Origin of the sequence: Novosphingobium sediminicola, from assembly GCF_014196525.1 — a bacterium.
GTDB lineage: Bacteria > Pseudomonadota > Alphaproteobacteria > Sphingomonadales > Sphingomonadaceae > Novosphingobium > Novosphingobium sediminicola.
This window is the reverse complement of record NZ_JACIDX010000024.1, coordinates 1-57,671: the sequence shown is the minus strand read 5'-3', so window position 1 is coordinate 57,671 and position 57,671 is coordinate 1. Positions and strand designations below refer to the sequence as shown.

The 57,671-nt window shown below is 63.6% G+C and carries 41 protein-coding genes (1 of these 41 running past the window's edge); 20 read left to right on the top strand and 21 right to left on the bottom strand.

From position 1 onward, the window contains the following. The 11 genes from GGR38_RS21915 to GGR38_RS21865 form a co-directional block, all read left to right on the top strand. Positions 1–78: the final stretch of a TRAP transporter large permease gene (locus GGR38_RS21915; RefSeq protein WP_246405179.1), read on the top strand. The gene continues 1,227 nt to the left of window position 1, outside the view; the window shows 78 of its 1,305 coding nt (coding positions 1,228–1,305); its start codon lies off the left edge, out of view; it ends in the stop codon at positions 76–78. A 4-nt stretch (positions 79–82) separates the two neighbouring features. Beyond that, positions 83–1,123 (top strand): TRAP transporter substrate-binding protein DctP, encoded by a 1,041-nt coding sequence (gene dctP, locus GGR38_RS21910; RefSeq protein ID WP_183628801.1) that lies wholly within the window; start codon positions 83–85, stop codon positions 1,121–1,123. Next, positions 1,116–2,354, top strand: coding sequence for a CaiB/BaiF CoA transferase family protein (locus GGR38_RS21905; RefSeq protein WP_183628799.1), 1,239 nt, complete (start codon positions 1,116–1,118; stop codon positions 2,352–2,354). Before dctP ends, GGR38_RS21905 begins: the two co-directional genes overlap by 8 nt. Further along, a complete protein-coding gene (locus GGR38_RS21900) occupies positions 2,354–4,654 on the top strand; it encodes a 2-hydroxyacyl-CoA dehydratase family protein (RefSeq protein ID WP_183628797.1) in 2,301 nt (766 codons plus the stop codon). Before GGR38_RS21905 ends, GGR38_RS21900 begins: the two co-directional genes overlap by 1 nt. Beyond that, the gene (locus GGR38_RS21895; protein WP_183628795.1) at positions 4,651–5,826 is read left to right on the top strand and encodes a CaiB/BaiF CoA transferase family protein; all 1,176 of its coding nucleotides are present in this window, start codon (positions 4,651–4,653) and stop codon (positions 5,824–5,826) included. The genes GGR38_RS21900 and GGR38_RS21895 overlap by 4 nt, the downstream gene beginning before the upstream one ends. After that, positions 5,823–7,016 (top strand): CaiB/BaiF CoA transferase family protein, encoded by a 1,194-nt coding sequence (locus GGR38_RS21890; RefSeq protein WP_183628793.1) that lies wholly within the window; start codon positions 5,823–5,825, stop codon positions 7,014–7,016. The genes GGR38_RS21895 and GGR38_RS21890 overlap by 4 nt, the downstream gene beginning before the upstream one ends. Continuing rightward, positions 7,013–8,089 (top strand): CapA family protein, encoded by a 1,077-nt coding sequence (locus tag GGR38_RS21885; protein WP_183628791.1) that lies wholly within the window; start codon positions 7,013–7,015, stop codon positions 8,087–8,089. The genes GGR38_RS21890 and GGR38_RS21885 overlap by 4 nt, the downstream gene beginning before the upstream one ends. Before the next feature lie 309 nt (positions 8,090–8,398). After that, the gene (locus GGR38_RS21880; protein ID WP_183628789.1) at positions 8,399–11,197 is read left to right on the top strand and encodes a TonB-dependent receptor; all 2,799 of its coding nucleotides are present in this window, start codon (positions 8,399–8,401) and stop codon (positions 11,195–11,197) included. 17 nt (positions 11,198–11,214) lie between these two features. Beyond that, positions 11,215–11,844 (top strand): DUF6250 domain-containing protein, encoded by a 630-nt coding sequence (locus tag GGR38_RS21875; RefSeq protein ID WP_183628787.1) that lies wholly within the window; start codon positions 11,215–11,217, stop codon positions 11,842–11,844. Then, positions 11,841–14,516, top strand: a complete 2,676-nt coding sequence (locus GGR38_RS21870; RefSeq protein WP_183628785.1) for an exo-rhamnogalacturonan lyase family protein — start codon at positions 11,841–11,843, stop codon at positions 14,514–14,516. The genes GGR38_RS21875 and GGR38_RS21870 overlap by 4 nt, the downstream gene beginning before the upstream one ends. Positions 14,517–14,554: 38 nt before the next feature. Continuing rightward, a complete protein-coding gene (locus GGR38_RS21865) occupies positions 14,555–15,631 on the top strand; it encodes an aldose epimerase family protein (RefSeq protein WP_246405190.1) in 1,077 nt (358 codons plus the stop codon). Here the strand turns inward: GGR38_RS21865 and GGR38_RS24310 are convergent. Beyond that, complete coding sequence (locus GGR38_RS24310; RefSeq protein ID WP_183628781.1) at positions 15,607–16,824, bottom strand: GDSL-type esterase/lipase family protein; 1,218 nt, start codon at positions 16,822–16,824, stop codon at positions 15,607–15,609. The genes GGR38_RS21865 and GGR38_RS24310 overlap by 25 nt on opposite strands. Continuing rightward, complete coding sequence (locus GGR38_RS21855) at positions 16,821–18,131, bottom strand: oligogalacturonate lyase family protein (protein WP_183628779.1); 1,311 nt, start codon at positions 18,129–18,131, stop codon at positions 16,821–16,823. Before GGR38_RS21855 ends, GGR38_RS24310 begins: the two co-directional genes overlap by 4 nt. Positions 18,132–18,274: 143 nt before the next feature. Between GGR38_RS21855 and GGR38_RS21850 the strand changes: the two genes are divergently transcribed. Beyond that, on the top strand, positions 18,275–19,759 hold the full coding sequence (locus tag GGR38_RS21850; protein WP_183628777.1) for an MFS transporter: 1,485 nt from the start codon (positions 18,275–18,277) through the stop codon (positions 19,757–19,759). Continuing rightward, positions 19,756–20,568 carry a rhamnogalacturonan acetylesterase gene (locus tag GGR38_RS21845; RefSeq protein WP_343059198.1) on the top strand — a complete coding sequence of 271 codons (813 nt, stop codon included), beginning with the start codon at positions 19,756–19,758 and terminating at the stop codon, positions 20,566–20,568. Before GGR38_RS21850 ends, GGR38_RS21845 begins: the two co-directional genes overlap by 4 nt. A 66-nt stretch (positions 20,569–20,634) precedes the next feature. Here the strand turns inward: GGR38_RS21845 and bglB are convergent, their stop codons facing one another. From bglB to GGR38_RS21820, 5 genes are all read right to left on the bottom strand, one after another. Next, positions 20,635–21,681 (bottom strand): beta-galactosidase BglB, encoded by a 1,047-nt coding sequence (bglB, locus tag GGR38_RS21840; RefSeq protein ID WP_246405187.1) that lies wholly within the window; start codon positions 21,679–21,681, stop codon positions 20,635–20,637. Between the two features lie 69 nt (positions 21,682–21,750). Continuing rightward, complete coding sequence (locus GGR38_RS21835) at positions 21,751–24,714, bottom strand: beta-galactosidase (protein ID WP_183628773.1); 2,964 nt, start codon at positions 24,712–24,714, stop codon at positions 21,751–21,753. Positions 24,715–24,726: 12 nt separating this feature from the next. After that, the gene (locus tag GGR38_RS21830) at positions 24,727–25,041 is read right to left on the bottom strand and encodes an L-rhamnose mutarotase (RefSeq protein ID WP_183628771.1); all 315 of its coding nucleotides are present in this window, start codon (positions 25,039–25,041) and stop codon (positions 24,727–24,729) included. An 85-nt stretch (positions 25,042–25,126) separates the two neighbouring features. Then, positions 25,127–26,563, bottom strand: coding sequence for a rhamnogalacturonidase (locus GGR38_RS21825; protein ID WP_183628769.1), 1,437 nt, complete (start codon positions 26,561–26,563; stop codon positions 25,127–25,129). Then, positions 26,560–28,104 carry an alpha-N-arabinofuranosidase gene (locus tag GGR38_RS21820; protein ID WP_183628767.1) on the bottom strand — a complete coding sequence of 515 codons (1,545 nt, stop codon included), beginning with the start codon at positions 28,102–28,104 and terminating at the stop codon, positions 26,560–26,562. The genes GGR38_RS21825 and GGR38_RS21820 overlap by 4 nt, the downstream gene beginning before the upstream one ends. Before the next feature lie 87 nt (positions 28,105–28,191). Here GGR38_RS21820 and GGR38_RS21815 point away from each other — a divergent pair, with 87 nt between their 5' ends. Then, positions 28,192–29,412: a rhamnogalacturonan acetylesterase gene (locus GGR38_RS21815; RefSeq protein WP_246405178.1), complete on the top strand. Its 1,221-nt coding sequence runs from the start codon at positions 28,192–28,194 to the stop codon at positions 29,410–29,412. A 69-nt stretch (positions 29,413–29,481) separates the two neighbouring features. On the opposite strand, the gene GGR38_RS21810 is transcribed toward GGR38_RS21815, so the two are convergent. Beyond that, positions 29,482–32,409, bottom strand: coding sequence for a TonB-dependent receptor (locus tag GGR38_RS21810; protein WP_246405177.1), 2,928 nt, complete (start codon positions 32,407–32,409; stop codon positions 29,482–29,484). 256 nt (positions 32,410–32,665) lie between these two features. On the opposite strand from GGR38_RS21810, the gene GGR38_RS21805 reads away from it, so the two are divergent. Then, positions 32,666–33,448, top strand: a complete 783-nt coding sequence (locus GGR38_RS21805; protein ID WP_246405172.1) for an IclR family transcriptional regulator — start codon at positions 32,666–32,668, stop codon at positions 33,446–33,448. On the opposite strand, the gene GGR38_RS21800 is transcribed toward GGR38_RS21805, so the two are convergent. Together GGR38_RS21800 and GGR38_RS21795 are read right to left on the bottom strand one after the other, a co-directional pair. Next, positions 33,445–34,827, bottom strand: coding sequence for a glycoside hydrolase family 28 protein (locus tag GGR38_RS21800; protein ID WP_343059197.1), 1,383 nt, complete (start codon positions 34,825–34,827; stop codon positions 33,445–33,447). The genes GGR38_RS21805 and GGR38_RS21800 overlap by 4 nt on opposite strands. A gap of 64 nt (positions 34,828–34,891) precedes the next feature. Next, positions 34,892–35,647: a FadR/GntR family transcriptional regulator gene (locus GGR38_RS21795; RefSeq protein ID WP_183628763.1), complete on the bottom strand. Its 756-nt coding sequence runs from the start codon at positions 35,645–35,647 to the stop codon at positions 34,892–34,894. Between the two features lie 130 nt (positions 35,648–35,777). On the opposite strand from GGR38_RS21795, the gene manD reads away from it, so the two are divergent. Next, entirely contained in the window at positions 35,778–36,986 is a 1,209-nt protein-coding gene (manD, locus tag GGR38_RS21790) for a D-mannonate dehydratase ManD (protein ID WP_183628761.1), read from the top strand. Positions 36,987–37,044: 58 nt separating this feature from the next. On the opposite strand, the gene GGR38_RS21785 is transcribed toward manD, so the two are convergent. Genes GGR38_RS21785 through GGR38_RS21770 form a run of 4 tightly spaced genes read right to left on the bottom strand, consistent with a single transcriptional unit; the run spans position 37,045 to position 41,237 of the window. Further along, positions 37,045–38,457, bottom strand: coding sequence for a sugar porter family MFS transporter (locus GGR38_RS21785; RefSeq protein ID WP_183628759.1), 1,413 nt, complete (start codon positions 38,455–38,457; stop codon positions 37,045–37,047). A 19-nt stretch (positions 38,458–38,476) separates the two neighbouring features. Next, positions 38,477–39,334, bottom strand: coding sequence for an SMP-30/gluconolactonase/LRE family protein (locus tag GGR38_RS21780; RefSeq protein WP_183628757.1), 858 nt, complete (start codon positions 39,332–39,334; stop codon positions 38,477–38,479). Further along, complete coding sequence (gene xylB / locus GGR38_RS21775) at positions 39,334–40,110, bottom strand: D-xylose 1-dehydrogenase (RefSeq protein ID WP_183628755.1); 777 nt, start codon at positions 40,108–40,110, stop codon at positions 39,334–39,336. Before xylB ends, GGR38_RS21780 begins: the two co-directional genes overlap by 1 nt. Beyond that, the gene (locus tag GGR38_RS21770) at positions 40,107–41,237 is read right to left on the bottom strand and encodes a fumarylacetoacetate hydrolase family protein (RefSeq protein WP_183628753.1); all 1,131 of its coding nucleotides are present in this window, start codon (positions 41,235–41,237) and stop codon (positions 40,107–40,109) included. Before GGR38_RS21770 ends, xylB begins: the two co-directional genes overlap by 4 nt. Before the next feature lie 175 nt (positions 41,238–41,412). On the opposite strand from GGR38_RS21770, the gene GGR38_RS21765 reads away from it, so the two are divergent. Further along, positions 41,413–43,191 carry an IlvD/Edd family dehydratase gene (locus tag GGR38_RS21765; RefSeq protein ID WP_183628751.1) on the top strand — a complete coding sequence of 593 codons (1,779 nt, stop codon included), beginning with the start codon at positions 41,413–41,415 and terminating at the stop codon, positions 43,189–43,191. A 36-nt stretch (positions 43,192–43,227) separates the two neighbouring features. Here the strand turns inward: GGR38_RS21765 and GGR38_RS21760 are convergent, their stop codons facing one another. Genes GGR38_RS21760 through gtdA form a run of 4 tightly spaced genes read right to left on the bottom strand, consistent with a single transcriptional unit; the run spans position 43,228 to position 47,221 of the window. After that, positions 43,228–44,829 carry a sulfatase family protein gene (locus GGR38_RS21760; RefSeq protein WP_246405171.1) on the bottom strand — a complete coding sequence of 534 codons (1,602 nt, stop codon included), beginning with the start codon at positions 44,827–44,829 and terminating at the stop codon, positions 43,228–43,230. A gap of 17 nt (positions 44,830–44,846) precedes the next feature. Beyond that, entirely contained in the window at positions 44,847–45,473 is a 627-nt protein-coding gene (gene maiA, locus GGR38_RS21755) for a maleylacetoacetate isomerase (RefSeq protein ID WP_183628749.1), read from the bottom strand. Beyond that, positions 45,466–46,161 (bottom strand): fumarylacetoacetate hydrolase family protein, encoded by a 696-nt coding sequence (locus tag GGR38_RS21750; RefSeq protein WP_183628747.1) that lies wholly within the window; start codon positions 46,159–46,161, stop codon positions 45,466–45,468. Before GGR38_RS21750 ends, maiA begins: the two co-directional genes overlap by 8 nt. A 1-nt stretch (position 46,162) precedes the next feature. Further along, a complete protein-coding gene (gene gtdA / locus GGR38_RS21745) occupies positions 46,163–47,221 on the bottom strand; it encodes a gentisate 1,2-dioxygenase (protein ID WP_183628745.1) in 1,059 nt (352 codons plus the stop codon). 204 nt (positions 47,222–47,425) lie between these two features. Here gtdA and GGR38_RS21740 point away from each other — a divergent pair, with 204 nt between their 5' ends. Next, the gene (locus GGR38_RS21740; protein ID WP_183628743.1) at positions 47,426–48,469 is read left to right on the top strand and encodes a LacI family DNA-binding transcriptional regulator; all 1,044 of its coding nucleotides are present in this window, start codon (positions 47,426–47,428) and stop codon (positions 48,467–48,469) included. On the opposite strand, the gene GGR38_RS21735 is transcribed toward GGR38_RS21740, so the two are convergent. Genes GGR38_RS21735 through GGR38_RS21725 form a run of 3 tightly spaced genes read right to left on the bottom strand, consistent with a single transcriptional unit; the run spans position 48,470 to position 53,684 of the window. Beyond that, positions 48,470–49,789 carry a spinster family MFS transporter gene (locus GGR38_RS21735; RefSeq protein WP_183628742.1) on the bottom strand — a complete coding sequence of 440 codons (1,320 nt, stop codon included), beginning with the start codon at positions 49,787–49,789 and terminating at the stop codon, positions 48,470–48,472. It lies immediately after the preceding gene. A gap of 29 nt (positions 49,790–49,818) precedes the next feature. Beyond that, positions 49,819–51,264 carry a DUF1593 domain-containing protein gene (locus GGR38_RS21730; protein WP_221227205.1) on the bottom strand — a complete coding sequence of 482 codons (1,446 nt, stop codon included), beginning with the start codon at positions 51,262–51,264 and terminating at the stop codon, positions 49,819–49,821. Positions 51,265–51,287: 23 nt separating this feature from the next. Continuing rightward, positions 51,288–53,684: a TonB-dependent receptor gene (locus tag GGR38_RS21725; RefSeq protein ID WP_183628738.1), complete on the bottom strand. Its 2,397-nt coding sequence runs from the start codon at positions 53,682–53,684 to the stop codon at positions 51,288–51,290. A gap of 372 nt (positions 53,685–54,056) precedes the next feature. On the opposite strand from GGR38_RS21725, the gene GGR38_RS21720 reads away from it, so the two are divergent. Continuing rightward, positions 54,057–56,138 (top strand): beta-glucosidase family protein, encoded by a 2,082-nt coding sequence (locus GGR38_RS21720; RefSeq protein WP_183628736.1) that lies wholly within the window; start codon positions 54,057–54,059, stop codon positions 56,136–56,138. 372 nt (positions 56,139–56,510) lie between these two features. Continuing rightward, the gene (gene epsC, locus GGR38_RS21715) at positions 56,511–57,482 is read left to right on the top strand and encodes a serine O-acetyltransferase EpsC (protein WP_183628735.1); all 972 of its coding nucleotides are present in this window, start codon (positions 56,511–56,513) and stop codon (positions 57,480–57,482) included. Positions 57,483–57,671 lie beyond the last annotated feature (189 nt).

Below are 57,671 nucleotides of genomic sequence, written 5' to 3'. Positions count from 1 at the left end.
GCCGATTTCTTTCATCTGGCCGCGATCATTGCCTTTCCGGCCATGGCGCTGTGGCTGCCCAAGATGATGGGGGCCTGATCCCATGCGCAAAACACTCATTATCGCTTTGGCCGCGCTGCTGGCGGGCTGCTCGGCCCCTGCTCCCAAGGCGGAATATACGCTGACCTATGCCAGCCCCTATCCCCCCACCCATCCTTTCAGCAAGGCCGACATCGCCTGGATGCATCAGGTGGAAAAGGACAGCGGCGGGCGCATCGCCTTCAAGCCCTATTGGTCGGGCGCGCTGATCTCTTCGGACATGAGCATCACCGAAATCCGCCATGGGCTGGCCGACATTGGCCTTATCACCCCGATCTACACGCGCGGCGGGGTCCATCTGCAGCGCGCGCAGGCGGGCTTCTATGGCGGCGTGAAAACCATGGAGGATCAGGTCGGGGTCTATGACTGTCTGGCCGCCCGCTTCCCGCAATTGTCGAATGAATTGTCGGGCCTGCATGTGCTGGCGGTTCAGGGCGGCAATTTCCCCGGCATCATGACACGCAACCGGCCCGTGCGCACGCTGGCGGACCTGAAGGGCCTGCGCCTGCGCGCCCAGACCGACAGCATCGACGTGCTGCGCGCGCTGGGCGCCGATCCGGTCAATATGCCGATGGCCGAGGTCTATTCCGCCTTGGCCAAGGGCGTGATCGACGGCGTTGTCGCGCCCGCTGACACGATCAAGAGCCTGCACTTCTCCGAGGTTGCCCATTATTTCACCACGCTGCGCCTCAGCCGTGGCGGATATCCGGCCCGCGCCATGTCCGACATCGCCTGGCGCCGCCTGCCGCCTGATCTGCAGAGCCTGCTCGACGCCGCCAAGCCCAAGTGGGAGGCGCAATTGAACGCCAACAATGCCAAGGCGGAAAAGGCCGGCATCGCCTTTGCGCAGGACCACGGGGTGACCATCATCCCCCTGCCCGCCGCCGACCAGACCCGTTTCGATGCGCTGTATAACCGCTTTGCCCTCGATCAGGCCCGCCGCCTTTCGGCCGTGGGCATCGACGGCGTACCAGTGTTCCGCGCTGCCCAAGCCCTCATTGCCAGCGGCCAGACCCGCTGCACCAAGGATATGCCCCATGACTGACCAGACCCGCCCGCTTGAGGGCCTGACCGTTCTCGACCTCACCCGCGCCTTGGCCGGGCCTTATGCCACGCTGCTGCTGGCCGGATTGGGGGCCAAAGTCATCAAGATCGAAGAGCCGGTGGGCGGCGACCTTGCCCGCGAAAACAGCCCCTATCTGGGCCGCGACGGCATCATGGTCGAACGCGCGCATGAAGATGACATCTCGCTTTCGCACCTGACACGGGCGCGGGGCAAATATGGCGTCTCGCTCAATCTGAAACGCCCCGAAGGCAAGAAGCTGTTCATGGATCTGGTGGCCAAGGCCGACATCGTGGTGGAAAATTTCACTGCTGGCACCGCCGACCGGCTGGGCGTGGGCTATGAGGCCTGCGCGCAGGTCAACCCGCGCATCGTGTTCGCCTCGCTTTCCGGCTTTGGCGCGAATGACCGTTCGGGCAAGGCGATGGATGTCATCATTCAGGCGCTGTCGGGCGCGATGTTCACCAGCGGCGAACCGGGCCATCCGCCCGTGCGCATCGGCATTCCGATTGCCGATATGCTGGCCCCGGTGTTCACCGTGATCGGCATCCTTGCCGCCATCGAACAGCGCCACCGCACCGGCGTGGGCCAGCATGTGGATGTTTCCATGCTGGGCGCTTTGACCTCCTTTGTCGCGATTGAAAACTGGTCCGCCATGGCCGCCGCCGGAATGCCCGCGCGCACCGGCCTGACCGTTCAGCGCCTCTCGCCCTTTGGCGTGTTCGAATGCGCCGATGGTTATGTGGCCGTGGTCGCGGTGCATGAGCCCCTTGCGCGCGGATTGTTCGACGCCATGGGCGCGCGCGAATTGGGCGAAGACCCCCGCTTTGCCAACCGCGACGCCCGTGTCGCCAATGCCGAGGTGCTGGAGGCCACGATCAATGCCTGGAGTCGTCAGCAAAGCGTGGCCGAGGTCTGCCGCCTGCTGGAGGAACGCGGCGTGCCGGTCGCCCCGGTGCGCCATCCCGAAGACGCTCTGGTCGACCCGCGCGTGGTCGAGCGCCACGAAACCATGGCGGTCGAACATCCCACCTATGGCTCTAATGTCGATCTGCGCACGGCCGGCATCCCCATCCAGTTCTCCGCCGCCAGCACCGGTTTCGACGATGCGCTGCCGGTCTATATCGGCCAGCATAATGAGGATGTTTACGCGCAATATCTCGGCCTCTCGCCCGATGATGTGGCGCGGCTGAAAAGCGAAGGCGTCATCTGATGCTTGCCTTCTTCCATCAGGTCTATGCCGATCCTTTGAGTGCGCCCGCCCGTGCGCCGATCATCCGCACGCTGGGGTTCGATGCGCCGCGCGCCGCGCTGCTGGGCGCCGGGTTTCAGCCGGTGCGTCTGGTCGCGCCGCGATTGGAGGCAACGCCCCGCGCCGATGCCGTGATGGGCCATGCGGCAATGGGCCATCGCGGCAAATGCCTGCTGGAAGTGCTGCTGTCATGGGATGACACGCCGCTGCTGATCACCGCCGCCGATGGCGAACAGCCGCAGATCTTCGCCGCCCTGCGCGAACTGGGGCGGCAGGGCGAGGCGGTGCCCCGGCATATGCATTTCCTAGATCTGCTGCACCTGCCGCGCGCCGCATCCATGGCCTATAATGAGGCGCGCATGACGCAGATGGGCGACTGGCTGGCAGGGCTTGGCACGGCTCCGGCCGAGGATGCCCAACCGTTGCTCGCGCATCAGGCCCATCTGCTCGACGCGCTGGGCGAGGCGCGGCGGCGGGGCAGGATCAGCGGCGCCGATGCGCTGGCCGTGATCGGCGCCTCGGCTATTCTCCACCCGGCGGATTACAACGCCGCGCTGGAAGAATTGCTGGTGGAACTGGTAGCGGCGCCAGAGATTCCAGGCAAACGCCTGTTCATCACCGGCACCCCGCATGAGGGCCTTGAACTCTATTCTGCCATCGAGGCCGAAGGCTGGCTCATCGTGGGCGAGGATCACGTATGGGGCCAGAGTTTCGCCCATGCCCCCTGCCCCCCGCGCATCGATATGGCGGGCGCGAAACGGATCGCCTCGGCGGCCACGGCCTGCGGGGTGGCGCATGTGCTGCACCTGTCCATCGGCGGCGATGAGGCCGCGCCGTGGCAAGAGGCGGCGATCCGCCGCGCATTACCCGATATGGCCTTTACCGCGCTGCGCAGCGATGCCCTGCCGGATGCGCGTTTTCTGCGGGCTTTGCGCGGAGAGGCCGAACCGCCCCGCGCACCTAAACCGCCCCGTCCCGCCCAGCCCAAAGGCGAAAAGCGCAGCCGCAAATCTCTGGAATCGGTCGCCAGTTTCAACGCCTATCAGCGCGAATGGTTTGCCGATCTGCGCGCCAAGGTCGCAGCGGGCAGCCCCTTTGCCATGGCCAATGCCAATGCCCCGCAGGAGATCCTGCGCGCATTGGACATCCCCTTTGTCGTCAACCAATGGTGGGCCTCGATCGTCGCGGCCAAGCAGCAATCGCGCCGTTACCAAACCCTGCTGCGCGACCATCATTACCCCGCCAATGTCGAGGCCTATTCCGCGCAGGGCATCGCCGCCGCCTTTGATGATGACGCCGAAAACGCGCCTTGGGGCGGGTTACCCCGGCCCGATTTCGTCCATGCCGTCGCCACCAGCGACCCGACCGCGCGCATCTTTGCCGAATGGGCGCAGGTGACGGGCGCGGCGCCCTTCGTCTATGAAAAGAGCAATGATCCGCGCATGGATCTCTATGGCGACTGGTGGGCGCGCCTGCCCGACCATTGGGAGGAAGCGCTCGAACCCGAGCGCATCGACCTGATGACGGCCGAACTGCGCGAGGTCATCGCCGGGATTGAGGCCAGGACCGGCCGCCGCTTTGACGAAGCCCGCTTTCGCGCCGTGATGGATCTGGTCAATGAGCAGGAGGATTATTACCGCAAGACCCGCGACCTGATCGCGCGGACTGTCCCGGCCCCCATCGGCATTGTCGATTCCATGCCCGCCACGATGGTGCCGCAATGGCATCGCGGCACGCAATGGGCGCGCGATGCGGCGCGGGCCTTTTATGAAGAGGTCAAGGCGCGGGTCGATGCCGGATTGGCCGCCTGTCCGGGCGAGAAGGTCCGCCTGATGTGGGTGGGCCGGGGTCTGTGGAGCGAGATGGGCTTCTACCAGAAATGGGAGGAGAGCCATGGCGCGGTCTTCGTCTGGTCGATGTATCTGGCGCTGGCCGCCGATGGCTATATCCGCGATATTGAGGGCAAGGATGCTTTGCGCGCGCTGGCCTCGCGCTGCATCACCATGGGCGACGAACTGCGGATGCCGACATGGGCCGGGCCCTGGTATGTGCATGAGGCCCAGACCCACACGATTGATGGCGTGGTGGCCCTGTCGGATGCCGATCCCTTTGTGGTGCGGGCGCTGCGCGAGGCGGGCTTTCCGGTGCTGGAGCTGACCGCCGACAATTTCAACCGCGAGGGCGAGGATGGCGCGGCGATTGAGGCCGCGATTACCACATTTATCGAGGGCGAGGCAGGCCAGAGGGCGGCGCAAAGATGACCGCTTTAACCGGCCTCAAAGTGGTCGATTTCAGCCGCTTTTTGCCCGCCGCCTATGCGTCATGGGTGGCGGCCGACATGGGCGCGGATGTGGTGCGCATCGAACACCCGCGCGAACTGGCCAAGGCCGAGGCAATGTTTGGCAAGGATGAGAACGAGGCCGCCGCCCTGCGCCGCCGCGCCCGCCCATCCTATACACGCGGCAAGCGCAGCCTGAAGATCAACCCCGGCCATGAGGCGGCGAAACCCGTGCTGGAAAAGCTGATCGCCGGGGCGGACGTGCTGATCGAGGATTATCGCCCCGGCGTGATGGAGGGCATGGGGTTTGGCGCGCAAAGGATGCTCGCGCTCAATCCGGGCCTTGTCTATCTCTCGGTCAGCTTTGCCGGACAGAGCGGGCCGCTGGCGGGCCGCGCGGGGCATGATCCGCTGGCTCTGGCGCTGGCGGGGGCTTTGTCGCGTATCAACGGCCTGCCTACCCCTTCCCTGCCCGGTTTGCAGGTGGCCGATGTGCTGACGGGCGCGCAAGGGACGATTGCCATGCTGCTGGCCCTTGCCGCGCGCGATCGCAGCGGGCGGGGCCAACATGTGGATGTGGCGATGGCGGATTCGTGCCTGCCGCTGCTGGCCGTGTCGATGGGGCGCTATGACGATCCCGACGCCGCGCCACCGCCGGGTCAGTGGCATCCGAAAGGCGGGGTTTGGGAATGCGCCGATGGGCAATTTCTGTGCACCACCGATATGGAGCCGGCCTATTGGCGGCGCTTTTGCGATTGCATCGGGCGGCCCGATTTCGCCGCCTTGCAGCACCGCGCCGATCAGCATCCGATGATGCAGACCCAAATCGCCGCGATCATGCAAACCCGCCCGCGCGACGAATGGGCGGCCATTTTGGCGCAATCCGATACTCAAGCCATGCCGGTCTATTCGATGGCCGAGGCAATTGCCCACCCCCACCACCGCGCGCGCGGGCGGATCGTGGAGGTGGCCCTGCCGGGGCAGGAACCGGTGACGCAATTGAGCCTGCCCTTTGGCCTGTCCGAAACGCGCAGCGTGCCGCCTCGCCCTGCGGGACACGCCGGGGCCGACAATCAGGCGATCCTGACAGAACTGGGCTTTGACCCGGCCATGATCGCCGCCAGCGGGGCGCTGGATGCAGGAGAGAGACAATGATGCCGCTTTCGGGCATTCGCGTGCTGGATTTCACCCATGCCATCGCCGGGCCGACCGCGACCATGACGCTGGCGCAACTGGGGGCCGAGGTTATCAAGATCGAGCCGCCGAAAAAGGGCGACGATTTCCGCCACTATACCGAACATGCCGGATTGCCGGGCATGTCGGTGCCCTTTGCCGCGGTCAATGCGGGCAAGCGTAGTCTGGCGCTGAACCTGAAGGACGAACGCGGGGTGGCCATTGCGCGCGATCTGGCGGCGCAGGTCGATGTGGTGGTGGAAAATTTCCGCCCCGGCGTGATGGCGCGGCTGGGGCTTGGCTATGAGGCTTTGTCCGCGCTCAATCCGCGCCTGATCTGGCTCTCGCTTTCCGGCTTTGGCCAGAGCGGGGATTTGAAGGATCGCGGCGCCTATGACCATATTGCGCAGGCGACATCAGGCATGGCGATGATGAATGCCACGCCCGATGGGCCGTTGAAAATCGGCATTCCGGTGGTGGACAGTTTCACCGGATACCTTGGCGCGATGGGCGTGCTGGCGGCGCTGCGGCGGCGGGATATGACGGGCGCGGGCGAGAAGCTGGATGTGGCGATGATTGATGCCGCGCTCAAGATCATGGGCGCTTCGGCCTCGGTCTGGGACTATACCGGGGCCTCGCCCAAGGGCACAGGCAATCGCGGGTTTCGGCTTGTGGCAACGGCGGAATATTACGCCTGCGCGGATGGCTGGATCGCCCTTGGCGCCAATCATCAGCATCAGATCGAGGCGCTGTTCGCCGCCCTTGGCGCGGGCGAGATGATCCGCGATCCGCGTTTTTCCAGCCACGGCGCGCGGGTGGAGAATTATGCAGCTTTGAAAGGCTGGCTGACGCAGGAAATGTTGAAATGGCGCGCGCAGGAATTGGATGATCGCCTGACGCAGGCTGGCGTCCCCGCCGCGCGGATCGGCGAGATTGGCGACATCCTTTCCCACCCCCATATGGCCCAGCGCGGGCTGATTTCGCACGCGCAATTGCCGGGGCATGATAGGCCGCTGGCGGTGCTGGGTCTGGGCATGGGGCCGGATTTTTGCGCCGGCGATGATGCGGGCATGGTGCCGCTGCTGGGCGCGGATGGCGATGCGGTTTTGGCAGAGATGGGGATGGATGGCGCGACCATTGCCGCCCTGCGCGATGAAGAGGTGATCGGATGAGCGCGACGCGGATATTGCTGCTGGGCGATCTCATCCTTGATGTGCCCGAACCGGACCACTGGCTGTCAGGAATCGCGCCGATCCTGCGCGGGGGCGATGTGGTGATCGGGCATCTGGAGGTGCCCTATACGACCTGTCAGGAAGAGGTGCCGGGCGATGTCCCCGCCCCCGGCGCCGATCCGGCGCATCTGGACGCGCTGGCCCGCGCCGGGATCACGGCGGTCAGCATGGCGGGCAATCACATGATGGATTGCGGCCCGGTGGGGCTGGCCGAAACGATGGCGGGGCTGGATCGCAACGGCATCGCCCATGCCGGGGCGGGCGTGGATCTGGAGGCTGCGCGCGCGCCAGTGTTCATCGCGGCGGGCGACAGGCGGATCGCCCTGCTCAGCTATAATTGCGTGGGGCCGGAATTGAGCTGGGCGGACGAAGGCAAGCCCGGCTGCGCCTATGTCCGCATCACGCCGCAGGATGGCAGCGCCAGCCGTCCGCAGGCGGAACTGGTCTATATCGACCCGGCATCGCAGGCCGCTATGGAGGCCGACATTCGCAGCGCACGGGCCGTATCCGATCTGGTCATCGTCGCGCTGCATAAAGGGATCACGCATCGCCCCGCCGATCTGGCGCCCTATGAGCGCCCCCTTGCCGCAGCGGCGGTGGCGGCAGGCGCCGGAGTGGTGGTGGGCCATCATGCCCATATCGCACGCGGGATCGAAGTGATCGCAGGCTCGCCGGTGTTTCATGGGCTGGGCAATGGGTGCGTCGTCACCCATGCGCTTTCCCCCGCGCAGGATCATCCGGCTAGGGCCGAATGGGTGGAGCGGCGCAAGAAGCTGTTCGGGTTTGAGCCTGATCCGGCCTATCCCCTCGCCCCGTTTCATCCTCAGGCGGTGAACGGCATGATCGGCGAAGTGATCTGGCATGAGGACGGCCGGGTGGATTTCGGGGCTATCCCGATATGGTTCGAACCGCCAGGGCGGCCTGTTCCGGCGGGCGAGCGGGCCGAAACCGTGCTGGCCTATATTGAGGCGATTGGGGCGAAGGCCGGATTGCCGCCGACAGTTTTGCGATAGAAGGCAGAGCAACATCATGAAAGGACCCGGCAGGCAACTGTCGGGTTCTTTTGTTTTGGGCATGGCTGCGAATCTTTTACGGCCATTCGTTTCACAAAGTGGGATTAACTCCCACATAACGACCGTTAAACTATGTTGTAATTTGCCATTGGCATGATAATTTATCGTGATATTTCAGCATCTAATGGCCAATCAGCAATATTTTGCAATCCGCCTTGCCAAGTGATTATCTTGGCGATAGGTTCATAATGCGCTCGATAAGTTCATATTGAGCAACATTAAAAATGATAACAGGGAAGGTTGTCCACCATGGCTTCAAAGGTTCACCTTTGGCGGTGTTCGTCTGCGTCCGCCGCGCTCATCATCGCGCTTGTCACCCCCACTCTGGCCCATGCGCAAAGCACGCCCAGCAATCCTGACATCATCGTCAGCGGCATTCGCCAGAGCCTTGCCAATGCCTTGAACACCAAGCGCAATTCCGATCAGGTGGTCGATGCGATTTCTGCCGAGGACGTGGGCAAGTTCCCGGACAAGAACGTTGGCGAAGCGCTGCAACGCATCACCGGGGTCCAGATCCAGCGCGCGGGCGGCGAGGGTTCTGCGGTTTCCATTCGCGGCGTCGATCCGGGCCTGATCCGCGTTGAAATCAACGGGCAATCCACCCTCTCCACCGCCGCAGGCCCCGCCGCAGGATCGGCCACCAATCCGGCGGTCGAATTCCGCGACATCCCGGCCGAATTCATCAGCCGCCTCGAAGTCGTCAAATCCGCCACCGCCGACATGACCGAGGGCGGTCTGGGCGGCACGGTGCGCATCATCACCCGCCGCCCGTTTGACACGAAAAAGGACTATCTGGCCGGATCGGTTCAGGGCGTTTACGGCACGCTGGGCGACCGGCTCGACCCCAAATTCGCGCTGATCGGCAGCCATCTTTTCGCGCATGATACGCTGGGCGTGCTGCTCTCGGCCACCTATGAAAAGCGCAGCCTGTGGTACGATCAGGCCAAGACCACCGGCTGGCGCCAGATCCGCCAGGTGGGCGCGGCGGCCGCCACATGCAGCCAGACGGTGCAGACCGGCTGCGTCGATCTCAACCATGATGGCACCGGCGATTTCTATCCCGACATTCCGCGCTATGCGATGTATCGCGAGCGCACTGAGCGCTATGCCTTCAACGGCATTGTCGAATGGCGGCCATCCGACAATTTCCGCCTGTTCTTTGACAACACCTATACCCGCGGCCAGCAGACGCTGAACTCGCAGCTTATGCAGATCAACACGTTTTCGGCCCTGACCTCGGCTTTGACGCTGGGCAATGACACCAGTGTCAACGCCGGAAACGCGGCCAGTTACGTGCAGTTCCAGCAAACCCCGGTGGCCAATCCGAACAGCACCAATGCGCTGGGCGTATCCTATCGCAACATCAACGGCACGATCGACCGCCAGACCTATACCGGCACGCTGGGCAGCGAATGGCATGTCAGCCCCAAGCTGACCCTGCGCGCGCGCGGCGGCTATTCATGGGCGCGCGCCTTCAACGATGAAATCGACGTGGTGGGCACGCAATATGGCCTGACCTCGGTGACGGTGAATTATCGCAATCCGGCCGGCGCCCCCAACATCAGCCTGTCGACCGACCCCACCAACCCGGCGGGCATCAACAATCTGCAAATCCAGCACAAGCCGCGCCTCAATGTCCAGACCGAGCGCAATTTCCAGTTCGACGGTGACTATGACGTGGGCGGCTTCCTGAAACAGGTGAAATTCGGCGTCCAGCGCCGCGTGACCGATCTCAACTCGATCTATCACGACGGCACCGTCACCTATGAAGGCTATACCGCCACCAGCGGCGTGGGCGACATCAAGACGCGCACATGGGCCACCGGCACGGCGGTCGATGCCGTCACCTCGACGGCCACCAATGCCGCGATCCTCTCGCAAATCCAGTCCTATGTGAAATATGCCGATCTTGGCGATCACAACTTTTTCTCGACCGGCAATATCGGCTCGACCAATATTCAGCGCTGGCTGAACATGAACATGGCCATCGCCAATGCGGCGGGCATCCCGTCGACCTATGGCACGAACAACTGGTCGCCGGGCGACACCTATGATGTGAAGCAGAAGAACTGGGCCGGATATGTCTCGACCAAATGGGGCTTCACCCCGTTTGACCGCAATCTGGCCGTGGTGGTGGGCGCGCGCCTGATCCGCATGGAAACCATCGCCTCGGGCTATAATATCAACACCAGCGCGGGCACTTTCGCCCCCGTCACCTTTACTGGCGCTCACACCTATGTCCTGCCATCGGCCAATCTGCGCTATGAACTGGTGCCCAACAAGCTGATCCTGCGCGCCACCGCCACATCCGTGGCCGCAGCCCCCGATCTGGCCAAGATTGCGCCGTCCATGTCGCTCAACACGATTGCGCTCACCGGATCGCGCGGCAATCCCAAGCTCAGCCCCTATACCGCCCAGCAATATGACCTTGGGCTGGAATGGTATATCTCGCGGGTGAATTATCTGTCGGCCACGTTCTGGCGCAAGGATATTCAGGGCTTCCCCTATAAGCTGGCCACGACCGAGAATTACAACGGCAGCGATTTCACCATCTCGACCTATTACAACAGCGCCGCCCCGGTTCAGATCAACGGGTTCGAGGCGGGCCTTGTCTATGGCTTCGACTTCCTGCCCGGCGTGTTCAAGAACATGGGGCTTCAGGCCAATTACACCTATGCCAAGGATCGCGGCTTTACCACGGCGGGCTATTACAGCGGTCAGGCGCTGGGCTTCCCCGGCCTGTCGCGCCACAGCTATAACCTGTCCGCCTTCTATGACGATGGCAAGCTGAACGCACGCGTCTCGTATAACTGGCGCTCGCGCTATAATATCGGGCCGGAACGCGACAATCTCAACGCCTTTGGCCGCCCCTATGGTCAATGGGACGCCTCGTTCAGCTATAAGATCGGCGATCATTTCACAGGCTTTGTCGATCTGGTGAACATCACCGGGGCCCAGCGCATCGAAGACGAGGAAAGCGCCTATCGCGTCTCCACCGTCGAAACCTATGGCCGCCGGGTCTATTTCGGCGTCCGGGCCAAGATGTGACGCCCGGCAGGCGGCGCGTGAGATTTCCTCTCCTGCTCTGCGCCGCCTGTTGTCTGCCGGGCGTGGCCGATGCCCGCCCGGCAGACTGGCGTATCGAGGCAGAGGCCCCGGCCCACGTTGCCTTCTCGCATGGTGGCATCGAAATCGACACGCCCAAGGGCCTGACGCTCTGGTATCGCCGCCGCCTCTCCGGCCCGGTGCGCATCAGTTTTGACGCCAAACCCATCGCCCATGGCGGCCCCAATGATACGATCAGCGATCTCAATGCCTTCTGGATGGCGCGCGAGAAGGACGGTTCCGATCCCGCGCCGCGCTCCGGCCGGTTCGAGGATTATGACACGCTGCAAACCTACTATGTCGGCATAGGCGGCAATCGCAACACCACCACCCGCCTGCGCCGCTATGTTGCAACGCCGGGAATGCGCCCACTGCTGCCCGAACATGACCGGGGCGATGCGCGCCTTGTGCCGGACCGCTGGACGCATATCACCCTGATTGCCGATGGCGCGACCATTGCCGTGGACCGCGATGGCGCGCGCCTCTTTACCCTTACCGACCCTGCCCCCTACACATCCGGCTGGTTTGGCCTGCGCTCCACATGGAGCCACTGGGCCTTCCGCCATATCCGCATAAAGGCCCAACAATGACCACTCGCCGCGATGCGCTCAAACTTGCCAGCCTGATCCCCGCCGCCGCGCTTGCCCCCCGCATCGGCCATGCGGCGCCCGCGCCAAATCCCGCCCCGGCGCATTGGCTGGAGGGCCGTCCCGCCATGGATCTGGGCCACAGTTTCGGCGTGGCATGGCCGCGCGGCGCGGTGTCTCGGCGTTCGGGCTTTAACCTTGCCGCCAAAGGTGCGGCCATCCCGGCGCAAAGCTGGCCCACCGCCTTCTGGCCCGATGGTTCGATCAAATGGAGCGCCCATGCCCTGCCAGCCGGCATGGGCGATGCCGTGCCCGATGGCATCACGGTGGCCCCCGGCGCGCCGGGCCCCGCGCCCGCCGATCCCATCCGCATTGAACAGGCCGCCGATGGCATCCGCCTCACCTGCGCCGGGGTGACATGGGATTTCGCGAAATCGGGCGATGCCGTGATCCGTTCGGCCAGCATCAGCGGGCGGACAGTGATGGGGCCGGTATCTTTGGTGGGCCAGATGGGCGCCGCCTTTGCCGGTGTGGTCACCCGCCTGACGCTGGAGCAAAACGGCCCGGTGCGCGCAGTTATCAAGGTCGAGGGCGTCCACCGGCAGGGGCAAGACGCCACCCTGCCCTTCACTCTGCGCTTCTATGCCTATGCCGGGGCGCGGCATCTGCGCATCGTTCACAGCTTCATCTATGACGGCGATCCGGCGCGCGATGCGATTGCCGCGCTGGGCCTGTCGGTGGCCGTGCCGATGCGTGATGCGCCCCATGACCGCCATATCCGCATGGCCAGCGATGGCCCCCTGTTTGCCGAGGCCGTCCGCCCGCTGACCGGGTTGCGCCGCGATCCGGGCGCGGCCTTCCGCGCCGCGCAGATCGAGGGCCGCGCCACGCCCCCTATCGCGCAAATGGCTGCGGCGGTGCGCGACAAATTGCAGTACATCCCCACATGGTCCGACTTCTGGCTGGAACAGGCCAATGCCGACGGGTTCCGCATCGAAAAGCGGACCGAGGCGAACATGGCATGGGTGGCATCAGCATCGGGCCATCGCGCGCCGGGCCTTGCTTATGTCGGCGGCCCCAGCGGCGGCGCGGCCATTGCCCAGCGCTGGTTCTGGCAAACCTGCCCAAGCGCCTTGTCGGTGCGTGATGCGGCGAGCGATACCGCCCATCTCACCGCATGGCTGTGGAGCCCGCGCGCCGAGCCAATGGATCTGCGCCCATGGCGCGGGGTCAATGGGATGGAGTCCTATGACGCGCAAAATCAGGGCCTGGACATCACCTATGAGGATTACGAACCCGGCTGGGGCAGCGCGACCGGCATTGCCAAGACGCATGAACTCACCCTCTGGGCCTGCGAGGCAACGCCCGCCAATGCCATGATGGAAACCATGGCCGCCGCCAATGCCGCCTCGCCCCGCCTGATGGCCGCGCCGGAGCATTTGAACAAGGCGGGCGTGTTTGGCGACTGGTCCCTGCCCGACCGCTCCAGCCGCAACCACGCGATTGTTGAGGATCAGCTCGAACGTCTCGTCGATTTCTATGCGGGCGAGGTGGACCGGCGCGGCTGGTATGGTTTCTGGAACCATGGCGACATCATGCACACCTATGACGCCGACCGGCATCAGTGGCGCTATGACATCGGCGGCTTTGCATGGGACAACAGCGAGTTATCGCCCGACCTGTGGCTGTGGTATCAGGCTTTGCGCACGGGCAGCGCCCAGCCCTTCCGTCTGGCCGAGGCGATGACGCGCCACACCTGCGAGGTGGACACCTATCACCTTGGCCGGTTCAAGGGGCTGGGCACGCGTCATGGGGTGCAGCATTGGGGCGACAGTTCGAAGCAGCCGCGCGTGTCCAATGCCATCTATCGCCGGATCTATTTCTATCTGACGGCGGATGACCGGGTGGGCGATCTGATCGCTGATCTGGTGGACAGCGACCGGACGCTGGACCATGTGGAAATCGGCCGCAAGGTGCCGGGTGCTAAAGCCTATACCGGGCCAAAGGGCACGTTCGACATGGGTTTCGGCCCAAGCTGGACAGCCGTGGTCGGCGCATGGCTGACGCAATGGGAACGCACCGGCGACACCCAATGGCGCGACCGGATCGCGGCGGGGATGCAGACCATCGGAGCGATGAAATATGGCTGGCTGGTGGGCGGCGCGCCCTATGATCCGGCCACACATCGGTTCCTTGGCAAAGGCGACACGATCGGCATCAGCCACCTCTCCTCCGTCTTCGGCGCGACCGAGATCAATGCCGAGATCATCAGCCTGATCGACATTCCCGCCTATGAGCAGGCATGGGTCACGTTCTGCCAATGGTACAATGCGCCCAAGCCCGATTTCCTCGCCAAATTCGGCCCGCCCTTTGGCTCGCGCAACTTGCGAGAGGCCTATTCGCGCATGACCGCCTATGCCGCCCGCGCGCGTCATGATCGCTCCTTGATGGCGCGCGCGGTGGAGGAATTTTTCTCCGGCGACGAGGGCCTTGGCACATGGGATCACGATCCGCGCGTGCATCTGGGCAATCAGGTCGAATGGCCGCGCCTGTCCACCAATGCCGCCGCGCAATGGGGGCTGGCCGCGATCCAGATGCTGGCGCTGGCAGGTGCAGAAATCGACTCTGCCCATATCCCCGCCCATCGCAACAGCCCGCAGGAACCGCGCCATTGAGGATCGCGCTGGCCCTGCTGCTTACGGCCTCGCCCGCCATGGCGGCAACCGCGCGGGTGGAGGATGGCGGCGCGCTGGCCGATGGGCGGCATGTGGCGGCCATCGTGCTGAACAATGGCGCGGTTTCGGCGCGGATCCTGGCCTATGGCGTCACGCTGCAAAGCCTGATCGCGCCGGATCGCCATGGCCGCCGCGCCGACATCGTATTGGGCCATGATACGGCGGACGAATATGAGGCGCATCAGGATTATCTGGGCGCCACCGTGGGCCGCTATGCCAACCGGATCGCCGGGGCGGAGTTCGCGCTGGATGGCATGACCTATCATCTGCGCCGCAATGGCGCAGGGCCAAATTCGGTGCATGGCGGCGGGCTGGGCTTTGACCGGCAAGTCTTCGATGTGGCCGAGGTGCATGGCGGCAAGGATGCGATGGTCCGCCTGACCCACACCAGTCCTGATGGCGACAGCGGCTATCCGGGGGAGCTGCGGGTTTCCATCACCTATCGGCTGGATGCCAAAGGCGCGCTGACCATCCGGTTTGAGGCGGAGACGACCAAGCCCACCATCGTCAACATCACCAATCATGCGCTGTTCAACCTGTCGGGCGAAGGCGCTGGCCGGACGGCTACCATGGCGCGGTTGACCATCCCGGCCAGCCGCATGGTGCCGGTGGCGCGGGGCAATCTGCCCACGGGAGAGTTACGCGATGTGGACGGGACGGTGTTCGATTTCCGACATCCGCGCATGATCGAAACCGCGATCCGCGATGGCCGCGAACCGCAGATCGCGCAGGCGCGCGGGTTTGATCACAGCTTCATGCTGGATGCGGGCCTGACCGCCCGGCCCCATCTGGCCGCGCGCCTGACGGATGCCACATCAGGCCGTTGGCTGGAAATGTGGACCACCCAGCCCTCGGTCCAACTCTATACCGGCAATTATTTCGATGGCAGCAAACCGGGCAAGGCGGGGCATCTCTATCGCATGGGCGACGGCGTGGCGCTGGAACCCGGCCTGCCGCCCGATACGCCGCATTTACCGCAATTTGGGTCGGCCCGCGTCGATCCGGGCCGACCCTATGTGCATGTCATGATCTACCGGGTGGGCATCTTGCGCTGAACCGTCGGGCGATGGGCCAGCAGCGAGAGCGGCACCGCATCGGCCATCGCGGTAAAGCCCTTGTCATTGGGATGCAGATGGTCGCCTGAATCATACACCGGATTCATCACCAGCGGATCGGCCTTGTCCCGCATTGCCGCGTCCAGATCGACCATGCCGTCGCTCTGCTTCTGCTCGCGGATCCAAGTGTTGATCTTCTGACGCTGCGCCTCGCCCCATTCGGACCAATAGCCCGCACCCTTATACGGCAGGATCGTGGCGAGGATGATCTTGACGCCATGGTCATGCGCGCGGATCACCATCTGGCGATAGGCGTTGATCACGGCCTCGGTGTCGAAGCTCTCATGCCGTTTCTCGCGCCATGCCGCGCCAATGTCATTGACGCCCTCCAGCACGATCACATGGCTGGCGCCGGGAATGGCCAGCACATCGCGGTCAAACCGGGCCAGAGCATTGAGCCCCGCCCCATCGGCCAGCATCCGGTTGCCCGAAATGCCCACATTGGCCACACCCACGTTCAAGCCCGATTTTTGCAGCCGCGCGGCAAATTGATCGGGCCAGCGCATGTCGGAATCAACACTGGCGCGCACGCCATCGGTGATCGAATCGCCAAAAGTGACGACGGTGCGCAAAGGTGTTTTGGCCTCCACATCGACGCCCGAAATGACAAAGCGCCGCTCAACCGTGGCAACCTCGGACAATTCGGGCTTTTCCACCTGATCGCCGGGCGCCAGTTGCGTCTTGGCCGCGCCAAAGGAATGGAACGCGCCCAGCACCTGACCCGGCGCTACATGGAACGATACTGCGATCCGCGCCAAAGGTTTGACCGGCATGCGCAGCCAGTCGCTGATCATCGGAGCATGGGCCGGGATGGTCACGCCGGGCCGCCCGCCAAAGCTGATGCTGCGGGTGGAACCGGGGAGCACCGCCCCCTTGGCATCGACCAGCGCCACGGCAAAGCGGTCGATGGTCAGAGCGCTGGCGCTGTCCTGATTATCGAGCACCAGCCGCAGCCGATCCCCGCCCGCCGAAAGGCGCAGGATCTGACGCACCGTGGCATCGGCAATCGAGGGCGGCGCGTAGGGCGCGTCCGCCGCAGGGGCCGCCTGCATCGCCACGCCCCAGCTGCGCGCCACGCCCGCATGGGCCGGGATGGCGGCGAGCAGCGCGGCCAGCAACAAAGCATACCTCACTTGGCGGTTTCCACCGCATAGGTGTGAGTGGTTCCTTCGAAATTCGCGCGGAAAATGATCCATTTGCCATCCGGGGTAAAGGTCATGTTGGGTTCGGTCTTGTAATTGTTGGCGCGCATATCGACCAGCTTTTCCTGATCGAATGTGCCCGGCACAATCAGCTTGTCCGCGTCCGCCGTTGGGATTTCGGCATCGTCAGGGATCATGCGCGGGGTAAACAGATAGAGATATTTGCCGTCGGGCGCATGGGCCACCATCTCGCTGTCTCCGCCATCGCCGGTGAAGAGTTTGAGGTCCGGCGACTGGTTGTAATGCACCGACCACTGGTTGCGCTCCAGATGATACCAGGTCCGCCGCCCCGTGCGCACATTATAGCCCGCCAGCCAGAACACCTGGCCTCGTGGGGTTTGCAGATCATACCAGATCGTCTCGCCATCGGGGCTGAAGAACTCATGGCCCGCGATCTCATTGTTCATCGTGCGGGTGTGGACCAGTTTCTTGCCCGTGCCATCGGTGCGGATGGTCCAGATGCGGTCCACCTCGTGCCACGGCCCTTCGTGACAATACATGATGAGGCCGGGGTCCTTGGGCGAGAATTGCACATGGTTGAGCCAGTCATTGCTGGCCACGATAGTTTTGCGCTCACCGGTGACGAGGTTGTGGGTGAAGACCTCCATCGGGAAACCGGCATGCAGCCGCCGGTGCAGCGAGCGGGTTTTCGCATCGGCATAGGTATAGGGCGTGCCATCGGGCCGGTTTTCGGCATAGGTATTGCCGCCCGCCACCGCATTATTCCCCTGATCCGCGCGGACCAGCGTGCCATCCGGGTTCACCTTGGCGGGGGGCAAAGTATATTGCCCCAGCAGCAGCGTTTCATCGGCATTGATCGAGCCGATCGAACCGCCCGCCACATCGGCCACCTTCTTCGCCTTGCCGGTGTCTACGTCCACCGCATAGACCTGAAACGCCCCACCCGCATCATCGCGCGCGCGGGTGGCGTAATAGGCGTTGCGGCTGATATGGCCGGTAAAAAGCAGGTTGAGATGCGGCCCCGGCACCAGCAATTTGATCGACCAGTCGGACAGCGTCACCACGCTGATCCCATCGGGGGTCTTGATGACCATCTTGTCACCCTTGGGGGTAAAGGCGCTTTGCGTGAAATAGAGATTCGAGGTTCCGCCCTGCGTGCTGATGCGCACAATACGGTGGCCGGTGGCGGGGTCGATCCATTCCTTGGCCGGTTTGGCCAGCGCCGGGGCGGCCAGAACAGAAGCAGCCAGCAGGCCCGTCAAAAGGCGGAAACGCATCCGAAAATCTCCCATGAATCGGTGCGGCGCTATCATTGCCGCTTGTCGATGGCGTTTTACATAGTATAAACGCAGTCCACAATATGAATAATTGCGCCGCATGGTGAAACGCCATTCCGGCCCCAAGGGAAAAGGATAGCGTGATGGCGCAACCGGCGGCAAGACCGGTCCGTTTGGTCAATTACCTGGCCTATGGCGCGAATGACGTGCTGGGCGCGGGGTCGATGGCGGTGATCTCGGCATGGGTGCTGATCTTCTACACGCGGTTCTGCGGATTGTCCGCCGGACAGGCCGCGCTGATCTTTGCCGTAGCGCGCATTCTCGATGCGTTTGTCTCGCCCACCATCGGCCATATTTCGGACCATTTCGACCGGCACGCGTTGGGGCGGCGGTTCGGGCGGCGGCGGTTTTTCGTGCTGGCGGCGATCCCCCTGCTGCCCACATTCGCACTCATGTGGCTGCCGGGTCAGACCTTCTGGTATTATCTTGTTTCCTATGTGCTGTTCGAACTGACCTATGCGCTGGAAATCATCCCCTATGAAACGCTGGCCGCCGAAATGGCCAGCGACTTTGCCACCAAGGCGCGTCTGGCCGGGGTGCGCATTCTGTTTGCGCAGGGCTCGGCGATTCTGGCCGGATTTCTGCCGCTCTGGCTGATCAACTGGCTGGGGCGCGACAGCCCGCATACGTTCCTGATCATGGGGGTGATCTTTGCCGCGCTGTTCATGGCGACGGCGGGCTTTCTCTATGCGTTTAGCTGGGAGCGGCAGCGCCCCGTGCCGCCTAAGCCCGCTGCGGGATCGCCGCTGCTGCATCTGTGGCGCAATCTGTCCTCCACCTTGCGCATTCGGGCGTTCCGGCTGCATCTGGGCATGTATCTGGGCGGATATATCTCGCAGGATATTTTCAACGCGGCCTTCACCTTCTTCGTGATCTTTGCGCTGGCCGGATCGACGCAGGCAGCCTCCGCCCTGCTTGGCACGATGTATATCGTCCAGCTATTTGCGGTGATGCTGGCCATCCGCATGGCACTGCGCTCCAGCCCTTCGCGGGCCTATCGCATGGCGGCGGTGTGTTTTGCGCTGGGCGTGGCGGCGCTGATCGGCCTGTGGTGGGCGGGTCTACCTGCCACATCGGGCTGGATCTGGATCGGCATGGGGCTGGTAGGGCTTGGGCGCGGGGCGCTCAATTACATCCCGTGGGCGACCTATAATTACATGGCCGATGTGGACGAGATCGTCACGGGCCGCCGCCGCGAAGGCTCGTTTGCGGGCGTGATGACCTTTATCCGCAAGGCCACGCAGGCCGCCGCCGTAGCGCTGGTCGGCCTGTTGATGGATGCGGGCGGTTTCGCGCCCAAGGCGGACGTGCAGAGCCATGGCGCGGTGCTGACGCTGGTGCTGGTGATGGGCATTGGCACATGGGCGATGCTGGGCTTTGGCATGGCCGTCTCGCGCCGCTTCCGCCTCAGCCGCGCCACGCATGGCGTGCTGATGGGCGAGATCGAGCATCTGCGCAGCGGCGGGCGCGAGCCGACCAGCGCGCAGGCACGCGATGTGGTTCAGGACCTGACAGGCTGGGACTATGAGAGCCTGTGGGGCAACAATCCGGTGGGAGGAAAATTGTGAAACATCTGTTGCTGCTGGCCGCGGCCAGCCTGTCTGTCGCCGCCGCGCCCAAACCGGCGGCCAAGCCCGCGCCCAAATCCGAACCGGCGCGCATCCTGATCGCGGGCGATTCCACGGTTCAAACCTATGCCGCCGAACGTTATCCGCAAGGCGGCTGGGGGCAATTCCTCGCCTGCGGCCTGTCGGGCGATGCGGTGGTGGTCAATCGCGCCATAGGCGGGCGATCGACCAAGAGCTTTATCAATGAGGGCCGATGGGACCGGATGATGGGCGAGGTCCGCGCGGGCGACACCGTGCTGATCCAGTTCGGCCATAATGACGCCACCAAGGCCAAGCCCGAGCGCTTTGCCGATCCGGCGATGTATCGCGACAATCTGCTGCGCTTCATCTGGGAAACGCGCGGGCATGGCGCTTTTCCGGTGCTGGTGACACCGGTGGCGCGGCGATCCTTTGACGCGGCGGGCAAGGCGCGGGCCGATTTTGCCGAATATTCCGCCGTGATGCGCGAACTGGCCGCCACGACGCAAACGCCGTTGATCGACCTTGAGGGCGCCTCGCGCAATCTGCTCGACCGGATGGGGGCAGACAAGGTGGTGGTCTATTACATGAACCTTGCGCCGGGCGCTTATCCCGCCTTCGCCGCCGGGCTGAAGGATGACACGCATTTTACGGAACTGGGCGCACGGACCATGGCCGATCTGGTGGCCGAGCAGCTCTCGGGCCTGTCTGTTCCCGCCGCGAAGGCCGTGCTGGCGCAGCGGCCCGATCTGGAGCGTGAGACGCCGTTGGGCAAATACGCCTGCCATTGATGGCCCAAACGAAAAGGGGCGGCGGACCTGATCTGGTCCGCCGCCCCTTTTTTTGCGTCCGGCCTTTTACCGGCGGTGCAAAGCCTCAGCCAAAGCGCAGATCGCCAGCGATTGCCCATAGGGCATCGAGGTCAGCGCAATATCCTTATAGAACTGCATCGTATCGCCCATCGCCGTGCCGAAGGACACCTGCGTCAATTCGCCATCATCATTGATATGGTCGATCACGCCCTGCACAGCCTTCAGGCCCACTTCCTCATAGGCGGGATCGAGCAGACCCATGCGCACGGCCTTCAGGATACCATAGGCAAAGCCCGCCGTGGCCGAGGCCTCAAGGTAGGAGGTCGGGTCCATCACCAGCGTATGCCACAGACCATTGTCCGCCTGCGTCGCGGCCAAAGTCTTGACCTGCGCGGCCAGCGTATCGACGAGGAAGGTACGGAAAGCGTCCCCTTCAGGCAGGCCCAGCAGTTCGACGATTTCCGGGATCGCAATCGTGATCCAGCAATTGCCCCGCGCCCAGAGCGCGCCCGCGAAATTATGCCGCCCGTTGAAGTCCCAGCCATGGAACCACAGGCCGGTCTTGGTATCGAACAGATATTTGATATGGACGAGGAACTGGCGCTTGGCTTCCTCGACATAATCAGGGCGATCCAGCAGCAGGCCAAAGCGCGCCAACGGCAAAACCGACATCATCAGCGTGTCGTCCCACATCTCGCCGGGGTTTTCGTCATTATAGACGATGTGCTGAAAACCGCCCTCCTCGGTTTTGGGCAGGCCATCGGGCGCCATCAGCCAATCGGCCCATTCCTGAATCTGGGCCAGCCAGTCGGCATTCGGCTCGCGCTCATAGAGATAGGAGAGCGTGAGGAAAGGCGAGACGGTGTTGATATTCTTGGTCGTGCCGCGCGGCAATTGATCGAGAAACCACTGGCGGATGATCGTCAGCGCCTTGTCATCGCCGGTCTGCTGATAATAGCCCCACATGCCGAACAGGCCGATGCCATGGGTCCATTCCCAGCCGTTCCAGCCCTTGGTGTCGATCACGCGGCCATCCTCAAGCCGCAGCAGGAATTCGCCGGTTTCATCGTGGATCGAAACCAGATTGTCCATCAGACGATGGATCAGCCCGATCAGATCGGAACGTGCAGGAAGAGTTGCGGACACTGTATTCTCCATGGATCAATGGGTTGGCGCAAGGCTGGCGGGAGCGGCGATTGGCGCCACCTCCAGCCCGCCGCGGCGATTTTGCATTGTGACGAGGCGCACATTTTCGGGCGCATTGGCCGGTGCGCCGTCGCTGGTGACGGCAAGGGCGATGGTATTGGCCCCATGATGGTTGAGGATGCCCTCGGGGATCGGAAAGACCCGCTGCGGCCCGACATGGGCGATGAATTGCCCCATGTTCCAGCCGTTGACGAAGATCAGCACGCGATATTGGGCGGCGGAACGCGGCCGCGCGGTGTCGCCAAAGGCAAGACCGATGGTCGCGTCCTGACCGCGCGGCACATTGAGCATGACATGAGTGCGATACCAGTTCGTGCCCGCCGCTCCCTGCGGCAAGGTGGTTCCGGTGGCGCGCCATGCGTGGTCGTCAAATGCGGGCAGATGCCAGCCCATGCGCTCGCCATATTGGCCGCCATTGTTGGGCGTGCCGCGCATGCGGTCGGCAAAGTCCTCGCCGCCTGCGCGGCCCTGTATCCGCCAGTTCAGCGGCACGGCAAAGGCCGGCCCCGTCAGCGGTTCGAGAGAGGCGGCGATCAGGCCGCGCCCCTCCTTATGCTCGTCCATCGCGGTCAGATCCCAGTTATGGCCATTGTTGCGCACCATGACCGACAGGACATGATCGCCCGCCACGCGTGCGGCATCGGGCATGGGAACCGTGATATTGCCCGTGGTGATCGGGCGCGGCATGGCGGCGGGCAGGTCCTGCTGGCCGATCAACCGGCCATCGAGAAACACCTGCACCATCCCCGCCCCGCCCGCGCCATAGGTCAGGCTGAGGCGCCCTGCATCGGCGGAACCGACGAAATGGGCGCGATACCAGACATCGCCCTCGTGGAAACCATAGGGGTCCATGGTCAGCGTAGGCTGGCCTGCGGGTTTCTGGCTCTGGCTGGCATCGGCGCGGTGATCGATGGCCTGCCATGCGCTGTCGTCGAAAGTGGGGGTGGCCTCAGGCGTACCCTCGGCCATGCGCCAGTTGTTGAGCGCGGGCAGAGCGATGGGCGCCGGACCGGGAATGGGCGCGATGGCTTCCAGCGATCCGCCCGCTGCGGGCTTCATCGCCACCGGGGCGCCGTTCCATGTGATGCGCGTTTGTTTGCTCCAAACCCGCAAAGGGCTGGCCGCCACCGTATCGCCGGTCAGCGCCAGAATGCCACCCTTGGCCCTCGCATGGCGCAACAACGCAGGCCCGCAGGCCAGCACGCCATCGGCATCCCAGCACGCCCCGCCCGCCGCATCATCGCCCAGCAGGAGCGTCAGAGCAGGCCGCCCGCCGCCGCTGATCTCCACCGTGGAGAGCGCGCCATGGGTGTAATCCAGCGTCAGATCGCCGCGCGATGCATCCCACGATACCGCAACGCCATCGGGCGCCTTGACCGCAGGTTTGCTGGCATAGCGCAGTACCGTGCGCCCCGCCTCTGCGCTCCGCCCGATCAGCAAGAGCAGGCCATCACGCGCGGTCTGGATCTGGCTGGTGGTGTAAACCAACCGCTGCTCCGCGACATTGGCACCGGCCACGATCCATTTGGCATCATAGCCGTTCAGGCGGATCTGCGGCATCTGATAATGCCCATCGGGCAGATCGGCGGCGAAGGTAAAGCTGGTGTCCTGCGTCAAATGCCCCGGCTGATGCGCGGCCAGAATCAGGCGCGCATCCGTCTCCGGGCTGCGGTTGTGATAGAGGCGGATGGCGTCCGAGGAGGGCGTCAATTTGTCCGCCGGGACCATCGCGGCAATCTCGGGCAGCGCCGCAAGAGTGCCGCCGATGGGCTTCAACGCCAAGGCTTTTTCGCGCAGGGATCGGTCCTCGGCAATCGCCGCGCCATAGTCATAGGAGGTGAACACCACCGGCGCGGGCAGCCAGCCCCATGAGGTGCCGCCATAGCCCATATAGATGCTTTGCAACCCGATGCCGTTGACGAAATTGGTGCCGTAAAACAGACGGCCATAACCCGGTCCGGTCTGCCCCGCATTGCAGGCATAGATCCCGTCCGAGCCCCAATAATCGAACCACCCCCCGCCGATTTCCGCCATAAAGCCCGGCGTATCGGGCGAGGCCGAAGCGCCGCCCTTGGCCCCGCCGATGCCGTAATAGCCCCAATCGGGCGCGCCATTACCGCGCGCAATCTTGCCCTGCGCGGTGCAAGTGCCGCCCGGGTAGCCATCGAAGGCATACATATCGACCGGGCCATGGACCACGCCCGGCACCGGCGATCCATCGGGCGCCCAATTGCCGTTGCGGCCTGGATCATTGTGGAAAATCGGCACGGTGATGCCGTGGCTGCGCGTCACGGCATAGAGGTGGTCCATATAGCGGCGATGGGCCGGGCTGGTCTGCGAAAGTTCGTTCTCGATCTGATGCAGGATGACGGGGCCTTTTCCATCATTGATCTGATGGCGCGCGACAATGCCGTCGATGGCCGCCAACCATTCATCCGCCGCCTTCAAATATTCCGGATCATCGGTCCGCGCCCTCGCCCGCTGGTTGTTCAGCCAGCCGGGAAAGCCCCCCCGCGCCAATTCCGCGTTCACATAGGGACCGACGCGAGTAATGACATACAGCCCCTCCTCGCCCGCCATGGTGATGGCGCGTTCCATGTCGCGGATGCCGGTGAAATCCAGCTCGCCCTGTTTGGGGCTATGATAGCCCCAGTCGAAATAGAAGGTGACGGTGTTGAACCCGCTGGCCTTGAGCTTTTGCAGGACATCGCGCCACAGGTCGGGGCTTGGCAGGCGATAGGGGTGGAATTCGGCGGCCCAGATCGGCGTGCGTTTGCCGTCGATCATCAGCGAGCGGCCATCGAAGGACACGCGGCCAAAAGTCTTGACCGGGGCCTTGAGGTTGACGGTCGGGCGCGCCTCCTGCGCGAGAACGGGGGCCGCGATCAACGCCGCGCCGACCAGTAAAAGAGAACGCATCGCCACCCCCCATCAGGCCATGTGAAACATCGGCACGAGCGGCCATTCGCAGGGGCGATTGTCCGGCTCGACCTCCATCAGCGGCGCCATCGCGGCCCACCACAGTTTCATCACCGGCTCCTCGGGCAGGCTCTCGCGCCTGTTCTCCTCGGCCAGTTGCAGAACGGCAAAGAGCGCCAGCGTGGTCTCATCCAGAAAGATCGAATAGTCGCTGATCCCCGCCTCATGCAGCAGATCGACCAGCTCGGGCCAGATCTCGTCATGGCGGCGGCGATATTCATCGACCATGCCGGGCTTCAATTGCATCCGGAATGCGAACCTTTGCACTGGCCTCTCCAAAATCCCGCATTATGCACATTTGTTGCTTATTGTGATACACGGAGGTCAGATCGCCGTCAATCGCCCAAATGGGTCAGGCGGGCTGCCAAAGCGGCATTTCCCGCAGATTCAGGCCCTGCGCGTCCTGTACAATCACCGACGGGCGGGCGTCATCCCCGGCATGGCGGGCGTTGAAACGTTCGATGGTCACATCCTGAACATCGCGCATCCACAGCGCCCATGCGGGCAGCACGCCGAACATGCTGGGTTCGGGATAGGCATTGGCGACCAGCGGAGGCTGGCGGGCAGCGTCCTGCGCCGTACCGCCGCCCTCAAAACTCAGGCCGATGTCACGCAGCACCACCTGCTGCACCGGATGACCGGGCAAGCCAGCAAGAATAACGGGGAATTCATGGGCAATCCCCTCGGCGCGAATATCGCTGATCTCCACCCGGCGCAGCGCCCCGATCCGCGTCCCCTCGGGCCCGCGTAGCCGCGCGCCCAGGCGCAGGAAAATCGGCGCGGTGGTCACCTCCTGCATGGTCAGGCGGCGGGCGGTAATGTCCTCGACCGTCGCGCCATCGACGCATTCGATGGCCAGCCCACGGCTGCGTTCAAACAGGCAGTCCTCGATGGTCACACGGCGAATGTCGCCATTGGTTTCGGTGCCGATCTTGATGCGGCCCGTCACCCGGTCGCGGTCGGGGGCAAATTGCTGCGTGCGCCCGCGCGTGCCGTCCAGCATCGTGCCAAGGTCATAGCCCGAGACCGTGCAATGGCGGATCGCAATGTCCTCCGACGGCGTGATCCGCCCAAGGCCGAGACTGGTTTTGACCACGATGGCATCGTCATTAGGGCTGTTCACCCGGCAATGTTCGACCACGCAGCGCGAAACGCAGTCAAGGTCGATCCCATCCCGCTCCGTATCGATGGACAGGTGGCGGATCACCATATCGGTGCATCCGGTGGCGAGCACGGCGAAATGCCCGCCCCCCGCAATGGTAAAGCCCGAGAGTTCGACATTCCGGCATTCGCGTAACCCAATCGCCTTGTTGCCAAGCCCAGCCATCGCGGCATGGCTCTGCTCCAGCGCGCCGACTTCGGCCTCGCTCATCGCCGCCATGGACAGCGGCCTTTCGCCCGCCTGCGCGCGCCAGAGCGAACCGGGGCCGTTGCGGGTCAGGCCCCGCCCCTCGATCCGACCCGGCCCGGTAATGGCAATGTCATGCTGGCCGATGGCCCAGATCAGGCTGTTGCGCCAATGGCTGTGGCCGAAATCCTGATAGAGCTGCGGCCCATTATCCTCCGGCCCATCATAGGCCCCGCCGTGGCGCGCGGGGTCGGCCGCCTCGATCACCGTCCCCTCGCCCAGGTGCAGCCGGACACCGGAAAGCAGGCGGATCGAGAAGCAGAGGAAGCGGCCAGCGGGCAATTCCACCACCCCGCCGCCACGCTGATGTATGGCGGCGATGGCGGCATTGATCGCGCCATGGGCAAGGCTGCGCCCATCGGCAAAATCCGCGATGCTCATGGAAGATCCAGCACGACCAGCGACTTGGCGGGCAGATCGACCACCAACTTGCCATCACGCAGGACCGCCCCGGTAAAACCCGCCGGATGCACCCGCGCGCCTTGGGCAAAGTCGTTCACATCCTGAACCCGGTCCGAAGTCAGGATGCGGCCCTTAACGCTAGTCGATTGGACGCCGGACAGCGCGATTTCGAGATGCTGAGGCTTGCCCGGATCAATGTTGACCAGCGCGATATGCACCGCCCCATCCTTGCCCCGCGCCGCCGCGCCATGCAGCGCGGGCGATACCCATTCATCGCGCCCATACCAGACTTTGGGCAGATCGAGCGGCAGAGCCACCGCATCCTGAAAACCGCGATACATGTCGAACACATGATAGGTCGGCGTCAGCACCATCTGCGCGTCCTTGGTCAGGATCATCGACTGAAGGACGTTCACCATCTGGGCGATGTTGGTCATGCGCACGCGGTCGGCATGGCGGATGAACAGGTTGATGTTGACGCCCGCCAACAGCGCATCGCGCAGGCTGTTCTGCTGATAGAGGAAGCCGGGATTGGTGCCCGGCTCCACATCGGTCCAGATGCCCCATTCATCCACCGCCAGATTGACCCGCTTGGCCGGGTCATATTTGTCCATGACGGCGGAGTGCCTGGTCAGCAGTTCCTCCATCTTCCACGTCTTGGCCATGGTGCGGGCATAGTCGGTTTCGTTGAAATCCGTGGCCGATCCCTTGCCTTTCCAGTCGCCGGGCACAGTGTAATAATGCAGGCCGATACCATCGATCATCCGGCCCGCCTCGCGCATCATCACCTCGGTCCAGTTATAATCGGGGCCATTGGCGCCGCTGGCGATCTTCTGGATTTTGGTGCCAAAGGGGACCTTGACGAAGGTGGCATAGCGGCGCGTGACATCGGCGGCATAGTCCGCCTTCATATTGCCGCCGCAGCCCCACAATTCATTGCCAATGCCGAAATAGGGCAGCTTCCAAGGCTCCTTGCGCCCGTTGCGCGCGCGTTCCTCGGCCAGAGTGCCTTGCGGAGCGGTGATATATTGCACCCACTCCTCCATTTCCCCGGCGGGCGCGCTGCCCACATTGCCCGAGACATAGGCTTCGGCCCCGATCAGCTCGGCAAAGTCCATGAATTCATGCGTGCCGAATGTGTTGGGCTCGGTCACACCGCCCCAATGGGTGTTGATCTTGACCGGGCGCTTCGCCCTCGCCCCGATCCCGTCGCGCCAGTGATATTCGTCGGCAAAGCACCCGCCCGGCCAGCGCACCAGCGGCACATGCAGCGCCCGCAGCGCCTCGACCACATCGCGGCGATAGCCCTTGATATTGGGAATTTTCGATTCCGGCCCGACCCAGATGCCGCCATAAATGCCATAGCCCAGATGTTCGGCAAACTGGCTGAAGATGCGCGGGTCGATGGTGGCCCCCGGCGCTTCGCCATGCAGGGCAGCAGGAGTTTGGGCATGAAGCACGGGCGCGGCGCAAAGCGACAAGGCGGCGGATGCCAAAAGGCGGACTGATCGACGAATCATGGTCTCTCCCTGACCTTTATGTTACGTACATTGTGAGAATAGATTTCACATATAGAAAATCAAGATGGGTTAGGAGATGTTTGTTCCATGGCACGTTTATCCCTGCTTCTGGCGGCAATGGGCGCCAGCGCGATGACCCCTGTGGCTCTCGCGCAAACCGCGCGCGTATGGCGCCTCGATGGTCCGGCGCGCAGCGGGGAAAGCGCGATTGCGCCCGGCGCGACCTATGCCCCCGGCGTCGGCGGCTATGAGAGCGATGGCGCCCTCTCCCTGCCCCTGCCCGAAGGCAACTGGCGCATCACGCTCGATATGGGCAGCGACAAAAGCCCAGGCCAAACCACGGTCAAGGCCGAGAACCGCCGCCTGATGGTGCTGAACGCCGCAACCGCGCGGGGACAAAACGTGACGCGGCGCTTTACCGTCCATGTTCACAATGCGGGCCTTGGTGCGGTGCCCGAAAATGCGCCGGGGGGCGACCACGTCCGCCTGCGCCCTGACCAAGCGGCGCAGCGCAATTGGGACGACCGGCTGACGCTGGAATTCCTCGGCACGCCTGCGGTGCGATCCGTGACAGTCGAACCCGCAAAGGGACCGACCATTTTCCTCGTCGGCGATTCCATGGTGGCCGACCACCCGCGTGAGCCTACGGCCAGTTGGGGCCAGATCCTGCCGCTGATGCTGGATGATAGGGTGGCGGTGGCCAATTATGCCGAGAGCGGGGCGACGCTCAAATCCTTCCTTGCCGACCTGCGGCTGGACAAGGTACTGAGCCTGATCAAACCGGGCGATTATCTGTTCATCCAATTCGGCCATAATGACCAGAAGGTCCAATGGCCCCAGACCTATGTCGAGGCGGGCACGACCTATCGCGCCTACCTCAACGCCTATATCGCCGAGGCGCGGCGGCGCGGGGCCACGCCCGTTCTGGTCACCAGCCCGGAGCGGCGCAATTTCGACGCGCGCGGGCGGATCGCCCCTTCGCTGGGCGATTATCCGGCGGTGATGCGAGAGATGGCGGCGGATATGCACGTGCCCCTGATCGACCTCAACCGCGCCAGCATCACCCTGTACGAAGCGCTGGGGTCCGATCGCGCGCCGGCCATGTTCAATGACGAAGGCCGCGACAAAACCCATTACAACGCATGGGGCGCCTGGATGAGCGCGCGCATCATCGCCGATGGCGTCCGCGCCATGATCCCTGCTCTGGCCTCGCATATCACTTCGCCCCCTTTCGATCCGGCCCGCCCGGAAAATGTCGCGATTCCCCCCAGCGCGCTGACTTCTTCGCAACGCCCGCTGGGGAACTAAAAAAAAGGGCCGCCGGATGCCTCGTCCGGCGGCCCCGAAACACGCGGGGGAGCGTGTAGGGAGGAACTGTTAGAACTTGGCGTTCACGCCCACGGTGATCGTGCGGCCGGTGCGGGTGTTGAACAAAGGATCCTGACGGCCGCTGTCGATATAGAGCGTGTTGTGCTCATCGGTCAGGTTCTGGCCTTCGATGGTGAACTTGATGTCCTTCATCAGATTGTAGCTGAACGAGGCGTCCACAAAGGTAGTGGCGTGATTGCCCAGAATGTCGCTGTCATTCGCGCCCGAGGGGATCTGGCGGATGAAGGGGCCGCGATAGTTGATCGTGCCGCGAATGCTGAACTTGCGGTTTTCGTAATAGAGCGTGCCGCTGGCCGTATCAGGCGACATGTTGACCAGATTGGCCGTGGTCGAAAGCGTGGCCGCACCGCCGCTCGATTGCAGCACGTAATTCACCTTGGACGAAACATGGGTGTAATTGGCCAGCAGCCCGAAATCCTTGGCGAAACCGCGCAGGAAGGTGAAGGGCAATTGCAGATTGACCTCGAACCCGTTGAGCGGCCCGCCCTTGGTGTTGACCGAGCGCGTCACGGTGAACAGATCGGTGGGCTGGGTGCCCGCCGTGGTCAGCAGCGAATTGGGCAGGCCCAGCGTGTTATAGGGCACAAGGCTGCTGACCGACTGGATGTAGGTGCTGATATCCTTGTGGAAATAGGCGAACGACAGCAGCGAGCCGGGGCGGAAATACCATTCCAGCGCCGCGTCATAGGTCGTCGCGCGGATCGGGTCGAGATAGGGATTGCCGATGGTGGCTGTGCGCGTGACGGCATTGACCGACCCGCCCGAAGGCAGCACGCCCAGTTCGGGGCGGCTCATCACCTTGGCGGCGGAGAGGCGGCCCAACAGGTGCGGCGTGAATTCCAGCACCAGATTGGCCGAGGGCAGCCAATCATTATACGAGCGGTCCACAATCGCCGGGATCGCCACCGTGGGATAGGCCGCCCCGGCCGCCGCATTGGTCGGCACATAGCCAACGGTGTGCTGGGTGGTGTTGACGAAGCGCACGCCCACATCGCCCCGGATCGGGATCGGCAAAGTGTCAGGCAGGTTGAACTGCCCCATCAGGAAGGCCGACTTTTCCTCTTCGCGCACTTCGGGCGAGCCATTGCCGCATTCCACGCCGCAGAAGGTGAAATTGTTGAAACCGACGGTCTGCTTCCACTTGTCGATATCGGTGGCAAGGAAGCTGGGCAGCGCGCCGGGGATCAGCAGATTGTTGAGGCCGGTGATCTGATAGGTAAAATCGGCCACCGATGCCCCGGCGGGCAGCGCCGCGGTCGCCTGATTGGCCGGGGCCACGCCCAGCACGCGGTTCTTGAACGCACTCTGGCGATATTGCGCCCCGCCCTTGATCTTGAACGCGTCGTTGAATTCATAGGTGGAATTGGCCTCGAACGTATAGTTGTCGGTCGTCACCTTCCAATTGCGCGTGTTGAAATTGCCCAGCACGGTGCCGTCCGCGCGGCCCGGCGCATAGTTGAAATTGGCCGGGTTCGACACGTCGATGCCATATTTGATCACCGGGATCGAACCGCCGCCGCGGAAATCAATCCCGAATCCGGGCGTGTCGATGGCGTCCAGATTGACCGTCAGGCGCTCGGGATTGTCGAAGATCGACTTGGAATAGCCCGCCATCACATCAATGGTCAGATGGTCGGTGAACTTGTGATGGAGGTTCAGATTGGCCTGACCGAAGGTGGTGGTGAATTTGTCGCGCAGGCTTTCCGAGCGCAGATCCACGCCGTTGAACAGGCCATAGAGCAGCGAGCCATTGGGCTTGACCGAGAGATCGACCACCGAGACCATCGGCTGCCCGTTGTTGCTGCTGTTGCGGGCAAAGGAGAGCGCGTCGATGTAATTGTCCCAGCGCGTGACCTTATAGCGGGAAAACAGCGCGTCGAAGGTGATTTCCGTCCTGTCGTCGGGCTTCCATTGCAGGGCGAGCGAACCGCCCATACGCTCGGCATCCTGACGCGAATTGAGATAGCGCGGGATGCGCGGCAGGAACACGCCGCCGCCCGCCTGCCCCGAAGGCCCGGTCATCGACTGGATCAGATTATAGGCCGCCGTGGACCCCGTGCGCGGATTGCCGGTCGAGCAATTGGCCGCATCCGTACCCTTGGCGGCATTGGTGGCAGGGTTCTGCGTGGCATAGCCAACCGGCGAGCAGAAACCGCCGTTCACATAAGTGGGCAGGATATTGACCGCCGAATAGCCGACCTCGCGGATGTTGCGGTGGCTATAGCTGGCCGTGGCGAGGACGCCGAAAGTGCCCTCCTCATTCTGCTTGGACAGCAGCACCGAGAAGCGCGGGTCGAGCTTTTTGCTGACCTCGTTCCACACGCCCTTGGCCGAAACGGTGGCGACAAAGGTCTTGTGGAAATCAAGCGGATGCGGGGCCTTGAGGTCGACCGTAGCGCCCAACGAGCCTTCCTCCACATCGGCCGAGGGCGTCTTGCGCACGGCCAGTTCGGAGAAAATCTCGGTCGGGAAAACGTTGAAGTCAAAGCTGCGGCCCGTATTGCCCGCGCCGTAAATGTCGGAGGAGCCGGTTTGCGCGGTGCCTTCCATGCCGTTCAGGCGAACGCGGGTGAAGGCCGCCCCAAGGCCACGCACCGAAATGTTCTTGCCCTCACCGCCATCGCCGCGCGCCAGTGCGATACCGGGCACGCGCTGCATGGATTCGGCCAGGTTGGAGTCGGGAAACTTGCCCACGTCCTCGGCCTTGATCGTGTCGATGGCGGCGGCTGACGCGCGCTTTTCATTCAGCGCGGCGGCCAGCGAGGTGCGGAAACCGGTGACGATGATGGTCTGTTCATCACCCTTGGCGGGCGCGGGCGTCGTCGGCGTTTGAGCCTGCGCACCGGCGGCAAGGCCTGCCACCATGATCGCCAACCCGGATGTCGCCAGACGCAAGTGTGCTGAAATCTGCCCCAAAGTATCCTCCATCATCCCATGTGCGGGCCCTGCCTCTGCTTGCCGGATTTACGGCAACGGGCGTCCCGTTGGCATGATGGATAAGTCCGATATGTGAGCGCGTCAATCCATATATTGCAAGCAAATTTCATATTGCGGGACAGTGCGGTGAATTTTTACGGAAATCCGCCCCTGTTGCATTTTGCACACACCGCCTCCATGTTTCACATTGCGCACACCGCATTGCTTTCGCGCCAAAAGGATCTAAAAGCAGCCCATGGCCGACGACGACACTCAGGAAACCACACCGGACAGCAACACGGTAAAAGGCGCGCAAACGCTGATGCGCGCGCTCGACATCCTGGACGAGGTGATCGACGGGCCGATCCGTGCGGTCGATCTGGCGCGTAAACTGGGCATGAACCGCACCACCGCGCATCGTCTGGCCCATGCGCTGCGCACGCGCGACTATCTGGCCGTGACGCCCGACGGCTTTGCGCTGGGGCCCAAATTGCTGCAACTGGGCGTGCTGGCCAGCGAGCAGACCGACTATGTCCGCATCGCCCGCCCCCGCATGGAGGCGCTTTCGGCCCAGACCGGATTTTGCGTGTTCATCGGCAACCGTGAGGGCAACTGGTCGCGCCATCTTGAACGCGTGACCGGACGCCAGCGACTGCGCGTGGCTACGGCGCCGGGGGACCGCCGCCCGATTGCAGAGACGGGCCTTGGCAAGGCGCTGATGCTGGATGACAGCGAGGCGAGCTGGAAAAAGCTCTGGAAACAAGCCCATGCCGATAATGGGACCGAGGCCGATCTGGAGAATTTCCTGACAAGGATGCGCGCCTACAAGGAAGAAGGCCTTGTGCGCCATGACAGCGAATTGGGCGACGGCGTGCGCTCCATCGCCGCCCCGGTGCGCAATGCGCGCGGCGCGATCTGCGTGGCGATCAGCATCGCCAGCGCCGCCCATTATCTGACCGATGACATTGCCGGAGAGCTGGCTGACAAGGTCAAGCAATGCGCCGACGATGTCAGCGCGGCGATTGGTTGGCGGCCTTAACGATCTGAAAAACCCGTAACATTGTCGAGCGTGGTTCCGGCTGCGCCGTCAATCGCAATGTCGGACAGCGTTACATCGCGCACCGGCGCCTCACGCTCGGCCTTGATGTTCACGCGAAAGCCCGCGCCTGCCACCTTGACGCCCGAAACATGCACACCCTCAATCGGCGTCAAGCGGCGCTGATAGGTGGGCAGCAAAGTGCGCCATTGATACAGCACATCCGTCTCAATCGAGAGCACCCCGCCCTTGATCGCCCCTGCGGCAATATTGGTCATATGGATGGAGCGGACAAAGCCACCCCGCCGCTCATTGGTCTTGATATAGAGCAGATTGTTGAAATCACTGTTGGTTTCACCGCGCGCCTCCTGAAACACACGGCATTGGTCCACCCAGACATTCTCCACCCCGCCCGACAATTCGCTGCCAATGGCCATCAACTGATGCCCGTTGCGCACATGACATCGCCGCACCACAATGTTGCGCGCGGGCGTAGCCAGACGCCATGCATCATCCTCACGCCCCGATTTGACCGAGACGGCATCGTCGCCCTGATCGAACCGGCAATCCTCGATCAACACGTTCTGGCTCATTTCCGGGTCGCAACCGTCATTGTTGTGCCCGCGCGCGCGGATATTGGCGCGGCGCAGCACGACATCGCGCGATAGATAGAGATGCACGGTCCAGAAAGGGCTGTTTTCAATAGAAATATCCTCGATCAACGCATGGCGACAACGGTTGAACTGGATGAATTGCGGGCGCAGATGGGCCTCGCCCTTGGTCATGTCGCGCTGTTCGGTCGGAACGCCCGCACGCGCCATCTGGTAAAGCGCAATCAACGCGTCGAGATGCGCCTTGGGTCGCGCCGCCCATTGCTGCCACACATCCATGCGCGCCCGCACCTTGCCGCGCCCGGAAATAGCAATGTTTTCGCAGTCATAAGCATAGATCAGCGGGGCGTAATTCATGCATTCCACCCCCTCCCAACTGCTGGGCACCGGCGGCAGATAATCGGCCGGATCGGGCGAAAAGAGCAGCACAGCCCCCTCCTCCAGATGCAGATCGACATGGCTGAGCAGGCGGATGCCGCCCACATCCCACGTCCCGGCGGGAACGACAACACGCCCGCCCCGCGCCTTGCTGGCCGCCGCAATGGCATGGGCTATGGCCCGTATGTTGCGGCGGCGATTCTCAGGCCGTGCGCCGAAACGGGTGATCGGAAAGCGGGGCGCTGACGTGAAATCCGGCACCGCAATCGGCTCCATCGGAAACGGCGCCTTGATGCTCACCTGCTCCATGCGCAGCGCGGGGGCCGCAGCCCCGGTCAGCAAAGGCGCCAAGGCCAGCCCCGCGATGGCTTCACGCCGGTTGGGATGCGTCACAAATCCTCCGATATATGGAATTATTATCCATATATCGTACATTCACCCCGCCCGAATGCAACGCTCAACTGGTAGCTTTGGTATATCGATCCCTGCGCGCTTGAGATGCGCGGCGCGCTTCAGCGATGGCCTTTTCCTCGGTGGCGAAGAGGAGGCTGTCGAGGACGCTGGCGAGATGGGTGCGCATGGCGGCGCGGGCGGCGGCGGGATCGCGGGCGCGCAGGGCTTCGAGGACGGCGGTGTGCTCCTCGACCACGGGCTTGATGTTGGCGCTGCGGGCCTTTTCGTGCAGCAGCGCGCTTTCAGGCGAATCCGCGCGCAAGGACCAGAGGCGCTCGACCGCCTCGGCCACAGCGGCGTTGCGCGTGGCCCGCGCGATGGCCAGATGAAAGGCGCGGTCGGCCTTTTCGGTGCCATGCGGGTTGCTGTTCTCGCTCTCGATCTCCTCGACCAATGCGGCCAGTTCTGCCAGACCTTCCTCGGTGATAGTGGTCGCGGCCAGAGCGGCGGCCTCACCTTCAAACAGCAGGCGCGCCTCGGTCAATTCGAAGGCGGAAATGTTGAAGCCGGGTATGTCGCCCTTGCCGGGCAGACGACGCACATAGGCGCCCGAACCCACGCGGACCTCGACCAGACCCTGCACTTCCAGCGCGATCACCGCCTCGCGCACGGTGGGGCGTGAGACGTTGAATTGCGCGGATAATTCGCGCTCTGCCGGCAGGCGGTCGCCCACTTCATAGCGGCCGCTGACAAGTTCTTCCATCAAACGCCGCGCAAGGTCCTGATAGAGGCGCTCTTGCGTGGGACTGGTATCGTTCATCTGGGTCACCTTTGCGCGAAATGGCCTTACCGCTTAATTAGAAATTGACAGGCCAACTCAAATTGGTCAAGAGTCTTCTCTAGCACAAGCAGACCAATTCGGGAACAATATCCCCATGAGCACCGCTCCCATGAAAATCACCTCCGCCCGCGTCATCGTCACCTGCCCGGGTCGCAACTTTGTCACGCTCAAGATCGAGACCGATCAGGGCGTGTACGGCATCGGCGACGCGACGCTCAACGGCCGCGAAAAGGCGGTTGTTTCCTATCTGGAAGACCATGTAATTCCGTGCCTTATCGGCATGGACCCGCGCAATTCCGAGGATATCTGGCAATATCTCTATCGCGGGGCCTATTGGCGCCGCGGGCCGGTCACGATGCGCGCGATCGCCGCCGTGGACGTGGCCCTGTGGGACATCAAGGCCAAGATGGCGGGCATGCCGCTCTACCAACTTCTTGGCGGGCGCAGCCGCGATGGCGTGATGGTCTATGGTCATGCCAATGGCAGCGATATTGCCGAGACGGTTGACGCAGTTGGTCAGTATATCGACCTTGGCTATAAGGCCATCCGCGCGCAGACCGGTGTGCCGGGCATCAAGGATGCTTACGGTGTGGGCCGGGGCAAGCTGTTCTATGAACCGGCCGATGCGGCGCTGCCCTCGGTCACCGGCTGGGACACGCGCAAAGCGCTGAATTACGTGCCGAAACTGTTTGAAAAGCTGCGCGAGACCTATGGTTTCGATCACCATCTGCTGCATGACGGCCACCACCGCTACAGCCCCACCGAGGCCGCCCAACTGGGCAAGGCTTTGGAACCTTACTCGCTGTTCTGGCTGGAGGATGTGACGCCTGCGGAAAATCAGGAAGCCTTCAAGCTGATCCGCCAGCACACCACCACGCCTTTGGCCGTGGGCGAGATTTTCAACACGATCTGGGACGCCAAGGACCTGATCCAGAACCAGCTCATCGACTATATCCGCGCCACCATCGTGGGCGCTGGCGGCATCACCCATCTGCGCCGCATCGCCGATCTGGCCAGCATGTACCAGGTCCGCACCGGTTGCCACGGCGCCACTGACCTGTCGCCCGTGACCATGGGCACCGCGCTGCATTTCGACACCTGGGTGCCCAACTTCGGCATTCAGGAATATATGCGCCACACGCCCGAAACCGACGAGGTTTTCCCCCACGATTACACGTTCGACAAGGGCATGCTCTATGTCGGCGATACGCCGGGCCATGGTGTGGACATCGACGAAACGCTGGCCGCCAAGTATCCTTACAAGCCGGCTTACCTCCCCGTCGCAAGGCTCGAAGATGGTACCATGTGGAATTGGTAAGGCCGATAGTCGCAACCAGACATAAAGAAACGGGGGCCGCCAAGCCCCCGTTTTTCGTTCAACCTTCCATCTGCTCCAGACTGACGCCCTTGGTCTCGCGCACCATGGCGCGGACGAAGAAGAAGGACGCCGCCGCCGCCAGCGCATAGCCGGTATAGGCGATCGCCAGACCCGGCGAGACGACCAGCGCGGGGAAGCTGACCGAGATGGCCGCATTGGCGATCCATTGGGCAAAGCCCGAAACCGCCAGCCCCGAGCCACGGATCTGATTGGGGAACATTTCGCCCAGCATGACCCACATGATTGGGCCCCAGCTCATGTTGAAAAACACGACATAGGCATTGGCCGCGAAGAGCGCGATCACACCATTACGCCCCGGCAGGCTGACCGAACCATCGCCCCCGTGGATGGCCGTGGAAAAGGCCCAAGCCACCACGCCCAGCGTCACCGCCATGCCCGCCGAGCCGACCAGCAGCAGCGGCTTGCGCCCCACCCGGTCCACCAGCAGCAGCGTGGCGAGGCAACCCGCAATCGAAACAACGCCCGACAGGATGTTGATCTGCAAGGAATAGTTTTCCGAGAAACCCACCGCCTGCCACAGGGTCGCGCCGTAATAGAACACGACGTTAATGCCCACGAGCTGCTGAAACACGGCCAGACCAATGCCGGTCCACACGATGGGGCGGATGCGCCCGGTGGCCTTGTCGATCAGGTCGGACAGGCGCGGGCGATGATGATCGGCGGCAAGGCTGGCGCGGATTTCGCCCACCATGCGGCGCGCCACATCGCCATCGAACAGGCGGGTCAGCACGGCCTGCGCGCCCGCATCATCGCCCTTCGCAACAAGGTAACGCGGGCTTTCAGGAATGAACATCAGCGCGACGAAATAGATCGCGGCGGGCAAAGCCTGAAGCCAGAACATCCAGCGCCACGCGGGCTGGTCGGCCCACAGGATCGCGGTGGAATCGCCCGCCACCTGCGCCAGAATATAGTTGACGACAAAGGCCCCGGTCAGGCCGGTGATGATCATCACCTGCTGCACGCTGGAGAGGCGGCCGCGCACATGGGCGGGCACGACTTCGGAGATGTAGACCGGCGAAATGACGCTGGCCGCGCCCACGCCAAGGCCGCCGATGATGCGCGCCAAAATGAACACCAGCGATGATCCCGCCGCCCCGGCGATCAGCGCGCTGATCAGAAACAGCACGGCGGCCAGTTTCATCACCCCGCGCCGCCCGATGCGATCCGCCAGACGCCCCGCGCCAAACGCACCCACCGAAGAGCCGACAAGGATCGCGCCGACATTGATGCCGATGCCCACCTTGCCAAGGTCGAAGGCAGCCTCCAGCCCTTTTTGCGTACCGTTGATGACGCCTGAATCGTAACCGAACATGAAGCCGCCGATCGTGGCCACCGCCACGATCATGGCGATCAGCCCCGTATTGACGGGACCTTGCGAAGCATCCTGCATCAAACTCTCCCGTAGTTTCTTATACTTGAGCCAAGACGCCCGCCTGCCCCGCAACGCCCGGATCAAAGGCAAACAAGGCGCCTGCCAAAGGTTGCTGCGCGCGCTCCTGCGCCGACAATCCCTTGGCGGCAGTCGTGGCATAGGCGGTGCGCAGATCCGGCCCGCCAAAGGCAATCTTGGTGATATTGGCAACCGGGAAGCGGATCGTCTGCATCAACGCGCCGGATGGATCATAGCGCCGCACCCCCCAGCCCGCGAAGAGGCTGACCCAGACGCAGCCCTCGGCATCGACGCAGGGGCCATCGGGATAGCCCTCGTCAATGTCCGCAAACAAACGGGTGGCGACCACGCGCCCATCCTCGACTGTGCTGGCCCAGACTTTGCGGCCCAGCGTGTCATTGTGATAAAGCGTGGCGCCATCGGGCGAGAAGGCGGGGCCATTGGTGATCGACACCGGCGGCAGGCCGGTATCAACGCAACCTGCGCCATCCAGACGATAAAAGTGCCCGGTTTCGGCCGCCTCACCATCGTCCATCGACCCAAGCCAGATCGCGCCATCGCCCGCCACCGTGGCATCATTCAACCGATTGCCCGGCAGATGCGCCTCGGGCGCGGCCAAGAGCGTGAACGCCCCCGTTGCCGGATCAAAGCGATGCACGCCGGTCTGAAGCCCCGCGATCATATCCCCGCGCGCGCTGGGCAACACCCAGCCGACCTGCGCGGGCGCGGCCCAACTGCGTTGCTCGCCCGTGGCTGGGGTGAAGCGATGGATCGCGGGGGCCTTGATATCAACGAACCACAGAGCCGCGTCGCGCTCAATCCAGACCGGGCCTTCGCCCAGCGTGGCGCCCAGCGCCCAGACAGATTGCACGGTCATTATCGCCACCCCGCATCGACCCAATATTCATGCCCCGTAATCAGCCGCGCATCGTCGGACGCCAGAAACAGCGCCAACGCCGCGACATCATGCGGCAAGAGGCGGCCATCGAGGCATTGCGCGGCCACGATCTCGGCCTCGCCCTCGGGCGTATACCATTTTTCCTGACGCGGGGTTTTGACATTGCCCGGAATGATGCTGGTGACGCGGATATTGTCGCGGCCCAGTTCGCGCGCCAATCCGCGCGTCATGCCCTCGATGGCGGCCTTGGCGGTCTGATAGATCACCAGATCATTGAGACCCAGATGCCAGCTGATCGAGCCGAGGTTGATGATCGCCCCGCCGCCCGAACGCTTCATCGAAGGCACGGCGGCCTGCGCGACAAAGAATTGATGGCGCAGGTTCACCGCCATGCTTTGATCCCAATAGGCAGGCGTCACTTCGTCCACGGAATGCCGGTCGTCATTGGCGGCATTGTTGACCACCACGTCGATGCCGCCCAGCGTTTCTTCCACCTGCGCCATCATCGCCTGAACGGCTGCCATGTCGGTCAGATCGCAGGGGAAGAACACCGGCGCGGCATTCGCGCCGGTGTTCAGGCGGGCTGCAACCGCCTTTCCAGCCACTTCTGCAATGTCGCAGAAAGCCACATGCGCGCCCTGCGCCACAAAGGCTTCGACGAAACCTTCGCCAATGCCGCTGGCCCCGCCGCTGATGAAAACGCGCTTGCCCGCAAGGCTGGGGTAGATCGCGCGAGTATTGTTAACAGCGCTCATGCTTTCGTTCCCAGCAGACCGCGAGCGGCCAGATTGGCGTAAAGCGCGGCAATGCCCTGCGTCCACGGCTGGGCTTCCTTGCTGGTGACCACGGTGTTGACCAGCTTGCCCAGCTTGGGGGTCGAGATCGTCACGACATCGCCCACCTTATGCGTGAACCCGCGGCCCGGATCGTCGCGGTCCTGCGTGGGGGCAAACAAAGTGCCCAAAAACAGCGTGAAGCCATCGGGATATTGATGCTCGCTCAGCGTCTGGCGCACCAGATCGAGCGGATCGCGGCTGATTTCGCGCATGCTGGAATGGCCCTCAAGGCGATAGCCCTCCGGCCCTTCGATCAGCAGGTCGACCTCGGCATTGCGCACGTCGTCAATCGAGAAGCTGTTGTCAAACAGGCGCACCAGCGGGCCAAGCGAGCAGGAGGCGTTATTGTCCTTCGCCTTGCCCAGCAGCAGCGCGCTGCGCCCTTCGATGTCGCGCAGGTTGACGTCATTGCCCAGCATCGCGCCGACAGCCGCGCCGCCCGCATCGACCAGCAGCACGACTTCCGGTTCCGGGTTGTTCCATGTGCTGTCGCTGCGCACGCCCACATCGGCCAGCGCGCCAACGGTGGCCAGCACCGGCGCCTTGGTGAAGACTTCGGCGTAAGGCCCGATGGCGACTTCGAGATATTGCGACCACAGGCCATCGGCGATCAGCAATTCCTTGAGCGCCTCGGCCTCGACCGAACCGGGCACGACCGAGCGGATCGAACCGCCTACGCGCTCCTCGATACGGGCGCGGATTTCGAGAGCCTTGCTCGAATCGCCGCGTGCGCGCTCCTCGATCACACGCTCCAGCGTGCTGGTGGCGAAGGTCACGCCGCAGGCCTTGATGACCTGAAGGTCCACCGGGCTGAGCCACGCGGCATCCAGTTCATCAAGCGGCCCCAGAGCGCGGCCCGCCGAAGCGTCCAACGGCAGGCGCTCGACCAGTTCCGATACCGTGGGCGCCACGCCCGACATGTCATAGGCAATGCCGCCCTCCACCAGAATCGGGGTCGGGCCTTCGGGCAATTGCACACGGCCAAGGAAACGGCCGCCACGCCAATCGGCGGGCAGCAGGGCCGCGAAGGAAGAATTCCCAGACATTTTCTCTCCAGACAGGATTTTCGACACCAAACGCAGGCGCGCGGCGTTGACAAAGCTTGATAGCGCTACCATCATGTAAACATGCTCGCTGTCAAGTGGTTTTGAGCAATGAGGGCGGGAAATCGCTGGCATCGCACCCGTCGCGCGCTAGAGATTTCTCAAGGGAGAGATACAGATGACCGATAATTCCACCCGCCGTTTCCGTTCGCAGGACTGGTTTGCCGATCCGGCGCGGTCCGACATGGTGGCGCTCTATCTCGAACGCTTCATGAATTACGGGATCACGCCCGATGAACTGCGCTCCGGCCGCCCGATCATCGGCATCGCACAGAGCGGCAGCGACCTTTCGCCATGCAACCGCATCCACCTCGATCTGGCCAAGCGTGTGCGCGACGGCATCCGCGATGCGGGCGGGATCTGCATGGAATTTCCGGTCCATCCGATCTTTGAAAACTGCCGCCGACCGACTGCGGCGCTGGATCGCAATCTGGCCTATCTGGGGCTGGTCGAGATCCTTTACGGCTATCCCATCGACGCGGTGGTGCTGACCACGGGTTGCGACAAGACCACGCCCAGCCAAGTGATGGCCGCCAGCACGGTGGACATTCCCGCCATCGTCCTGTCGGGCGGGCCAATGCTCGATGGCTGGCATGAAGGCGATCTGGTCGGCTCGGGCACGGTGATCTGGCGCAGCCGCCGCAAGCTGGCGGCGGGCGAGATTACCGAGGACGAGTTCCTTCAGCGCGCCTGCGATTCCGCGCCCTCGGCGGGCCATTGCAACACGATGGGGACGGCCTCGACCATGAACGCCGTGGCCGAGGCGCTGGGCCTGTCACTGCCCGGATGCGCGGCGATCCCCGCGCCCTATCGTGAGCGCGGCCAGATCGCCTATGAAACGGGCCGCCGCATTGTCGAGATGGCGCATGAAGACCTGCGCCCGTCCAAGATCCTGACGCGCGAGAGCTTTCTGAACGCGATCCGCGTGGTGACGGCCATCGGCGGGTCGAGCAACGCCCAGCCCCATATCGTCGCCATGGCGCGTCATGCGGGTGTTGAAATCACTGCCGCCGACTGGATGGAGCATGGCTATGACCTGCCGCTGATCGTTGATATGCAGCCTGCGGGCCGCTTCCTTGGCGAGCGTTTCCACCGCGCGGGCGGCGTGCCTTCGGTGATGTGGGAGTTATTGCAGGAGGGCAAGCTGGATGGCGATTGCCTGAGCGTGACGGGTGAGACGGTGGCGGAAAATGTCGGCGCGCGCCCTGCCCGCGACCGTGAAGTGATCCGACCCTTTGCCGAGCCTTTGAAGGAAAAGGCGGGCTTCCTTGTGCTGTCGGGCAATCTGTTCGATTTCGGCATCATGAAGACCAGCGTGATTTCCGAGGAGTTCCGGGGCCGCTACCTGTCCAACCCCGATGCCCCCGGCACGTTCGAGGCGCGCGCGGTGGTGTTTGAAGGGGGCGATGACTATCATCACCGGATCGACGATCCTGCGCTGAACATCGACGAAAACTGCATCCTCGTCATGCGCGGCGCTGGCCCTCAAGGCTGGCCGGGCAGCGCCGAGGTCGTGAACATGCAGCCCCCCGCAGCCCTGATCCAGCGCGGGGTGCAATGGCTGCCCACGCTTGGCGACGGGCGCCAGTCGGGTACCTCGGACAGCCCCTCGATCCTCAATTGCTCGCCCGAAAGCGCGGTGGGCGGCGGGCTGTCATGGCTGCGCACGGGCGACACCATCCGCATCGATGTGGTCAAGGGCACCTGCAATGCGCTGGTTTCGGACGAGGAAATCGCGCGCCGCCGGGCCGAGCCCCTGCCCCCGGTTCCGCCCAGCAACACGCCTTGGGAGGAGCTTTATCGCGAAAAGACCGGGCAGATGGGCGAAGGGGCCGTGCTGGAAATGGCGGTCAAATATCGGGGCCTTGCGGCGAAAACGCCCCGGCATAATCACTGACAAAAAAGGCCGCTGGAGACAGCGGCCTTTTTCCTATCAGAGGTCGAGAATTCTGTCCGCCGCCTCAGGCTTGGGCGCCTGCGGGGGAATGAAGTTGGGCACATCGCGGCTGTTGCGCGTATCCTGCGGCACGCCGCTGGTGTTGATATACCAGTTGAGCAGGCGCTGTTGCAGCGCGGCCTGATCCCGCGCCACCGCCTTGGTGCCGATCAGATTGCGCGTCTCGCCCGGATCGGCAATGCGGTCATACATCTCGCTCTGCCCCTGCGGGCGGTGAATATAGGTGTGACGCTGCGTGCGAACACTGGCCGCGCGGGACACAAGCACCGGCTCCTGCGCCGCCAGTTGCGACTTCATCTTGTACAAGCCCCCCGAAGGCGTGTCGAAAGCCTGCGGTTCATAGGTGTTGATGCCCGCCTCGGTAAAGGCCGCGCGATTGGGATCGCCCGCCTGCCCGTGGATCTGCGGCAAGAGCGAGCGCCCGAACTGCGTGCCCCCTGAACGCGCCCCGGCCAGCGAGAGGAAGCTGGGCATGATGTCGTAAAGCTCGACCATATCCTGCGCCACATGGCCCCCTGCCACGCCCGGAACGCGCCCGATCAGCGGCACATGCGTCAGGCAGCTTTCCAGCCCGCCATGCCATTTTTCAACCAGACCATAATCGCCCGCATAATCGCCATGGTCGGAACCGACGAACACGGCGGTGTCCTTGTCGCGCCCGGTGCGATCCAGCGCGTCGAGCAATTCGCCCAGCAGCCAGTCGGCATAGGACACCTGACCATAATAGGCGGCGCGCACGCGGGCGAAAACCTCCGGCCCGGCCTTGTCCAAGCCATAGGCGCGGCGGATCGCCTCATGATAGGCCGGTTTGCCCGAGAGGCCCGGCGGGATCAGCGCGGGCAAATCATCGGCCTTGTACATGCCCGCGAAATCGGCAGGCGCGCGGTAGGGCGGATGAGGCTGAAAAATCGGCAGGAACAGGCAGAAGGGCCGGTCGCTCTCCTTGCGCTCAATCACCTGGATGGCGCGCTGGATAATGCCGTAATCGCTGGTCTCGCGCCGGTCGCCCATGGGGGGCAGCAACATCGTGACCGGGCCATTGTTGACCCCCGCCCGCGCGCCGGGCGCATGATCGCCCGAGGCCGCGCCCGGCGCCGGAGGATCGGCCCATGCGGTCAGGCTGGTCGCGAAGGTTTCGGGGGCCAGCACATCATTCTTGCCGAAAAAGAACGTGTCATAGCCCGATTGCCGCAACATCGCGAAGAGATTGGGCTCATTGGGCTGGATCAGATAGGAAAAACCGCGATGGCCGGTGGCGCTGGTGGGCAGGCCCGTCAGCATTGAGCAGCGCGAGGCCGCACAGACCGGATATTGCACATGGGCGTTGCGGAACATCGTGCCCGATTTGGCCAAACGGTCGAAATTGGGCGTGCGCGTGACCGGATTGCCATAGCAGCCCAGCGCATCGGCGCGCAGTTCATCGGGAAAGAACAGGATCAGATTGGGGCGCGAACCGGCGCTGGGAATAGGCATAGCCAAAGGGGCCGCCTGCGCCAGATCGGCATGGGATAGAACGCCGGACAGCATTCCGGCGCCGATACCGCCCATGATATTGCGGCGTGTGAGAGGCAAATTCATGGGCGGTATCTTTCGTTTTACACGGCGTCGGGCTGATTTTCCGGGCGCGCCGCATCAAAAGCGGGCAGCGCCAGACAGGCTTCCTCAATGGCCAACAGGCGCGCGGGGATATCCTTCGCGCCAAAGCGGCGGGCGTTGACCAGTTGCGGCACAAGGCACACATCAGCCAAAGTCACCGTATCGCCAAAGCAGAACCGGCCAGCATGAGGAGCGATCAGCGCGTCGAAAGCGGCAAAGCCTTCCTCGATCACGCGGGCAGCCCATGCGCTTTCATCGCCGCCCAGCGCCTTCACCCAGCCCAGAACTTTCAGGTTCTGGATCGGATGGATGTCGATGGCGATGACCTGCGCCGCCGCACGCACATGGGCGCGCAGGATCGGATCGGTGGGCAGCAAACGCGGACCGTCATGGGTTTCATCGAGATATTCGATGATCGCCAGACTTTGCGTCAGCACCGCCCCGTCGATCTCCAGCGCAGGCACCAGCCCTTGCGGGTTGAGCGCCAGATAGGCGGGCGAACGCTGCGCCCCATCGCGCAGGCTGTAGCTGGCATTGCCATAGGCGATGCCCTTCAGCCCCAGCGCGATGCGCACCCGATAGGATGCGCCCGAGCGGAAAAAGCCGTGCAGCAGCGGCTCAGACATCGGCCTTGGGCCCGACCTTGATCGTGCAGGGCGTCAGGCCCTCGACCGAGATCACGATCTCGTCGCCCGTCACCACCGCGCCGACGCCGGCGGGCGTGCCGGTGTAGATCAGGTCGCCCGGTTCCAGACGATAGAAGCGCGAGACATAGGCGATCACCTCGTCCACGCTCCAGATCAGGTCGGCCAGATCGGCGTCCTGCTTGATGTCGCCATTGACGGTCAGGCTGATGCGGCCGGTCTTGAGCTCGCCCGTTTCCGAAACCGGATGGATGATGCCCAGCGGGCTGGACTGTTCGACATTCTTGCCGGTGTCCCAAGGGCGGCCCTTGTCGCGCGCTTCAAGCTGCACATCGCGGCGCGTCATGTCGAGGCCGGTGGCATAGCCGTAAACGTGGCTCAGCGCATCGGATTCGACAATGTTGCGGCCGCCCTTGCCGATCGCCACGACCAGTTCGGCCTCATAGTGGAAATTCGCGGTTTCGGGCGGATAGGCGATGGTGGTGCCCGACGGCACAACGGTCTCGGCCCACTTCGTAAAGAAGAAGGGCGCCTCGCGCGTCGGGTCCTTGCCCATTTCGCGGGCGTGGGCGGCATAATTGCGCCCGATGCAGAACAGGCGGCGGACCGGGAAGCCCTTGCCTTCGGTGGTTTCGGCGATGATCGGAGCCGGAGGTGCAAACAGCGTCATCTTACGAGTTCCATTCACGGTAGAGGTTCAGTTTTTCTTGGGAAGCCTTGTCCGAATAGGCGAACAGCACGAGCGTCTCGCTCGCCTGAAGCACCAGTTCGCTCCACGAAGGCACGGCGAAAACGTCGCGTTCGGACAGGTTGATTTCGGTGTCGCCCACCTTGGCGGTGCCGCTGCCCTCGACCACGACAAAGATCGTGCCGTCGCTGGACTTGCGCGGCTTGGTTGCAAAACCGGCGGGGATCAGGCGGACATGGGCCGCGATGGTGGGCATGATCGGCCCGCCATCGGCCGGATTGGTGAATTCCAGCGCATGCCCCATATGCGGGTCGATCTCGCCGCTGGCCGCCAATGCGTCCAAAGCGGGACGCCACTGGGCATAGGGGTAATGAAACAAGGGCTGATGCGCAGGGCGACGGTCGGCCGCAGACCCACGCATCGGGCGCATATTATGGCCATAGCGGGCCAGCGTATCGCCCGCAGGCGCGCTTTCGGGGAAAGCCTTTGCCCCAGAAGCATCGACGTAATGTTCGGCAAATTGCGCGTCGAACAGGCGGACGGTGGGAATATCCAGACCATCGAGCCAGATCATCGGCTTGTCGCTGGGGTTGCCATGGTCATGCCACTGGCCGCCCGGCGTCAGCACGAGGTCGAAGGGGCGCATGATCGCCTTTTCGCCGTCCAGCGCGGTAAAGGCGCCCTCGCCCTCCATCACAAAGCGCAGAGCCGACTGGCTGTGGCGATGGCAGGGGGCGACTTCGCCCGGCAGGATCAGTTGCAGGCCCGCATAGAGGCTGGGCGTGATCGCGGATTGACCGGGCAGACCGGGGTTTTCCAGGATCAGCACGCGGCGCTCGGCCTTCTCCGCGCTGATCAGATCGCCCGCGCGCATCAGGTAATTGCGGGCCTCGTCATAATTCCACCGATGGGCATGGGCCGCCGAACGCGGAAACGGGCGCACCAGATCGGCCAAAGATTCCCACAGGGGCGTCAGATAGGACGGAGCCATTTCATCATAGAGCGCATGCAACTGGGCCTGCTGCTCATTCGCCAGCGTCATTGTCGAATCCTCTCAACTCGGGAACAGATTTGGCTCTGAACCCTCATCTGGCGAAAAGTGATGGCGCGCGCAACCAAAAAATTGTAGCGCTATACCAGAGTTTCGCAATCGAGGGCTTGCGCTCTGCCCCTGCTCTCTCGTAGCGCTGAAACGACAGGGGGCCAAGCTGTTGTAGGCCCGATCACGAATGGACCGATGCCGATCATGTCAAACCCCATCCCCGCCCGGTCCAGACGTTCGCGCCAGAGCATCACCATTCAGTCGGTGGCCGATTCCGCCGGGGTCAGCCCGATGACGGTTTCCCATGTCCTGAACGGCACCAAGAGCGTGCGCGAGGCGACGCGGGCGGCGGTTTTGAAGGCGGTGGAGGAGCTGGGCTATGTGCCCAATGCGGCGGCGCGGTCTTTGGCCAGCGCGCGTTCGCCCCGCATCGGCATCGTCTATCGCAATGCGCAGAACGCGTTTCTCTCGGCCATGCTGGTGGGGGCCTTGAACGCCGCCGCGCGCGCAGGCGCCCAGATCATCATCCGCAAATGCGACGATCTGGCCGCTTCCTCGGCGATTGAGGCGGTGTCCTCGCTGGTGCGCAGCGGGGCCAGCGCGATCCTGCTGGCCCCGCCCTATAATGAAATGCTTTCGGGCAGCCCGACCCTTGCCGGGCTTGGCGTGCCGATTGCCGCGATTGCCTGCGGGCGGGCGCTGGACGATATGGATGTGGTGGGCATTGACGAACGCGCCGCCGCGATGGACATGACAAGCCATCTGCTCGACCGGGGCTATAAGCGCATCGGATTTGTCATGGGCGCATCGACCCATTCGGCCAGCAAGGCGCGCTTTGAAGGCTATGGCGCGGCGCTCTCGGCGCGGGGGTTGGGGCTGGACCCGACCTTGATCGCGCCGGGCGATTTCACCTTTGAATCGGGCCTGAGCGCGGGCGCCGCCCTGCTCGACCTGAAAACTCCGCCCGATGCGATCTTTGCCAGCAATGATGATATGGCGGCGGGCGTCGTGCTGGCCGCGCATCGCCGGGGCCTGCGCATTCCGCAGGATGTGGCCGTGGCCGGGTTTGACGATGCGCCCATCGCGGTCAAGATCTGGCCGCCGCTGACCACGGTGCGTCAGGACATCGACCTGATGGCCGCGCAGGCGACCAACTGGCTGGTGGAGCGCCACCGCGACGGCGAGGCCGACCGCCCCTTTACCGCCGAGTGGCACCCCTATCAGATCGTCACACGCGAAAGCACCTGATTATTGAGAAGCGAGGATGCGCCGATAATCGCGCATCCCCATCCACAACAGCACCACCGAAAGCGGCGAGGCCACCGCGCAAACCAGCGAGATCGCCAGATTGAGCGACTTGGGATCGTGGAACCAATAGTCGGTGACCAGCGCGATGGCCGTCGGCCCAAGCGCCGCGCCGATCAGGTTGATCGTCAGCATATAGGCCGCCGACATCAGCGCGCGCATCCGGTTGGGCGTCAGTTCCTGAAGCGTGGCGAGGCCACCGCCATAATTGAACCCGGCAAAGAAGTTCATCGTCCCCACCAGAGCCAGCGCCACATAGGGATTGGACATCAGAGGAAAGCCGATGGTGATCGGCACCAGCATGCAGAAGCCGAAAAGCGCAGCCACCAGATTGCCATGCGCCATGCCCCTGCGGCGCAGCACCGTGGCGACATAGCCGCCGGTCAGCGCGCCGGTCGTGCCGCACAGAAAGACCACCGGGCCAAGGATCTTGCCCACCGAGGCCGTGGTCCAGCCATAAGTGCGCTCAAAGAAAGCCGGGACCCAGACCGCCGTGCCATTGCCGACCAGGATCATCAGCGCAAAGCCCAGCATAATGCCGATATAGGCTCGGCGGCGCGCGCCGATATGGGCAAAGAATTGCGAGAGCGGTGCGCTCGGTTCCTTGGCGCCCACGCCCTGACGGGCCGGTTCGCGCAGAGTGAACGTGACCGCCGCCAGCACAATGCCCGGCAGGCCCAGCAGCAGAAACACCAGTTGCCACCCCTTCATCGCGCCCAGCACGGGCAGTATGATCGAGGCGGTCGGCTGGATATGGGTAAACACCACGCCGCCGATCACCAGCGCCGAGGCATTGCCCAGATAAATGCCGATCTGATAAATCGACATGGCCAGCGGCAGACGTTCCTTGGGGAAATAATCCGACAGCAGCGAGAGGGCCGAAGGGGTCAACCCGCCCTCGCCCGCGCCCACGCCCACGCGGGCGGCAAACAGCATGGTAAAACTGCGCGCCAGACCGCAAAGGCTGGTGGCCACGCTCCATACGAAAATCGCGCCCGCCACGATGTTGCGCCGGTTCGACCGATCCGCCAGACGCGCAATCGGGAGGCCCACCGCAATGTAGAACAGCGTGAAGGACAGGCCGTAAAGCAGACTGATCGCCGTGTCGGAAATGCCCAGATCCTGCTTGATCGGTTGAACCAGCAGGGCCAGCGCCTGACGGTCGACAAAGGCCAGCGTGTTGGCCAGCATCAGCACAATGGCCACCCACCATGCGCGGCCCGCCGAGGGCCATGGGGTGGAAGATTGCTCCTGCGTTTGCATCTTGGTCTGCTTTTTCCAAAAAGTGGGGCCTATTGCGCCGGTTTTGCCGCCGCGACTGGTAGAACGGAGATGATAATACGTCGATAGGCCAGCATCGCGGGCGCGCCGCGATCGGACAGTTCGAGGATGACATGCAGGTCGCGCGGGGCATTGACCATGGGCATGGTGATGGCGGTTTCCATCGCATCGGGCGCGGCGATGGCCACGGGCGCCTGCGGCGGAATGCCGCCGACATCGCGATATTGCCACCAATGGGCGCTCAGTGCATCGCCATCAGGATCGCGCGACTGGCCCGCATCAAGGCGGATGGTTTCGCCTGCCTTTGCCGTGATGCGCAAGGGCGCGCGGCCCGCCTCGCCATTGACCACCGCCACGGGCGCATGGTTGGCGCGCGCGCGGTCAGGCGTCAGCGTCCATGCCATGCGCGCGGCAAAGTCATTCTGAAACGCGCCGCGCCAACGATAGATCGTCGCCTGATTGCCCGCATAGGTCGCGCCATCGCGGGTGAAGACATCCTTGGTGTCGGCATACAATCCGGCCCCCGGCGCCGCCGCCATATAGCGCCCGCCCCACGAACCCCAATCTGGCCTTTCCGGATCGGACAGGCCATTGGGGATCATATAGAGCAGCGAAGGCGTATCGCCCTCCATGATGAAGGCGGGCAAGGGATAGAGCGCGCCCAGCGGGCCCCGGCGGATATTGGCCTCCAGCCATGGGTCCATCACCTTGTCGCGGTCTGGCCATTGTTCGGCGCTGCGGCGGTCGCCGGAAATGCCGCTCCATGCCGCCATGTTATATTGGCCCCAGCCGTGGATGCTGGCGATCCAGAACAGCGAGGGGAAATTCTCGCGCGCCCATGGCCCGGCGTCATCCTGATCGGAAATCGAATAGACGCGCAGTTTGCTTAAGAAGCGGGCCTGATCGGCAGGGCTGCGCGTGGCGCGTATATGCCAGAGCGCCTGCGCCAGATCGGTGACGCCGCCCCAAGCCAGAACCCAGAGCGGGCGCGTCGAGCTGCCCGCGTCCACGGCGGCGATGATGGCCGCGCTGGCCTTGGTGTCATGCCCCTTGCCGACGCCCTTCATGCCATAGAGCGGCGCGCCCGCAATACGGCGCTGGCGCAAGGTGTCGGGCGATGGATAGCCATCGGCGTGATGGGTAAGATTGGGCCAGACCTGCGCATAGGCGTCGAGGCGCTGGTCGATCAGTTCGGGGCGCACGCGGTCGCGCTGCCACGTCGATGTGGTGGCGATAATCGCGGCAATGTCGAATTCATTGGCATAGAGCAGCAAGCGGACGAGGCTTTCGGAATCGTCGGGCTCATTGCCAATGTCGGTCAGGATTAGAAGGCGTGGTTTGACTGGGACTGGCGCAGCGGCCAGCGTTGGATGGGACGCCAGACCAAGCGCGGCCAGCCCCAGCCAAAACCGTCTGCGCGCCGGGAGGGAAAACCCGGCGCGCAGGAGGGAAACCAAGGGCGAGAAACCGCCCCGCCGCATCAGAAGCGGAAGCCCACGGTCGCGCCGAAGTAACGACGCGAGTCCTTGTTGAAGTTGGCCCACAGATCGCCCGAATTGGTCGTGTTGGCCAGCAGGGTGCCGTGGTTCAACTGGGTGTAGTAGTTCTGGTTGAACATGTTGCGCACGAACACGGTCGCGCTCCAGCGGTTGTCGGGGCCATGCACGCCGATGCTGCCATCGACCAGCGTATAGGCGCCCTGCGCCAGCAGCGGGTCCTGATTGAGCGCGAAGATCGTCGAGCTTTGATAATTGAGAGCCATCTGGATGAAGCCCGTCAGATTGCCGAAGTCGCGTTCATAGCGCGGCGTGATGCCAAAGCGATAGGCCGGAGTTGCGGGCAGCTTGCCGCCCACAACGTCGATGATCGCGCTCGACGTGCTGGTGACGCCGCCGGTCGTGGTCTGCTTGAAATAGCAGGTGTTCGACGGGGTGTTCGACGAATAGGTCGAGAGGCCCGTCTGCTGCTGGATGGCGCAGCTCTGGCCCGGCACGTCGATGGTGGCGTCGGTGTACGAGAAGTTCGCGCCGATGCTCAGGCCCTTGACCGGGCGCAGCGTGGCTTCGACTTCAAAGCCCTGCGAACGCGACTTGCCCGCATTGGCCAGCACGGTGTTGAACGTGCCGGTGGCAACGTCGGTGACCAGCGCCTGCACCTGAAGGTTGGTGAAGTCCGAACGGAACAGCGCGGTGTTGATGTCGAGCAGACCGCCCGGCGCCGACCACTTCAGGCCCAGTTCGTAGGCATTGACGCGCTCAGGGGCCAGACCCGTCTGCGTGGCGAAGTTGGTGCCGATGTCGATGTCCAGCGCAAAGGCCTTATAGCCGCGCGTATAGCTGGCATAGGCCTGAAGGTTGCGGTTGAATTCATAGCGCAGGCCAGCCTTGCCGGTCAGCGCCGAACCGCTGCGGCGGGTGGTGCCGCTCGACACGACCGTGCCGGGGAAGATGACGTCGCCGCTGTTGATCGGGCCGTAATTGCTGCCGGTCACGCGCTGGGCTTCATACTGTTCGCGGATACCGGCAATGACGTGCAGGCCGCCCACGGCGCGCCAGTCGATCTGGCCGAAACCGGCGATATTGTCGCCCGCATAGGTGCCGTTCATCGCGGCCGACTGGCTGACCGAGGTGCCCGAGCAGGCAGCGCCGATCGAGGCGCCCGACGAGCAGGTCAGGCGGCGGCGCGACTGATAGCGGTTGAGGTTGATGTGGTTATAGAACACGCCCGCAACATAGGTCAGGTCGCTGTTGCCGTTCGAACCGATGCGCAGCTCCTGCGACCAGTTGTTATAGGCCACATGGTTGAAATTGTCGTTCCACTGCGAATAGGCAAAGGCGCCGACATAGCGGTTCGGGTTCGAGGCGATCTGGTCCGGCTCAAACTGGTCCACATCGGTAAAGCGCTGGAACGCGGTGATCGAGGTGACGGTGGCCTTGCCCAGATCGAGGTCGCCCTGAAGCGAAACGATGTTGGTGGTGGTGCGATAATAGCCGTTGCCGTCATTCGACACGGTGCGGTTCGTCGGCGTGGCCGAGATATTGCCCAGCAGTGTCTGCATGGCAGGCGTGGTGATCTTGACCGGCACGCGCGAGCAGCAATCGGCATCCGTGCTGCTCATATCGGCCAGCAGCTTGATCTTGAGGTTGCTGGTGGCATCCCATTCCAGCTTGCCGCGCACGCCCCAGCTCTTGGAGCCATTGGTGTTGCGGCCGGTGTTGGCGTTATAGATGAAGCCGCCCACGTCATTGTAATAGGCGCTGATGCGGCCCTTGACGTTTTCGGACAGCGGGCCAGACACCGAACCTTTGACGCGATATTCGCCCTTTTCGGCGACGGTGGCGTCAAAATGGCCGGTCAGGTGGTTGGTGGGCGCTTCGGTCACGATGTTGATGACACCGGCGGTCGCGTTCTTGCCGAACAGCGTGCCCTGCGGGCCGCGCAGCACTTCAACGCGCTGAAGGTCGGCCAGATCGGCAAAGCCCTGCACCTGACGCGGGGCGACCACGCCGTCAACCACCACGGCCACGGCCGATTCCACGCCATAGCTGAACAATTGCGTGCCGACGCCGCGGATGCGGAAGCTGGAATTGCCCGGACCATTGCCCGCCTGATACGACAGCGCGGGAACGGCGCGCGTCAGGCCAGCGGTGTCGTTGATCTGCTGATTGGCCAGGCTGGCGCCCGACACAGCGGTCACAGCAAGCGGCACGGCCACGAGGCGCTCAGAGCGCTTCTGCGCGGTCACGACGATGTCGCCGGGCACTTCGGCGGGTTCGGCGGCCGGAGCAGCGGGTGCAGCCTGCTGGGCCAGCGCAGGCGTGGCAATGGCCAGCGCCGCGAGACTGGACAGGGTGAGCAGGTGGATAGACTTGGTCATTCTCGGATACCTCCCGGGGGCGCGTTGGCCGGTGGCGCATCGGGCAGGCGAAGGAGGCTGGTGCCAGCCTCAAAATCCCCATCTCCCAATGCCTTGTTCAGGCTTGTTCTCAGATGCTGCGCGGCAATACGTGGATTAGCGCTACACCTTATGGGGCCCTATTCGTGCCGAAACGCGCCGCTGTCAAGAGGGTGATGCGGTATCGAAAAACGGTTTGCCGCAGACCTGTGACCAAAGAACCTCGGAAATCCCTCACATTTCGCGAAATATCCTCGCCTCTCGACAAATTTGACGGCATGGGCTAGCGCAGGTTTAGCGGTATTCATACAGCAATGCCAAATCCCGCCCCATGATCGAGAGGACTACCCGCGAATGACCGCCCCCACCCTGACCCCGCAATCTACTGAAACCCAGCAGACTGTCGCGGCCGAGGTCGAAGCGCTGCTCGCGCAAATGACGCTGGCCGAGAAGGTCGAAATGATGTCGGGGCAAGGGTTTTTCACCGCTTTGCAGGAAGACAATCGCGTATGGGGCGCCCGCCCCTATCGCGCGGGCGGCGGCAATGCGCGACTGGGCCTTTCGCCTTTGTGGTTCACCGATGGGCCACGCGGCGTCACGCGCGGCAATTCCACCTGCTTTCCCTGCACCATGGCGCGAGGGGCGACGTTCGACGCCAATCTCGAACTGCGAATCGGTGAGGCAATGGGCATCGAAGGCCGCGCGCAGGACTGCAATTTCTCCGGCGCCGTCTGCATCAACCTGCTTCGTCACCCGGCATGGGGCCGCGCGCAGGAAACCTATGGCGAGGACCCGTGGCATCTGGGCGTGATGGGCGCGGCGATGGGCACGGGCATCCAGACCCACAATATCATCGCCACGGTCAAGCATTTCGCGCTGAACTCGATGGAAAACGCGCGTTTCAAGGTGAACGTGCTGGCCGATGAACGCGCGCTGCACGAAGTTTACCTGCCCCATTTCAAGCACTGCCTTGATGCGGGCATCGCCAGCGTGATGACCTCTTATAACAAGGTGAACGGCGAATATTGCGGTCAGGATCGCGTGCTGCTGACCGAGATCCTGCGCGATGAGTGGAAATTCACCGGCTTTGTCCATTCCGACTGGGTGCGCGGGGTTTACAAGGTCTATGGCGCCTCGGCGGGCCTCGACATCGAAAATCCCGAACCCTTGGTGTTTGGCGAAAAGCTGGTCACGGCGGTCGAGGAAGGCTTGGTCGAACCCTATGTGGTGGACCGCGCCTGCCGCCGCATTCTGACCACGCAATTGGCATTCGCCCGGCGCGAAGATCCGCTGCCTGCCTATGGCAAGGAGCTGATCGCGTGCAACGCTCATCGCGCGCTGGCGCTGGAGGCGGCGCGCAAATGTGCGGTGCTGCTGGAAAATGACGGGATGCTGCCGCTGCGCCGCGAAAAGACGCGCAAGCTGGCTGTTCTCGGCGCGCTGGCCGCGCTGGAAAACACCGGCGACAATGGATCGAGCCGCGTGCGCCCGCCCTATGTCATCACCCCACTGGCCGGCCTGCGCGCGATGCTGGGCGAGGAGGCAGTTCTCCACGCCGATGAGAGCGATCTGGACGCCGCGCGCGCCGCAGCGGACGCCGCCGATGCGGTGCTGGTCGTGGCGGGCTATACGGCCAAGGAAGAGGGCGAATATATTCTGGGCGACATCGCCCTTGGCGCCGACAAGAAGCCGCGCGGCCCCAGCCTTTCACCCACCCCCATCGGCGGCGACCGCGTGGGCCTGAGCCTGCCGGAGGCGCAGGTGGCGCTTATCAAAGCAGCGGCGGCCAGCGGCAAGCCCGTGGTGGTCGCCATCGTGGCCGGTTCGGCGGTGCTGGTCGAGGAATGGCGCGGCGATGTGAACGCCATCCTGATGAGCTTTTACGCCGGTATGGAGGGCGGCACCGCCCTTGCCGAAGTGCTGTTTGGCGATGTTTGCCCCTCGGGCAAGCTGCCCTTTACGGTGGCGCGCGATGCGACCCATTACCCCTTCTTCGACCGCGATGCGGATGAAATCACCTATGACCTGTGGCATGGCTATACCAAGCTGGAGCGCGAAGGCATCGCTCCGCGCTATGCCTTTGGCCATGGCCTGTCCTATGCTGGCTTTGCCTATTCGGCCCTGAACGCGCGCGTGGCACGCGAGGCCATTGAAGTGTCGGTCGCCGTGCGCAACACCGGCGATGAGGCGGCGGACGAGGTGGTGCAATGCTATATCGGCGCGCCGGGCGTCGAGGCCGAGCGCGCGGTCAAGCAATTGCGCGGCTTTGCCCGCGTGTCGCTGGCGCCGGGGGAAACGGCGATTGCGCGCTTTACCGTGGCGCTCGACACGATGCGCTGGCGGGCTGGCCAAGACTGGCGGCTCGAACGCGGGACCTATCGGGTTTATGCCGGGGGCAGCAGCGCCCAATGCCTCGAAACCAGCATCGAGGTTTGAAACACCAAAGGGGCGCCTGACCGAGCGCCCCTTTTTTCATGCACCCCAAGTTTTTCTTATCCCACGCCAAACAAGCGTTGCTGGATCAATCTCAACTCATTCAGTAGAGGTTTTTGCGTCCGGCGGGGTTATTCCCTCCCTCCCCCGCCGGATCGCGGCTTTTGATCTCCCGTGTCAGCTTGCTCCGCGTCACCAAAGGCTAAAGCGGCACGAGGCTGACGGCGCGTTTCCCGCTCCTTGTCTCGTGCTTTGTTGCACAGATAGGACGATGTGAAATGCCGATTGCCGTATCCCGCCCCCGCCCTGCCCCTCTCCGCCATTCGGCAGGTACGCCCTTGCCGCATCCTTCATGGCGGCCTACCGGATCATCTCATGACGCAAAACAATCCATCAGCGCATCAGAATTCTGGCAACGCCTCGGGCTTTGAACCCCCGCTGGTGGATCTGCCCGCATTAGCCGATGCGCTGCGCGGGCGGCGGCATCAGTGGCGATTGTCGCAGGATCATGATTCGGCCTATGGCGCGCATGGTTTTCCTTCGCGTCTGGCGCTGGGGCAGATTCTGGACAATCTGGCCTCGGCGCTGTTTCCCATGCGGCTTGGCCCGCGCGGGCTGACGCTGGACACCGAGGATGCCTTTGTCATTGCCTCGCTGCGCCGCGCTTTGCCCGATCTGGCGGCGCAGATCCGCATGGAACTGCACGCGGGCCGCGCCCAGAATGAGGCCGAAATCCATGCGCAGGCCAATGCCATCGTGGCCGCGCTGGCCCATGGCCTGCCCGATGTGCGCCGGTTGCTCGACACCGATCTGGAGGCCGCCTTTGCCGGCGATCCGGCCGCGCGCACGGTGGACGAGGTGCTGCTCTGCTACCCTTCCCTGACCGCGATGCTGCATTATCGCATCGCCCATGTGCTCTACGCCCATGGCGCGCCACTGGTCGCGCGGATCATCACCGAGATCGCCCATTCGCGCACCGGCATCGACATCCACCCCGGCGCCACCATCGACGAGAGCTTTTTCATCGACCATGGCACCGGCGTCGTCATCGGCCAGACCGCGATCATCGGCAAGCGTGTGCGGCTGTATCAGGCCGTTACGCTGGGCGCGCGCAGCTTTGCCTCGGATGACAATGGCCATCTGATCAACACGCCGCGTCACCCGGTGATCGAGGATGATGTGGTGATCTATGCGGGCGCGACGATCCTTGGCCGCATCACGATTGGGGCGGGCAGCGCAATTGGCGGCAATGTCTGGCTGACCCGCTCGGTCGCGCCCCGCAGCGTGGTACGGCAGGGCACGCCCAGCATTTCGATTGAAACCGATCCGCTGGCCAACTGGCCCTAAGCTGCAACGGAATGGGGCGCATTGCCCCATTCGAAATGCAGGTCCGAACGCTCGGCAAAACTGGCCAGACGCTGAGCCAGAACCGGCATCGGTCGCGGGGAGTGTCAGGAATTCCGTGTACGGGGCGGCGGTTGAACATCAGGCCGCCATGGCCCGAACGAAACGATCGCCGAAGAGAACAGCGAACTG

Coding starts and splice junctions, on each gene's coding strand:
- maiA (WP_183628749.1), bottom strand. CDS start 45,473: ATGTCTGAGCCGCTGCTGCACGGCTTTTTCCGCTCGGGCGCATCCTAT.
- GGR38_RS21765 (WP_183628751.1), top strand. CDS start 41,413: ATGACCGATAATTCCACCCGCCGTTTCCGTTCGCAGGACTGGTTTGCC.
- gtdA (WP_183628745.1), bottom strand. CDS start 47,221: ATGACGCTGGCGAATGAGCAGCAGGCCCAGTTGCATGCGCTCTATGAT.
- GGR38_RS21905 (WP_183628799.1), top strand. CDS start 1,116: ATGACTGACCAGACCCGCCCGCTTGAGGGCCTGACCGTTCTCGACCTC.
- GGR38_RS21770 (WP_183628753.1), bottom strand. CDS start 41,237: ATGTCTGGGAATTCTTCCTTCGCGGCCCTGCTGCCCGCCGATTGGCGT.
- GGR38_RS21820 (WP_183628767.1), bottom strand. CDS start 28,104: ATGATTCGTCGATCAGTCCGCCTTTTGGCATCCGCCGCCTTGTCGCTT.
- GGR38_RS21900 (WP_183628797.1), top strand. CDS start 2,354: ATGCTTGCCTTCTTCCATCAGGTCTATGCCGATCCTTTGAGTGCGCCC.
- GGR38_RS21870 (WP_183628785.1), top strand. CDS start 11,841: ATGACCACTCGCCGCGATGCGCTCAAACTTGCCAGCCTGATCCCCGCC.
- GGR38_RS21885 (WP_183628791.1), top strand. CDS start 7,013: ATGAGCGCGACGCGGATATTGCTGCTGGGCGATCTCATCCTTGATGTG.
- bglB (WP_246405187.1), bottom strand. CDS start 21,681: ATGGACAATCTGGTTTCGATCCACGATGAAACCGGCGAATTCCTGCTG.
- GGR38_RS21825 (WP_183628769.1), bottom strand. CDS start 26,563: ATGAGCATCGCGGATTTTGCCGATGGGCGCAGCCTTGCCCATGGCGCG.
- GGR38_RS21880 (WP_183628789.1), top strand. CDS start 8,399: ATGGCTTCAAAGGTTCACCTTTGGCGGTGTTCGTCTGCGTCCGCCGCG.
- GGR38_RS21760 (WP_246405171.1), bottom strand. CDS start 44,829: ATGAATTTGCCTCTCACACGCCGCAATATCATGGGCGGTATCGGCGCC.
- GGR38_RS21720 (WP_183628736.1), top strand. CDS start 54,057: ATGACCGCCCCCACCCTGACCCCGCAATCTACTGAAACCCAGCAGACT.
- GGR38_RS21895 (WP_183628795.1), top strand. CDS start 4,651: ATGACCGCTTTAACCGGCCTCAAAGTGGTCGATTTCAGCCGCTTTTTG.
- GGR38_RS21850 (WP_183628777.1), top strand. CDS start 18,275: ATGGCGCAACCGGCGGCAAGACCGGTCCGTTTGGTCAATTACCTGGCC.
- GGR38_RS21725 (WP_183628738.1), bottom strand. CDS start 53,684: ATGACCAAGTCTATCCACCTGCTCACCCTGTCCAGTCTCGCGGCGCTG.
- GGR38_RS21750 (WP_183628747.1), bottom strand. CDS start 46,161: ATGACGCTGTTTGCACCTCCGGCTCCGATCATCGCCGAAACCACCGAA.
- GGR38_RS21795 (WP_183628763.1), bottom strand. CDS start 35,647: ATGAACGATACCAGTCCCACGCAAGAGCGCCTCTATCAGGACCTTGCG.
- GGR38_RS21805 (WP_246405172.1), top strand. CDS start 32,666: ATGGCCGACGACGACACTCAGGAAACCACACCGGACAGCAACACGGTA.
- GGR38_RS21740 (WP_183628743.1), top strand. CDS start 47,426: ATGTCAAACCCCATCCCCGCCCGGTCCAGACGTTCGCGCCAGAGCATC.
- GGR38_RS21815 (WP_246405178.1), top strand. CDS start 28,192: ATGGCACGTTTATCCCTGCTTCTGGCGGCAATGGGCGCCAGCGCGATG.
- GGR38_RS21735 (WP_183628742.1), bottom strand. CDS start 49,789: ATGCAAACGCAGGAGCAATCTTCCACCCCATGGCCCTCGGCGGGCCGC.
- GGR38_RS21785 (WP_183628759.1), bottom strand. CDS start 38,457: ATGCAGGATGCTTCGCAAGGTCCCGTCAATACGGGGCTGATCGCCATG.
- GGR38_RS21855 (WP_183628779.1), bottom strand. CDS start 18,131: ATGCGTTTCCGCCTTTTGACGGGCCTGCTGGCTGCTTCTGTTCTGGCC.
- dctP (WP_183628801.1), top strand. CDS start 83: ATGCGCAAAACACTCATTATCGCTTTGGCCGCGCTGCTGGCGGGCTGC.
- GGR38_RS21865 (WP_246405190.1), top strand. CDS start 14,555: ATGGCGGCAACCGCGCGGGTGGAGGATGGCGGCGCGCTGGCCGATGGG.
- manD (WP_183628761.1), top strand. CDS start 35,778: ATGAAAATCACCTCCGCCCGCGTCATCGTCACCTGCCCGGGTCGCAAC.
- GGR38_RS21835 (WP_183628773.1), bottom strand. CDS start 24,714: ATGCGTTCTCTTTTACTGGTCGGCGCGGCGTTGATCGCGGCCCCCGTT.
- xylB (WP_183628755.1), bottom strand. CDS start 40,110: ATGAGCGCTGTTAACAATACTCGCGCGATCTACCCCAGCCTTGCGGGC.
- epsC (WP_183628735.1), top strand. CDS start 56,511: ATGACGCAAAACAATCCATCAGCGCATCAGAATTCTGGCAACGCCTCG.
- GGR38_RS21780 (WP_183628757.1), bottom strand. CDS start 39,334: ATGACCGTGCAATCTGTCTGGGCGCTGGGCGCCACGCTGGGCGAAGGC.
- GGR38_RS21890 (WP_183628793.1), top strand. CDS start 5,823: ATGATGCCGCTTTCGGGCATTCGCGTGCTGGATTTCACCCATGCCATC.